This is a genomic window from Streptomyces sp. NPDC031554, assembly GCF_055580685.1.
Genome location: NZ_JBVIKX010000006.1, coordinates 57,672 through 115,342, shown reverse-complemented (window position 1 = coordinate 115,342; position 57,671 = coordinate 57,672). Strand labels below are relative to the sequence as shown.

Annotated in this window: 53 protein-coding genes and 1 riboswitch (2 of these 54 cut by a window edge); of the genes, 47 read left to right on the top strand and 6 right to left on the bottom strand. The window is 72.7% G+C overall.

The genetic code is table 11. The features are described 5' to 3' along the window. The 15 genes from ACZ5FU_RS17820 to nusB all read left to right on the top strand — a co-directional run. Positions 1-120: the 3' end of a replication-associated recombination protein A gene (locus tag ACZ5FU_RS17820; RefSeq protein WP_451780839.1), read on the top strand. It extends 1,236 nt beyond the left edge of the window; 120 of the gene's 1,356 nt are visible here — the last part of the coding sequence; its start codon lies beyond the left edge, outside the window; its stop codon occupies positions 118-120. Between the two features lie 300 nt (positions 121-420). Further along, entirely contained in the window at positions 421-1,035 is a 615-nt protein-coding gene (gene rpsD / locus ACZ5FU_RS17815) for a 30S ribosomal protein S4 (protein WP_363091367.1), read from the top strand. A gap of 204 nt (positions 1,036-1,239) precedes the next feature. Continuing rightward, entirely contained in the window at positions 1,240-1,707 is a 468-nt protein-coding gene (locus ACZ5FU_RS17810) for a DUF948 domain-containing protein (protein WP_469045527.1), read from the top strand. A 10-nt stretch (positions 1,708-1,717) separates the two neighbouring features. Further along, entirely contained in the window at positions 1,718-2,065 is a 348-nt protein-coding gene (locus ACZ5FU_RS17805; protein ID WP_451531003.1) for a hypothetical protein, read from the top strand. Beyond that, positions 2,065-4,737, top strand: coding sequence for an alanine--tRNA ligase (alaS, locus tag ACZ5FU_RS17800; RefSeq protein WP_469045526.1), 2,673 nt, complete (start codon positions 2,065-2,067; stop codon positions 4,735-4,737). Before ACZ5FU_RS17805 ends, alaS begins: the two co-directional genes overlap by 1 nt. A gap of 8 nt (positions 4,738-4,745) precedes the next feature. After that, positions 4,746-5,210, top strand: coding sequence for a Holliday junction resolvase RuvX (gene ruvX, locus ACZ5FU_RS17795; RefSeq protein ID WP_451531019.1), 465 nt, complete (start codon positions 4,746-4,748; stop codon positions 5,208-5,210). Positions 5,211-5,332: 122 nt separating this feature from the next. After that, on the top strand, positions 5,333-7,087 hold the full coding sequence (gene mltG, locus ACZ5FU_RS17790) for an endolytic transglycosylase MltG (RefSeq protein WP_451531001.1): 1,755 nt from the start codon (positions 5,333-5,335) through the stop codon (positions 7,085-7,087). Between the two features lie 4 nt (positions 7,088-7,091). Further along, positions 7,092-7,946, top strand: coding sequence for a shikimate dehydrogenase (locus ACZ5FU_RS17785; RefSeq protein WP_451780844.1), 855 nt, complete (start codon positions 7,092-7,094; stop codon positions 7,944-7,946). Between the two features lie 205 nt (positions 7,947-8,151). Then, positions 8,152-9,336: a chorismate synthase gene (gene aroC, locus ACZ5FU_RS17780; protein WP_451530999.1), complete on the top strand. Its 1,185-nt coding sequence runs from the start codon at positions 8,152-8,154 to the stop codon at positions 9,334-9,336. Beyond that, complete coding sequence (locus tag ACZ5FU_RS17775; RefSeq protein WP_451530998.1) at positions 9,333-9,848, top strand: shikimate kinase; 516 nt, start codon at positions 9,333-9,335, stop codon at positions 9,846-9,848. Before aroC ends, ACZ5FU_RS17775 begins: the two co-directional genes overlap by 4 nt. After that, entirely contained in the window at positions 9,845-10,936 is a 1,092-nt protein-coding gene (gene aroB / locus ACZ5FU_RS17770) for a 3-dehydroquinate synthase (protein WP_451530997.1), read from the top strand. The genes ACZ5FU_RS17775 and aroB overlap by 4 nt, the downstream gene beginning before the upstream one ends. 183 nt (positions 10,937-11,119) lie before the next feature. Then, positions 11,120-12,022 carry a Pro-rich N-terminal domain-containing protein gene (locus ACZ5FU_RS17765; RefSeq protein ID WP_469045593.1) on the top strand — a complete coding sequence of 301 codons (903 nt, stop codon included), beginning with the start codon at positions 11,120-11,122 and terminating at the stop codon, positions 12,020-12,022. A 113-nt stretch (positions 12,023-12,135) separates the two neighbouring features. Next, on the top strand, positions 12,136-13,242 hold the full coding sequence (locus ACZ5FU_RS17760; RefSeq protein ID WP_468837585.1) for an aminopeptidase P family protein: 1,107 nt from the start codon (positions 12,136-12,138) through the stop codon (positions 13,240-13,242). 58 nt (positions 13,243-13,300) lie between these two features. Next, positions 13,301-13,867, top strand: coding sequence for an elongation factor P (gene efp / locus ACZ5FU_RS17755; protein WP_020117452.1), 567 nt, complete (start codon positions 13,301-13,303; stop codon positions 13,865-13,867). A 2-nt stretch (positions 13,868-13,869) separates the two neighbouring features. Beyond that, positions 13,870-14,301, top strand: coding sequence for a transcription antitermination factor NusB (gene nusB, locus ACZ5FU_RS17750; RefSeq protein WP_392247415.1), 432 nt, complete (start codon positions 13,870-13,872; stop codon positions 14,299-14,301). Between the two features lie 214 nt (positions 14,302-14,515). Here nusB and bldD read toward each other — a convergent pair whose 3' ends face one another. Then, complete coding sequence (gene bldD / locus ACZ5FU_RS17745; RefSeq protein ID WP_020128858.1) at positions 14,516-15,016, bottom strand: transcriptional regulator BldD; 501 nt, start codon at positions 15,014-15,016, stop codon at positions 14,516-14,518. Between the two features lie 253 nt (positions 15,017-15,269). Here bldD and pyrR point away from each other — a divergent pair, with 253 nt between their 5' ends. The 14 genes from pyrR (at position 15,270) to ACZ5FU_RS17675 (ending at position 31,971) form a co-directional block, all read left to right on the top strand. Beyond that, positions 15,270-15,905, top strand: coding sequence for a bifunctional pyr operon transcriptional regulator/uracil phosphoribosyltransferase PyrR (gene pyrR, locus ACZ5FU_RS17740; RefSeq protein WP_451528914.1), 636 nt, complete (start codon positions 15,270-15,272; stop codon positions 15,903-15,905). A gap of 82 nt (positions 15,906-15,987) precedes the next feature. Beyond that, positions 15,988-16,968 carry an aspartate carbamoyltransferase catalytic subunit gene (locus tag ACZ5FU_RS17735; RefSeq protein WP_451528915.1) on the top strand — a complete coding sequence of 327 codons (981 nt, stop codon included), beginning with the start codon at positions 15,988-15,990 and terminating at the stop codon, positions 16,966-16,968. Positions 16,969-16,973: 5 nt separating this feature from the next. Then, positions 16,974-18,260, top strand: a complete 1,287-nt coding sequence (locus ACZ5FU_RS17730) for a dihydroorotase (protein ID WP_468645570.1) — start codon at positions 16,974-16,976, stop codon at positions 18,258-18,260. Continuing rightward, positions 18,257-18,835, top strand: a complete 579-nt coding sequence (locus ACZ5FU_RS17725; RefSeq protein WP_451528917.1) for a PH-like domain-containing protein — start codon at positions 18,257-18,259, stop codon at positions 18,833-18,835. The genes ACZ5FU_RS17730 and ACZ5FU_RS17725 overlap by 4 nt, the downstream gene beginning before the upstream one ends. Further along, positions 18,832-19,989 carry a glutamine-hydrolyzing carbamoyl-phosphate synthase small subunit gene (gene carA / locus ACZ5FU_RS17720; protein WP_468837591.1) on the top strand — a complete coding sequence of 386 codons (1,158 nt, stop codon included), beginning with the start codon at positions 18,832-18,834 and terminating at the stop codon, positions 19,987-19,989. Before ACZ5FU_RS17725 ends, carA begins: the two co-directional genes overlap by 4 nt. Further along, positions 19,982-23,290, top strand: coding sequence for a carbamoyl-phosphate synthase large subunit (gene carB / locus ACZ5FU_RS17715; protein WP_451780850.1), 3,309 nt, complete (start codon positions 19,982-19,984; stop codon positions 23,288-23,290). Before carA ends, carB begins: the two co-directional genes overlap by 8 nt. 63 nt (positions 23,291-23,353) lie before the next feature. Next, on the top strand, positions 23,354-24,460 hold the full coding sequence (locus ACZ5FU_RS17710) for a quinone-dependent dihydroorotate dehydrogenase (protein WP_451528920.1): 1,107 nt from the start codon (positions 23,354-23,356) through the stop codon (positions 24,458-24,460). Further along, entirely contained in the window at positions 24,457-25,299 is an 843-nt protein-coding gene (gene pyrF / locus ACZ5FU_RS17705; RefSeq protein WP_451528921.1) for an orotidine-5'-phosphate decarboxylase, read from the top strand. Before ACZ5FU_RS17710 ends, pyrF begins: the two co-directional genes overlap by 4 nt. Positions 25,300-25,578: 279 nt before the next feature. Next, positions 25,579-25,902, top strand: coding sequence for an integration host factor (locus ACZ5FU_RS17700; RefSeq protein ID WP_073493500.1), 324 nt, complete (start codon positions 25,579-25,581; stop codon positions 25,900-25,902). A 60-nt stretch (positions 25,903-25,962) separates the two neighbouring features. Further along, positions 25,963-26,556, top strand: a complete 594-nt coding sequence (gene gmk, locus ACZ5FU_RS17695; protein WP_451528922.1) for a guanylate kinase — start codon at positions 25,963-25,965, stop codon at positions 26,554-26,556. A 52-nt stretch (positions 26,557-26,608) separates the two neighbouring features. Then, on the top strand, positions 26,609-26,881 hold the full coding sequence (gene rpoZ, locus ACZ5FU_RS17690; protein ID WP_003977348.1) for a DNA-directed RNA polymerase subunit omega: 273 nt from the start codon (positions 26,609-26,611) through the stop codon (positions 26,879-26,881). Between the two features lie 122 nt (positions 26,882-27,003). Then, positions 27,004-28,206, top strand: coding sequence for a bifunctional phosphopantothenoylcysteine decarboxylase/phosphopantothenate--cysteine ligase CoaBC (coaBC, locus tag ACZ5FU_RS17685; RefSeq protein WP_451528923.1), 1,203 nt, complete (start codon positions 27,004-27,006; stop codon positions 28,204-28,206). Positions 28,207-28,442: 236 nt separating this feature from the next. Then, entirely contained in the window at positions 28,443-29,651 is a 1,209-nt protein-coding gene (gene metK, locus ACZ5FU_RS17680) for a methionine adenosyltransferase (RefSeq protein ID WP_366057805.1), read from the top strand. A 148-nt stretch (positions 29,652-29,799) separates the two neighbouring features. Next, positions 29,800-31,971 (top strand): primosomal protein N', encoded by a 2,172-nt coding sequence (locus ACZ5FU_RS17675; RefSeq protein WP_468645576.1) that lies wholly within the window; start codon positions 29,800-29,802, stop codon positions 31,969-31,971. Between the two features lie 473 nt (positions 31,972-32,444). Here the strand turns inward: ACZ5FU_RS17675 and ACZ5FU_RS17670 are convergent, their stop codons facing one another. After that, positions 32,445-32,990 (bottom strand): hypothetical protein, encoded by a 546-nt coding sequence (locus ACZ5FU_RS17670; protein WP_451781246.1) that lies wholly within the window; start codon positions 32,988-32,990, stop codon positions 32,445-32,447. A 280-nt stretch (positions 32,991-33,270) separates the two neighbouring features. Here ACZ5FU_RS17670 and fmt point away from each other — a divergent pair, with 280 nt between their 5' ends. Beyond that, positions 33,271-34,203 (top strand): methionyl-tRNA formyltransferase, encoded by a 933-nt coding sequence (gene fmt / locus ACZ5FU_RS17665; protein WP_451528926.1) that lies wholly within the window; start codon positions 33,271-33,273, stop codon positions 34,201-34,203. A 194-nt stretch (positions 34,204-34,397) separates the two neighbouring features. Then, positions 34,398-35,816 carry an RsmB/NOP family class I SAM-dependent RNA methyltransferase gene (locus ACZ5FU_RS17660; protein ID WP_451528927.1) on the top strand — a complete coding sequence of 473 codons (1,419 nt, stop codon included), beginning with the start codon at positions 34,398-34,400 and terminating at the stop codon, positions 35,814-35,816. Here ACZ5FU_RS17660 and ACZ5FU_RS17655 read toward each other — a convergent pair. Further along, complete coding sequence (locus tag ACZ5FU_RS17655; RefSeq protein ID WP_469045525.1) at positions 35,797-38,076, bottom strand: MMPL family transporter; 2,280 nt, start codon at positions 38,074-38,076, stop codon at positions 35,797-35,799. The two genes, ACZ5FU_RS17660 and ACZ5FU_RS17655, sit on opposite strands and share 20 nt — an antisense overlap. A 14-nt stretch (positions 38,077-38,090) precedes the next feature. Between ACZ5FU_RS17655 and rpe the strand changes: the two genes are divergently transcribed. The 8 genes from rpe (at position 38,091) to ACZ5FU_RS17615 (ending at position 46,883) form a co-directional block, all read left to right on the top strand. Beyond that, the gene (rpe, locus tag ACZ5FU_RS17650; protein ID WP_451528929.1) at positions 38,091-38,777 is read left to right on the top strand and encodes a ribulose-phosphate 3-epimerase; all 687 of its coding nucleotides are present in this window, start codon (positions 38,091-38,093) and stop codon (positions 38,775-38,777) included. A 100-nt stretch (positions 38,778-38,877) separates the two neighbouring features. Further along, complete coding sequence (locus tag ACZ5FU_RS17645) at positions 38,878-39,921, top strand: sugar-binding transcriptional regulator (RefSeq protein ID WP_451528930.1); 1,044 nt, start codon at positions 38,878-38,880, stop codon at positions 39,919-39,921. A gap of 165 nt (positions 39,922-40,086) precedes the next feature. Beyond that, on the top strand, positions 40,087-40,545 hold the full coding sequence (locus ACZ5FU_RS17640; RefSeq protein ID WP_468645580.1) for a barstar family protein: 459 nt from the start codon (positions 40,087-40,089) through the stop codon (positions 40,543-40,545). A 20-nt stretch (positions 40,546-40,565) separates the two neighbouring features. Next, the gene (locus tag ACZ5FU_RS17635; protein ID WP_468645582.1) at positions 40,566-42,008 is read left to right on the top strand and encodes a GuaB1 family IMP dehydrogenase-related protein; all 1,443 of its coding nucleotides are present in this window, start codon (positions 40,566-40,568) and stop codon (positions 42,006-42,008) included. Between the two features lie 210 nt (positions 42,009-42,218). Continuing rightward, positions 42,219-42,671 carry an Lrp/AsnC family transcriptional regulator gene (locus ACZ5FU_RS17630; RefSeq protein WP_451781250.1) on the top strand — a complete coding sequence of 151 codons (453 nt, stop codon included), beginning with the start codon at positions 42,219-42,221 and terminating at the stop codon, positions 42,669-42,671. Between the two features lie 215 nt (positions 42,672-42,886). Beyond that, on the top strand, positions 42,887-44,137 hold the full coding sequence (locus ACZ5FU_RS17625; RefSeq protein ID WP_468837599.1) for an MFS transporter: 1,251 nt from the start codon (positions 42,887-42,889) through the stop codon (positions 44,135-44,137). A gap of 210 nt (positions 44,138-44,347) precedes the next feature. Further along, the gene (locus tag ACZ5FU_RS17620) at positions 44,348-45,136 is read left to right on the top strand and encodes a carbon-nitrogen hydrolase family protein (RefSeq protein WP_451781254.1); all 789 of its coding nucleotides are present in this window, start codon (positions 44,348-44,350) and stop codon (positions 45,134-45,136) included. 49 nt (positions 45,137-45,185) lie between these two features. Beyond that, on the top strand, positions 45,186-46,883 hold the full coding sequence (locus ACZ5FU_RS17615) for a flavin monoamine oxidase family protein (RefSeq protein WP_469045524.1): 1,698 nt from the start codon (positions 45,186-45,188) through the stop codon (positions 46,881-46,883). On the opposite strand, the gene ACZ5FU_RS17610 is transcribed toward ACZ5FU_RS17615, so the two are convergent. Both ACZ5FU_RS17610 and ACZ5FU_RS17605 read right to left on the bottom strand, forming a co-directional pair. Continuing rightward, entirely contained in the window at positions 46,880-47,632 is a 753-nt protein-coding gene (locus ACZ5FU_RS17610; RefSeq protein WP_468645588.1) for a DUF5995 family protein, read from the bottom strand. The genes ACZ5FU_RS17615 and ACZ5FU_RS17610 overlap by 4 nt on opposite strands. 217 nt (positions 47,633-47,849) lie before the next feature. After that, a complete protein-coding gene (locus ACZ5FU_RS17605) occupies positions 47,850-49,229 on the bottom strand; it encodes a uracil-xanthine permease family protein (protein ID WP_451528938.1) in 1,380 nt (459 codons plus the stop codon). Positions 49,230-49,414: 185 nt separating this feature from the next. On the opposite strand from ACZ5FU_RS17605, the gene ACZ5FU_RS17600 reads away from it, so the two are divergent. Continuing rightward, a complete protein-coding gene (locus ACZ5FU_RS17600) occupies positions 49,415-49,873 on the top strand; it encodes an acyl-CoA thioesterase (protein ID WP_451528939.1) in 459 nt (152 codons plus the stop codon). Here the strand turns inward: ACZ5FU_RS17600 and ACZ5FU_RS17595 are convergent. Then, entirely contained in the window at positions 49,833-51,044 is a 1,212-nt protein-coding gene (locus tag ACZ5FU_RS17595; RefSeq protein ID WP_451528940.1) for an MFS transporter, read from the bottom strand. The genes ACZ5FU_RS17600 and ACZ5FU_RS17595 overlap by 41 nt on opposite strands. A 151-nt stretch (positions 51,045-51,195) precedes the next feature. Here ACZ5FU_RS17595 and ACZ5FU_RS17590 point away from each other — a divergent pair, with 151 nt between their 5' ends. The 7 genes from ACZ5FU_RS17590 to hisG form a co-directional block, all read left to right on the top strand. Continuing rightward, positions 51,196-52,422 (top strand): ROK family transcriptional regulator, encoded by a 1,227-nt coding sequence (locus ACZ5FU_RS17590; protein ID WP_469045523.1) that lies wholly within the window; start codon positions 51,196-51,198, stop codon positions 52,420-52,422. An 857-nt stretch (positions 52,423-53,279) separates the two neighbouring features. Then, positions 53,280-53,410, top strand: a riboswitch (FMN riboswitch). 148 nt (positions 53,411-53,558) lie between these two features. Further along, on the top strand, positions 53,559-54,164 hold the full coding sequence (locus tag ACZ5FU_RS17585) for a riboflavin synthase (protein ID WP_451528942.1): 606 nt from the start codon (positions 53,559-53,561) through the stop codon (positions 54,162-54,164). Further along, positions 54,161-54,802, top strand: a complete 642-nt coding sequence (locus tag ACZ5FU_RS17580; RefSeq protein ID WP_451528943.1) for a nicotinamide mononucleotide transporter family protein — start codon at positions 54,161-54,163, stop codon at positions 54,800-54,802. The genes ACZ5FU_RS17585 and ACZ5FU_RS17580 overlap by 4 nt, the downstream gene beginning before the upstream one ends. After that, positions 54,799-56,112: a bifunctional 3,4-dihydroxy-2-butanone-4-phosphate synthase/GTP cyclohydrolase II gene (locus ACZ5FU_RS17575; protein WP_451528944.1), complete on the top strand. Its 1,314-nt coding sequence runs from the start codon at positions 54,799-54,801 to the stop codon at positions 56,110-56,112. Before ACZ5FU_RS17580 ends, ACZ5FU_RS17575 begins: the two co-directional genes overlap by 4 nt. 29 nt (positions 56,113-56,141) lie before the next feature. Further along, positions 56,142-56,627, top strand: a complete 486-nt coding sequence (gene ribH / locus ACZ5FU_RS17570) for a 6,7-dimethyl-8-ribityllumazine synthase (RefSeq protein WP_451528945.1) — start codon at positions 56,142-56,144, stop codon at positions 56,625-56,627. Positions 56,628-56,660: 33 nt separating this feature from the next. After that, complete coding sequence (locus ACZ5FU_RS17565; RefSeq protein WP_356280403.1) at positions 56,661-56,933, top strand: phosphoribosyl-ATP diphosphatase; 273 nt, start codon at positions 56,661-56,663, stop codon at positions 56,931-56,933. 49 nt (positions 56,934-56,982) lie between these two features. Next, positions 56,983-57,671, top strand: partial view of an ATP phosphoribosyltransferase gene (gene hisG / locus ACZ5FU_RS17560; protein ID WP_468645595.1) — the 5' portion only. It continues 160 nt past the right edge of the window; 689 of the gene's 849 nt are visible here — the first part of the coding sequence; the start codon lies at positions 56,983-56,985; its stop codon lies off the right edge, out of view.

Genomic DNA, 57,671 nt, shown 5'->3' with positions numbered 1-57,671 from the left:
TACGCCCCGGACACCGTCAAGGACCGCCGGTACTACGAGCCCACCCGGCACGGCGCGGAGGCGCGGTACTCGGACGCCGTGGAGTGGACCAGGAAGCACCTCGGTCGCAAGCGGGACTGAGCACCCTGTAAACTTTCCCCGAGCGCTGCGTCCCGCGCTGTCAGAACGGGACAGTCAGCCGGAGCCCGGTCCCTCGCGGACCGGCTCCAGGAGCGTCGCGCACCGTCGAACGGTGTCGCGGGCAGCCCACCACCGGCCGGGGTTCCGGCAGGGTCGGTGGGCCACTCGCGTGCTGCACGTATGTGCCCAGACCAGGGGAGCGGCTGCCCGGCAGGTCCCCCGTGGACCCGGCGGGTCTCCCCGGCTGCGAATGCGACCTCCCTTAACCCTGACGAGCCGAACACCAGGAAATGAGAGACAGTGGCGAACCAGTCCCGCCCCAAGGTCAAGAAGTCGCGTGCCCTCGGCATCGCGCTGACCCCGAAGGCCGTCAAGTACTTCGAGGCCCGCCCCTACCCGCCGGGTGAGCACGGCCGCGGCCGCAAGCAGAACTCGGACTACAAGGTCCGTCTGCTCGAGAAGCAGCGTCTGCGCGCGCAGTACGACGTGTCCGAGCGTCAGCTCGTCCGCGCCTACGAGCGTGCCTCCAAGGTCCAGGGCAAGACCGGTGAGGCCCTGATCATCGAGCTCGAGCGCCGTCTCGACGCGCTGGTCCTGCGTTCGGGCATCGCCCGCACGATCTACCAGGCCCGCCAGATGGTCGTCCACGGCCACATCGAGGTCAACGGCCAGAAGGTCGACAAGCCCTCGTTCCGCGTCCGTCCCGACGACGTCGTGATGGTCCGCGAGCGCAGCCGCGAGAAGACCCTCTTCGCGGTCGCCCGCGAGGGTGGCTTCGCCCCCGACGGCGAGACCCCGCGCTACCTCCAGGTGAACCTCCGCGCCCTGGCCTTCCGCCTGGACCGCGAGCCGAACCGCAAGGAGATCCCGGTCATCTGCGACGAGCAGCTGGTCGTCGAGTACTACGCCCGCTGATCCTCCGGCGGCCGCAGGACTTCCGTGTCCGGACCCGCCGTCCCCCCGCCCCTCCGGGCGGGCGGGGCGGCGGGTCCGCGCGTGTCCGGGTCCGCGCGTGTCCGGGTCCGCGCGTGTCCACGGCGGCGACGCGGCCCGCGCCGCCGGTTAATCCGGTGCGGACCGGTCCCGGCGGCGCGATAGGCTCGGTGCACGACTTTTCCGATGCAGAGGCACGTTTCAGGGAGCGGGTGCACAGTGTCCGGTGGAGAGGTGGCCGGCATTCTGGTGGCCGTGTTCTGGGCGATCCTGGTCTCCTTCCTCGCGGTCGCGCTCGCGAGACTGGCCCAGACGCTCAGGGCCACCACCAAGCTGGTCGCGGACGTGACCGACCAGGCCGTACCGCTGCTGGCGGACGCCTCCACGGCGGTGCGCTCGGCGCAGACCCAGATCGACCGGGTCGACGCGATCGCCTCGGACGTCCAGGAGGTCACCTCCAACGCCTCCGCGCTCTCCACCACGGTCGCCTCCACCTTCGGCGGCCCCCTGGTGAAGGTCGCCGCCTTCGGTTACGGCGTACGCCGGGCCCTCGGCGGACGCAAGGAAGACGGGCCCGCCAAGGCGCCCCGACGCACCGTGATCGTGGGCCGGACCGTCCCGGCCCAGCGGTGGGGCAAGCGGAAGAAGGACTGAGACTCAAGCGATGTTCCGCCGTACGTTCTGGTTCAGCACGGGTGTCGCCGCCGGTGTGTGGGCCACCACCAAGGTCAACCGCAAGCTCAGGCAGCTGACCCCCGAGAGCCTCGCCGCGACCGCGGCCAACAAGGCGCTCGAGACGGGAGCGCGCCTGAAGGACCGCGCGGTGGGCTTCGCGCTCGACGTCCGCGACAACATGGCCCAGCGGGAGGCCGAACTGGGGGACGCGCTCGGACTCCGCCCGGACCCCGAACTCCCCGCGCCCCGGCGGTACACCGCCATCGAGAACCACCCCAGCAAGCCGAGGCACGTCGACGACACGACGTACCCGTACAACCGGAATGAGGACCACTGATGGAGTCGGCTGAGATCCGCCGCCGCTGGCTGAGCTTCTTCGAGGAGCGCGGGCACACCGTCGTCCCTTCGGCGTCGCTCATCGCGGACGACCCGACTCTGCTCCTGGTCCCCGCCGGCATGGTGCCCTTCAAGCCCTACTTCCTGGGCGAGGTCAAGCCGCCCTTCCAGCGCGCCACCAGCGTGCAGAAGTGCGTGCGCACGCCCGACATCGAAGAGGTCGGCAAGACCACCCGCCACGGCACGTTCTTCCAGATGTGCGGCAACTTCTCCTTCGGCGACTACTTCAAGGAAGGCGCCATCAAGCACGCCTGGGAGCTGCTCACCGGCTCCCAGGACAAGGGTGGTTACGGCCTGGAGCCGGAGAAGCTCTGGATCACCGTCTACCAGGACGACGACGAGGCCGAGCGCATCTGGCACGAGGTCGTCGGGGTGCCGAAGGAGCGCATCCAGCGCCTCGGCATGAAGGACAACTACTGGTCCATGGGCGTCCCCGGCCCCTGCGGTCCCTGCTCCGAGATCAACTACGACCGCGGCCCCGAGTTCGGCGTCGAGGGCGGCCCCGCCGTCAACGACGAGCGGTACGTGGAGATCTGGAACCTCGTCTTCATGCAGTACGAGCGGGGCGAGGGCATCGGCAAGGACAACTTCGAGATCCTCGGTGAGCTGCCGAGCAAGAACATCGACACGGGCCTCGGCCTGGAACGCCTCGCCATGATCCTGCAGGGCGTGCAGAACATGTACGAGATCGACACCTCCATGGCCGTCATCGAGAAGGCCACCGAGCTGACCGGTGTGGCCTACGGCGACGCCCACGCCTCGGACGTCTCCCTGCGCGTGGTCACCGACCACATGCGCACCTCGGTGATGCTGATCGGCGACGGGGTGACCCCCGGCAACGAGGGCCGCGGTTACGTCCTGCGCCGCATCATGCGCCGCGCCATCCGCAACATGCGTCTGCTCGGGGCCACCGGCCCGGTGGTCAAGGGCCTCATCGACACCGTCATCGCGATGATGGGCCGGCAGTACCCCGAGCTCATCACGGACCGCGAGCGCATCGAGAAGGTCGCCGTCGCCGAGGAGAACGCCTTCCTCAAGACGCTCAAGGCCGGCACCAACATCCTGGACACCGCCGTCACCGAGACCAAGGCCGCCGGCGGCCAGGTCCTCGCCGGCGACAAGGCCTTCCTGCTCCACGACACCTGGGGCTTCCCGATCGACCTCACCCTGGAGATGGCCGCCGAACAGGGCCTCTCGGTGGACGAGGACGGCTTCCGCCGCCTGATGAAGGAACAGCGCGAGCGCGCCAAGGCCGACGCCCAGGCCAAGAAGACCGGCCACGCCGGCACCGGCGCCTACCGCGAGATCGCCGACAAGGCCGGTGAGACCGCCTTCATCGGCTACACCGACACCGAGGGCGAGACCACGATCGTCGGCATCCTCGTCGACGGCGTCTCCTCCCCGGCGGCCACCGAGGGCGACGAGGTCGAGATCGTCCTGGACCGCACCCCGTTCTACGCCGAGGGCGGCGGCCAGATCGGCGACACCGGCCGTATCAAGGTCGACACCGGTGCCGTCGTCGAGATCCGCGACACCCAGAAGCCGGTGCCGGGCGTGTACGTCCACAAGGGCGTCGTCCAGTTCGGCGAGGTGACCGTCGGGGCCAAGGCCCACGCCTCGATCGACGGCCGCCGCCGTACGGCCATCGCCCGGGCCCACTCGGCCACGCACCTCACCCACCAGGCCCTGCGCGACGCCCTCGGCCCGACGGCCGCCCAGGCCGGTTCCGAGAACCAGCCCGGCCGCTTCCGCTTCGACTTCGGTTCCCCCGCCGCCGTGCCCACGGCCGTGATGACCGACGTCGAGCAGAAGATCAACGAGGTGCTCGCCCGCGACCTGGACGTGCACGCCGAGATCCTCAGCCTGGACGAGGCCAAGAAGCAGGGTGCCATCGCCGAGTTCGGCGAGAAGTACGGCGAGCGGGTCCGCGTCGTGACCATCGGCGACTTCTCCAAGGAGCTGTGCGGCGGCACCCACGTGCACAACACCGCCCAGCTCGGCCTGGTGAAGCTGCTCGGCGAGTCGTCGATCGGTTCGGGCGTGCGCCGCATCGAGGCCCTCGTCGGCGTCGACGCCTACAACTTCCTGGCCCGTGAGCACACGGTCGTCGCCCAGCTCCAGGAGCTGATCAAGGGCCGCCCGGAGGAGCTTCCGGAGAAGGTCTCCGTCATGCTCGGCAAGCTGAAGGACGCCGAGAAGGAGATCGAGAAGTTCCGCGCGGAGAAGGTCCTGCAGGCCGCCGCCGGCCTCGCCGGGTCCGCCAAGGACGTCCGCGGCATCGCCGTCGTCACCGGGCAGGTCCCGGACGGCACCACGCCGGACGACCTGCGCAAGCTGGTCCTCGACGTGCGCGGCCGCATCCAGGGCGGCCGGGCCGCCGTGGTCGCCCTGTTCACGGTCAACAACGGCAAGCCGCTCACCGTCATCGCCACCAACGAGGCCGCCCGCGAGCGCGGCCTCAAGGCCGGCGACCTGGTCCGCACGGCGGCCAAGACCCTCGGCGGCGGCGGCGGCGGCAAGCCGGACGTCGCCCAGGGCGGTGGCCAGAACCCGGCCGCCGTCGGCGAGGCCGTCGACGCCGTCGAGCGGCTCGTGGCGGAATCGGCCAAGTGAGCCGTCCCATGCGCAAGGGCCGCCGTCTCGCCGTCGACGTCGGGGACGCCCGGATCGGGGTCGCCTCGTGCGACCCCGACGGGATCCTCGCCACCCCGGTGGAGACGGTCCCCGGCCGGGACGTCCCGGCGGCCCACCGTCGGCTGCGGCAGCTCGTCGAGGAGTACGAGCCGATCGAGGTCGTCGTCGGTCTCCCCCGCTCCCTCAAGGGGGGCGAGGGCCCGGCCGCGGTCAAGGTGCGCGCCTTCGCCCAGGAGCTGGCCAAGGGCATCGCACCGGTCCCGGTCCGGCTGGTCGACGAGCGGATGACGACGGTGACGGCCAGCCAGGGCCTGCGCGCCTCGGGCGTGAAATCCAAGAAGGGACGTTCCTTCATCGACCAGGCGGCCGCTGTGATCATCCTTCAGCAGGCCCTGGAATCCGAACGGGTGTCAGGCTCGGCACCCGGCGAGGGCGTCGAAGTGGTCATCTGATCGCGGTACGGTAACGTTCCGCGCGATGCGGTGGTGTTCGAACAGTGACCGCACAGAAAGAGGCGGGACGGTAGCCGGACCCACAAGCCGCGCGACCGCCGCCTCGCGGCTCTAGGGGATCGATGACTGAGTATGGCCGGGGCCCCGGCTCCGAACCGTGGCATCCGCAGGACCCGTTGTACGGGGACGGCGGATGGGAAGGGCAGCAGGGCCACGCCGGCCACCAGCCTGCCCACGGCGGCCAGCCGCAGCACCAGTACCCGCAGCAGCCGCAGCAGCAGGAGTACCAGGAGTACCCGGACTGGAACGACGGCCGGCCGCAGCAGTACGACCGGCAACAGTACGAGCAGCAGCAGTACCAGCAGCAGTACCAGCAGTCCTACGAACAGCAGCAGTACGCCGCTCAGGGCCGGCAGTACCCCCACCAGGACCAGCCGGCCTACCAGGAGGGCGGCTGGGACGGCACCGGCAGCCACGCGCACGTCCCGTACGCGGCCGACCCCGGTGACCCGTACGGCCAGCAGGCCGCGGCCTACGGCGCCGAACAGCCCGACCTCTACGGGACGCCGGACGCCTATCCGCCCCCGGAACCGCCCGCGCGCAGGCGCGCCGAGCCGGAACCGGAACCCGAGGCGGAGCAGCCGCGGCCCGACTGGGACCCCGGTCCCGACCAGGGCGAGCACGCCTTCTTCGCGGGTGGCGAAGGAGACGACGAGGACGACGACGAGCCGGAGGCGCGCGGCGACCGGCGCGGCCGTGGCGGCAAGGGCTCCAAGGAAGGCAAGGGCGCCAAGAACAAGAAGAGCCGCAACGGCTGTGCCTGCCTGGTCGTCCTGCTGGTGTTCGGCGGTGGCCTCGGCGGCGTCACCTATTTCGGTTACCAGTTCTATCAGAGCCGTCACAGCACGGCACCCGATTTCGCGGGCGGCGGCACCGGCGAGACCGTCAGCATCGAGATCCCCAAAGGCGCCCGCGGCGTCGACATCGGCCGCAGACTGAAGGACGCCGGGGTGGTGAAGAGCGTCGACGCCTTCGTGTCCGCCTTCACCACCAACGACGGGGACAAGATCCAGGCGGGCGCGTACATCCTCAAGAAGGAGATGTCCGCCAAGAGCGCCGTGGAGATGATGCTCGACCCCAAGAGCCAGGCCAACGTGATGGTCACGCCCGGCCAGCGGAACATCGTCGTCTACAAGGCCATCGACACCAAACTCGGCCTCGCCGCCGGCACCACCCGGGGCGTCGCGGAGAAGGAGTCCGCAACCCTCGGCCTGCCCGACTGGGCGAACGCCGACGGCGACGTCAAGGACCCGTTGGAGGGCTTCCTCTACCCCGGCACCTATCCCGCGGCCAAGGGCATGAAGCCCGCCGCGGTCCTCAAGCAGATGATCGGCCGGGCCGAGGACGCCTACGACAAGTACGACCTCGCGGCCAAGGCCGAGGCGCTGAAACTGGAGAACCCGCTCCAGGTCATCACGGTCGCCAGCCTGGTCCAGGCGGAGGGCAAGACGCACGACGACTTCCGCAAGATGGCGGAGGTGGTCTACAACCGCCTCAAGCCGACGAACACCGAGACCAACCAGCTGCTCCAGTTCGACTCGACCTTCAACTACCTGAAGAACGAGAGCAACATCCACATCAGCGAGTCCGAGATCAACAGCAACCAGGACCCGTACAACACGTACACGCAGAGGGGCCTCCCGCCCGGGCCGATCGGGAACCCCGGGGCCGAGGCGCTGACGGCCGCGCTGACCCCGACGAGCGACGGCTGGATCTACTTCGTGGCGACCGACGGCCAGAACAAGACCGAGTTCGCCAAGACCTACGCGGAGTTCGAAGAGCTCAAGGACAAGTTCAACGAGAGCGCCGGTAACTGAGGACATGACCGCCACCACCCGACCCGAGCCCGTCCACCGGCACCGCGCCGCCGTGCTCGGCAGCCCCGTCGCCCACTCCCTCTCCCCGGTGCTGCACCGCGCCGCGTACCGGGCGATGGACCTCACGCGGTGGACGTACGACCTCTTCGACGTGGACGAGGCGGCCCTGCCCTCCTTCGTCGAGGGGCTCGGGGCCGAGTGGGCGGGACTGTCGCTGACCATGCCGCTCAAGCGCGCGGTCCTCCCCCTGCTGGACGAGGTCGGCGAGACGGCGGCCGCCGTCGAGGCGGTCAACACCCTGGTGTTCACCGAGGACGGCCGCCGCGTCGGCGACAACACCGACATCCCCGGCATGGTCGCCGCCCTGCGCGAGCACGGCGTCGAGCAGGTCGACTCGGCCGCGATCCTCGGCGCCGGCGCCACCGCCTCCTCCGCGCTGGCCGCGCTGGCCAGGGTCTGCGCGGGCGAGGTCGTGGTCTACGTGCGCAGCGCGGACCGCGCCGCCGAGATGCGGCGGTGGGGCGAGCGCCTCGACGTCGACGTCCGCACGGCCGACTGGGCCGACGCGGCCGAGGCGCTGCGCGCGCCCCTGGTGATCGCCACCACGCCGGCGGGCACCACCGACGCGCTGGCCACCGCCGTACCGGAGCGGCCCGCCACTCTCTTCGACGTGCTCTACCACCCCTGGCCGACCGAACTGGCCGCCCGCTGGTCGATGTTCGGCGGAGCCGTCGTCAGCGGCCTCGATCTGCTGGTGCACCAGGCGGCGCTCCAGGTGGAGCGGATGACCGGCCGCTCCCCGGCCCCCCTGGACGCGATGCGCAAGGCCGGGGAGCACGCGCTCGCCTCCCGCCCGTAGCGGGATCGCCGCGCCCGGCCCGCCCCACGCGGGAGCCCGCCCTGTGGCACCCGACGTCCGCCAGGTGGACCGGCGGCCGGTTCCGGGCGGCGGACGTGGGAGGATCGGGGGTGGCGGACCAGGGTCGCGCACCCGGTCACGCCGTTGCCGTACGCGAGGACGTGCGTACGCAGGGCAGTACCAGGCGCGAGACTGAGGAGCACCGTTGAGCAGGTTGCGCTGGCTGACCGCGGGGGAGTCCCACGGTCCCGCACTCGTGGCGACGCTGGAGGGCCTTCCCGCCGGCGTGCCGATCACCACGGACATGGTGGCGGACCATCTGGCGAGGCGCCGGCTCGGCTACGGGCGCGGTGCGCGGATGAAGTTCGAGCGGGACGAGGTGACCTTCCTCGGCGGTGTCCGCCACGGCCTCACCCTCGGTTCCCCGGTCGCGGTCATGGTGGGCAACACCGAGTGGCCGAAGTGGGACCAGGTCATGGCGGCCGACCCGGTCGACCCCGAGGTGCTCGCCGGGCTCGCCCGCAACGCGCCGCTGACCCGCCCCCGCCCCGGCCACGCCGACCTGGCCGGCATGCAGAAGTACGGCTTCGACGAGGCCCGGCCGATCCTGGAGCGCGCCTCCGCCCGCGAGACGGCCGCCCGCGTGGCGCTCGGCGCCGTCGCCCGGTCGTACCTGAAGGAGACGGCCGGCGTCGAGATCGTGTCCCACGTCGTGGAGATCGCCGCCGCCAAGGCGCCGTACGGCGTGTACCCGACCCCCGCCGACGTCGAGAGGCTGGACGCCGACCCGGTGCGCTGCCTGGACGCGGACGCGTCGAAGGCGATGGTCGCCGAGATCGACCAGGCCCACAAGGACGGCGACACCCTCGGCGGAGTCGTCGAGGTGCTGGCCTACGACGTGCCGGTGGGCCTGGGCTCGCACGTGCACTGGGACCGCAAGCTGGACGCCCGGCTGGCCGGTGCCCTCATGGGCATCCAGGCGATCAAGGGCGTCGAGGTCGGCGACGGCTTCGGCCTCGCGCGCGTGCCCGGATCGCAGGCGCACGACGAGATCGTCGGCACCCCCGAGGGGCTGCGCCGGACCTCCGGCCGCGCCGGCGGCACCGAGGGCGGACTGTCCACCGGTGAACTGCTGCGCGTCCGCGCGGCCATGAAGCCGATCGCCACCGTGCCGCGCGCGCTGCGGACCGTGGACGTGGCCACCGGCGAGGCCACGCAGGCCCACCACCAGCGTTCCGACGTCTGCGCCGTACCGGCGGCCGGCATCGTCGCCGAGGCCATGGTCGCGCTCGTCCTCGCGGACGCCGTCGCGGAGAAGTTCGGCGGCGACAGCGTCGCCGAGACCCGCCGCAACGTGCGGTCGTACCTCGACAACCTCCCCGTCCGATGAGCGGTCCGCTGGTCGTCCTGGTCGGGCCGATGGGCGTCGGCAAGTCCACCGTCGGTCAGCAGCTGGCCGAGCGGCTCCAGGTCGCCTACCGGGACACCGACGACGACATCGTCGCCGCGCAGGGCCGCGCCATCGCCGACATCTTCGTCGAGGAGGGCGAGGCGGCCTTCCGCACCGTGGAGAAGACGGCCGTGCTGCGCGCCCTCGACGAGCACGACGGCGTCCTGGCGCTCGGCGGCGGCTCGGTCCTGGACGAGGAGACGCGTGGCCTGCTGGCCGGGCACCGGGTGGTCTACCTGTCGATGGACGTCGAGGAGGCCGTCAAGCGGACCGGCCTCAACGCCGCCCGCCCGCTGCTCGCCGTCAACCCGCGCAAGCAGTGGCGCGAGCTGATGGAGGCCCGTCGGCACCTCTACGAGGAGGTCGCCACCGCGGTCGTGGCGACGGACGGCCGGACGCCGGAAGAGGTCACCCAGGCAACCCTGGACGCGTTGGAGTTGAAGCAGGCATGAGTGAGGCAGTGAAGCGGATCCGGATCGGCGGCAGCGCCGGCTCCGAGCCGTACGAGGTGCTGGTGGGCCGCCGGCTCCTCGGCGAGCTGGGCGGCCTGATCGGCGACCGCGCGAAGCGGGTCGCGGTGATCCACCCCGAGGCGCTCGCCGAGACCGGGGAGGCGCTCCGCGCCGACCTGGCCGAACAGGGGTACGAGGCGGTCGCCATCCAGGTGCCCAACGCGGAGGAGGCCAAGACCGCCGAGGTCGCGGCCTACTGCTGGAAGGCGCTCGGCCAGTCCGGGTTCACCCGCACCGACGTCGTGGTGGGCGTCGGCGGCGGCGCGACCACCGACCTCGCCGGGTTCGTGGCCGCCACCTGGCTGCGCGGAGTGCGCTGGATCGCCATTCCGACCACCGTGCTCGCCATGGTGGACGCGGCCGTCGGCGGCAAGACCGGCATCAACACCGCCGAGGGCAAGAACCTCGTCGGCGCCTTCCACCCGCCGGCCGGCGTGCTCTGCGACCTGGCCGCGCTGGATTCCCTCCCGGTCCACGACTACGTCTCCGGGCTCGCCGAGGTCATCAAGGCCGGCTTCATCGCCGACCCGGTCATCCTCGACCTCGTCGAGGCCGACCCCCAGGCCGCCCGCACCCCGGCCGGCCCGCACACCGCCGAGCTGATCGAGCGCTCCATCCAGGTCAAGGCGGACGTCGTCTCCTCCGACCTCAAGGAGTCGGGCCCGCGGGAGATCCTCAACTACGGCCACACGCTCGCCCACGCCATCGAGAAGAACGAGCGCTACAAGTGGCGGCACGGCGCCGCCGTCTCGGTCGGCCTGCACTTCGCCGCCGAGCTGGGCCGCCTGGCCGGCCGGCTGGACGACGCCACGGCCGACCGCCACCGCACCGTGCTGGAGTCGGTGGGACTGCCGCTGCACTACCGCTACGACCAGTGGCCCCGGCTGCTGGAGAACATGAAGGTCGACAAGAAGTCCCGCGGCGACCTGCTGCGCTTCATCGTCCTCGACGGCCTGGCCAAGCCCACCGTCATCGAGGGCCCCGACCCGGCCGTCCTGCTCGCCGCGTACGGCGAGGTGGCCGAGTAGGTCCGCAGGGTCCCCGTCCGTCCGATCCGCTCGGCGCACCGGGCACTGCGCACCACCCCCGGCCGTTCACCGAAGGACGGCCGGGGACGGTACCGTTCGGTGGGCGGCGAGAGGGCCCGCACCCTCGCCGCCGGCGTCGATCGCCTGTACGAGACGGACCTGTACGAGACGGAGTGGCACCGGATGCAGCACGCCGTGGGTTCTCCGCTGCCGCAGCCCCCTCAGCCGGGGCACGGACCGGCCGTCGGCCGGCCGCCGGCCGCGCACCACCCGAGTCCGCACCAGCCCGCCGGTCCCCCCGGACGGCCCGTACCCCCGCCGCCCCCGGGCTTCACCCCCCCGCCGCCGGGACCGCCCCGGCCCGCACCCCCGGCCCCGCCCGCCGCGCACCCCCCGGCCCCGCAGCACGCCCCGCCCCCGCAGCACGCCCCGCCGGGCGCCGACGTCACCGGGCACGTGCCGCTGCCCCCCGGCGGCCCCGTGGGCATGCCGAGCGCGCCGCAGGCCCCGGCCGCCCCCGACCCGGCGGCCACGACGCTCGCGGTGCTGCTCATCGGACCCGCCGGCGCGGGGAAGACCAGCGTCGCCAAGTTCTGGGCCGACCACCGCCGGGTGCCCACCGCCCACATCAGCCTCGACGACGTCCGCGAGTGGGTCCGCTCCGGCTTCGCCGACCCCCAGTCGGGCTGGAACGACCACTCCGAGGCGCAGTACCGCCTGGCCCGCCGCACCTGCGGCTTCGCCGCGCGCAACTTCCTGGCCAACGGCATCTCGTGCATCCTCGACGACGCGATCTTCCCCGACCGCCCGGCCGTCGGTCTCGGCGGCTGGAAGCGGCACGTGGGACCCGGTCTACTCCCGGTCGTCCTGCTCCCCGGCCTGGAAGTCGTCCTGGAACGCAACGCGGAGCGCTCCGGCAACCGCCGTCTCGCGGACGAGGAGGTCGCCCGCATCCACGGGCGCATGGCCGGCTGGTACGGCTCCGGACTCCCGATCATCGACAACTCCCAGCTGGACGTCCCGGCGACGGCACGGATCCTGGACGACGTGCTGGCGCGGGCGATAGCCAGCCCGCCGAGCTGGTGACCACGCCGGCGGCCGTCGCGACGCGGTAGCCGGGGCGCGGGCCCACTCCTCCCTCCACCCCGCTCGGCGCAGCCCAACCGGCACAATTCGGACAATCCTCCTACGCTCGACACATGTCAGAGGTGTACGCGGCTCGCCGCAAACGGCTCAGGGAACGGTGCAGCGCCGGCGGCAGCGCGAGCGCACTGATCTCCCGTCCCGCCAATGTGAGATACCTCGCGGGCGCGGCCCCCCGGGGTGCCGTCCTGCTGCTGGGCACGGACGAGGAACTCCTCCTGTGCACGGACCCGCCCGACGACCGGCCCCACGAGGGCAGGCCCGACCGGTCCCTGGCGGTCCAGGTGCTGTCCCGCTCCGGAGGCGACCCCGCGGTGGCCGCCGCGGGTGTCCTCGCGGACCGCGGCGGCGATTCCCTGGCGGTCGAGGAACACCACCTCACGGTGGCCCGGCACCGCGCCCTGCGGTCGGTCGCGCCCCGGCTGCGCCTCGCCGACCTCGGCGGTGCCGTGGAGCAGCTGAGGGTGGTCAAGGACGAGGAGGAGATCTCCTGTCTGCGCATCGGCGCCGAGATCGCCGACCAGGCCCTCGGGGAACTGCTGGAGTCCATCCTCGTCGGCCGCACCGAACGCCATCTCGCCCTGGAGCTGGAGCGCCGCCTCGTCGACCACGGAGCCGACGGTCCGGCCTTCCCCACGTCCGTGGGCACCGGCCCGAACGCGGGGCGGCGGGGCCACCGGCCCACCGACCGGCGGGTGGAGGAGGGCGATTTCCTGTCGGTCTGCCTCGGGGCGACGTACCGCGGCTACCGCTGCGAGATCGGCCGTACGTTCGTCATCGGCACCTCTCCCGCGGAGTGGCAGATCGAGCTGTACGACCTCGTCTTCGCCGCTCAGCGGGCCGGACGCGAAAGCCTGGTGCCCGGTGCCGCGTACCGCGACGTGGACCGCGCGGCACGGCAGGTGCTGGACTCCGCGGGGTACGCCGAGGGCCTCACGGCACTCACCGGGCACGGTGTGGGACTCGAAATCGAGGAGGACCCGCAGCTGGCCCCCGCGGCCATGGGTAAACTGGACGCTTGCGTGCCGGTCACCGTCGAACCGGGGGTCCACCTCCCGGGCCGGGGCGGTGTCCGGATCGATGACACGCTCGTCGTGCGCCCCGAGGCGGACGGCGGACCCGAGCTACTCACCATCACGACCAAGGAGCTGCTCGCACTATAGCTACAGGCAGGTGCGTGCCCCCGGGGTCGTCCACGTCAGTCCAGGAGATTCCGCAACCGTGGCTTCCACGAACGACCTCAAGAACGGCCTGGTGCTCAAGCTCGAAGGCGGCCAGCTCTGGTCCGTCGTCGAGTTCCAGCACGTCAAGCCCGGCAAGGGCCCGGCCTTCGTGCGCACCAAGCTCAAGAACGTGCTGTCCGGCAAGGTGGTCGACAAGACCTTCAACGCCGGCGTCAAGGTCGAGACGGCCACTGTCGACAAGCGCGACATGCAGTTCTCCTACATGGACGGCGAGTACTTCGTCTTCATGGACATGGAGACCTACGACCAGCTCATGGTCGACCGCAAGGCCGTCGGCGACGCCGCCAACTTCCTGATCGAGGGCTTCACCGCCACCGTCGCGCAGCACGAGGGCGAGGTGCTCTTCGTCGAGCTGCCGGCCGCCGTCGAGCTCGTCGTCCAGGAGACCGAGCCCGGCCTCCAGGGCGACCGCTCCACCGGTGGCACCAAGCCCGCCACCCTGGAGACCGGTCACCAGATCCAGGTCCCGCTCTTCATCACCACCGGTGAGAAGATCAAGGTCGACACCCGTACGAGCGACTACCTCGGCCGGGTGAACAGCTAACCGTGGCTGCCCGCAACACGGCCCGCAAGCGCGCCTTCCAGATCCTCTTCGAGAGCGACCAGCGCGGCGCCGACGTCCTGACGGTCCTCGCGGACTGGATCCGGCTCTCCCGGGCCGACACCCGGCAGCCTCCGGTGAGCGAGTACACGATGCAGCTGGTCGAGGGCTTCGCGGAGCACGCGCGGCGCATCGACGAGCTGATCTCCCAGTACTCGGTCGGCTGGACGCTCGACCGGATGCCGGTCGTCGACCGCAACATCCTGCGGCTCGGCGCGTACGAGCTGATCTGGGTCGACGAGACCCCGGACGCCGTCGTCCTCGACGAGATGGTGCAGATCGCGAAGGAGTTCTCCACGGACGAGTCGCCCTCGTTCGTGAACGGCCTGCTCGGCCGGCTGAAGGAGCTCAAGCCGTCGCTGCGCCGGGAGGCGTGAGAGCGGTACCGGTGACGCCGGAGGGCCCGTGGACGGCACGTCCACGGGCCCTCCGGCACGTCCGGGTGTGTCGCGGCCCGGTGGCGCCGCCGCCTCGCGGGGATCCACGGGCCCCCGGGCGGCCCTCCACGGGCCGGGACGAAGCCGCCGGGGCGGCCGGAACCCTTCGGTCCGGCCGCCCCGGCGGCACGTTTCTGCTGAGTCGCCGCGGCGCTCAGCCCTCCTCGTGGGAGACGGCGCGACGCGCGTCCGCGTCCAGGACGCCCCAGCTGATCAGCTGCTCGGTCAGGACCGAGGGCGACTGGTCGTAGATGACGGCGAGGGTGCGCAGGTCGTCCTGACGGATCGAGAGCACCTTGCCGTTGTAGTCGCCGCGCTGCGACTGGATGGTGGCTGCGTACCGCTGGAGGGGGCCGGCCTTCTCGACCGGCACGTGGGCCAGCCGCTCCAGGTCCAGGACCAGCTTCGGCGGCGGCTCGGCGGCACCGCCCGGCGTGGTGCCCGGCAGCAGCTCCTGCACGGGAACACCGTAGAAATCGGCCAGCTCCGCAAGGCGCTGCACGGTCACGGCGCGGTCGCCGCGCTCGTACGAACCGACCACGACCGCCTTCCACCGTCCCTGGGACTTCTCCTCGACACCGTGGAGGGAAAGGCCCTGCTGGGTGCGGATCGCCCGGAGCTTGGCCCCGAGCTGTTTGGCGTATTCGCTGGACATATAGCTCCCCGGCACTGGGTCGACGCGACTGGGTGAGGTTCCGGGCCGCGCGGCTGGTCACTCACTGTGAGGTTACGCAGCGTGATTCTTCTGCGTCAAGCCGAATGGTCCACACCGACTCTTCCGTGGTACCCGCACCCCGTTGGGCCGATGGGGTGAACGGAGGTGTCCCTCCGGCCTGCTAACGTGGATGGCGCAAATCCGACGTCCTTTAAGGTCCGTCCCGTGAGGCGGAGAAGGAGGTCCGTTTCCCATGGACACGTACGACAATCAGGACGAGCGGGACCCGCAGGGCCCGCACGCGGCCGAGGACGCGTCGCAGGACGCGCGGTCCGACGCACGGCCCGTCCTCGAAGGCCCCGACATCGCGCGGGTGCTGACGCGCATCGCCCACGAGATCGTCGAGCGCGCCAAGGGCGCCGACGACGTGGTCCTCCTCGGCATCCCGACCCGGGGCGTCTTCCTGGGCCGCCGGCTCGCCGACAAGCTCGAGCAGATCACCGACCGCAAGATCCCGGTCGGCTCCCTCGACATCACCATGTACCGCGACGACCTGCGCATGCACCCGCCGCGGGCGCTCGCCCGCACCGAGATCCCCGGCGACGGGATCGACGGCAAGCTGGTCGTCCTCGTCGACGACGTGCTCTTCTCCGGCCGCACCATCCGCGCCGCCCTCGACGCCCTGAACGACATCGGGCGCCCGCGCGCGGTGCAGCTCGCGGTCCTCGTCGACCGCGGTCACCGCGAACTGCCCATCCGCGCCGACTACGTCGGCAAGAACCTCCCCACGTCGCTGCGGGAGACGGTCAGGGTCCAGCTGGCCGAGGAGGACGGTCGCGACACCGTGCTGCTCGGCGTCAAGCAGACCGCCCCGGGCGCATCGCACTAGCACTCCGGCGTACGCCCCCGAGTGCGTGCCCCCACGCGCCCGCATGCCCGAAAACTCCCCCCTGTCCTACGGAGCCTGACAGATGCAGCGTCATCTCATCTCGGCCGCCGACCTCACCCGCGACGACGCCGTCCATGTCCTCGACACCGCCGAGGAGATGGCCCGGGTGGCGGACCGGCCCATCAAGAAGCTGCCGACCCTGCGCGGCCGCACGATCGTCAACCTCTTCTTCGAGGACTCCACCCGGACCCGGATCTCCTTCGAGGCCGCCGAGAAGCGCCTGTCCGCGGACGTCATCAACTTCTCCGCCAAGGGGTCCAGCGTCTCCAAGGGCGAGTCTCTCAAGGACACCGCCCAGACCCTGGAGGCCATGGGCGTCGACGCGGTCGTCATCCGGCACGGCGCCTCCGGAGCGCCCTACCGCCTCGCCACCTCCGGGTGGATCGACGCGGCCGTCGTCAACGCCGGTGACGGCACCCACCAGCACCCCACCCAGGCGCTGCTGGACGCCTTCACCATGCGCCGCAGGCTCGTCGGCCGCGACGCCGGACTCGGCCAGGACCTGTCCGGCAAGCGCATCACCATCGTGGGCGACGTGCTGCACAGCCGGGTCGCCCGCTCCAACGTCGACCTGCTGCACACCCTCGGCGCCGAGGTCACCCTCGTCGCCCCGCCCACCCTGGTGCCGGTCGGCGTCGAGACCTGGCCCTGCGAGGTGTCGTACGACCTCGACAGCACGCTTCCCAAGTCCGACGCGGTGATGATGCTGCGCGTCCAGCGCGAGCGGATGAACGCCGCCTTCTTCCCGACCGAGCGCGAGTACTCGCGGCGCTACGGCCTCGACGGCGACCGGATGGCGCGGATGCCCGAGCACGCCATCGTGATGCACCCCGGCCCGATGGTCCGCGGCATGGAGATCACCGCCGAGGTCGCCGACTCCGACCGCTGCACCGTCGTCGAGCAGGTCGCCAACGGCGTGTCCATCCGGATGGCCGTGCTCTACCTGCTCCTGGGCGGGAACGAACCCGCCGTCAGCCACACCCGTACCACCGAGGAGAAGTGAGAACCATGAGCAAGATCCTTATCCGTGGTGCGCGGGTGCTCGGCGGCGAGCCGCAGGACGTCCTGATCGACGGCGAGGTCGTCGAGGCCGTCGGCGGCGGGCTGTCCGCCGAGGGCGCCGAGGTCGTCGAGGCCGACGGCAAGGTGCTGCTGCCGGGCCTCGTCGACCTGCACACCCATCTGCGCGAGCCGGGCCGGGAGGACTCCGAGACCGTCCTGACCGGCACCCGCGCCGCCGCGAGCGGCGGTTTCACGGCCGTCTTCGCCATGGCCAACACCTTCCCCGTCGCGGACACCGCCGGTGTCGTCGAGCAGGTCTGGCGACTGGGCCGGGAGCACGGCTACTGCGACGTGCGGCCCATCGGCGCCGTCACCGTCGGCCTGGAGGGCAGGAAGCTCGCCGAGCTGGGGGCGATGCACGAGTCCGCCGCCGGCGTCACCGTCTTCTCCGACGACGGCAAGTGCGTCGACGACGCCGTGATCATGCGCCGCGCGCTGGAGTACGTGAAGGCCTTCGGCGGCGTCGTCGCCCAGCACGCGCAGGAGCCGCGGCTGACCGAGGGCGCCCAGATGAACGAGGGCGTCGTCTCCGCCGAGCTGGGGCTCGGGGGCTGGCCGGCCGTCGCCGAGGAGTCGATCATCGCGCGGGACGTGCTGCTCGCCGAGCACGTCGGCTCCCGCGTCCACATCTGCCACCTGTCCACCGCCGGCTCCGTCGAGATCGTCCGCTGGGCCAAGTCCCGCGGCATCGACGTCACCGCCGAGGTCACCCCGCACCACCTCCTCCTCACCGACGAGCTGGTGCGCTCCTACAACCCGGTCTACAAGGTGAACCCGCCGCTGCGCACCGAGCGTGACGTGTACGCCCTGCGCGAGGCGCTCGCCGACGGCACCATCGACATCGTCGCCACCGACCACGCCCCGCACCCGCACGAGGACAAGGACTGCGAGTGGGCCGCGGCCGCCATGGGCATGGTCGGCCTGGAGACCGCGCTGTCGGTGGTCCAGGAGACCATGGTGGAGACGGGCCTGCTGGACTGGGCCCAGGTCGCCGACCGCATGTCCTTCGCCCCGGCCCGCATCGGACGGGCCCAGGGACACGGCCGCCCCGTCTCGGCTGGTGAGCCCGCCAACCTCACGCTCGTCGACACGGCATACCGTGGGCAGGTGGACCCCGCGGGCTTCGCCTCGCGCAGCCGGAACACCCCGTACGAGGGGCGTGAGCTGCCGGGCCGTGTGACGCACACCTGGCTCCGGGGCAAGGCCACGCTCGTCGACGGGAAGCTCACGTGACATCTGCAGCACTACTGCTCGCGGCCGAGAAGGAATCGGCCCAAGTGACCGACTGGGCCGCCCGGATCGGCTGGGTGGTCGGCCTCGGCCTCTTCGTCGCGCTCGTCTACTGGCTGATGCGCGAGGGCTGGAAGTGGCGCGGCACGCTCCAGGGCGACCTGCCGGAGCTGCCCACCGCGCCGGACTCCCCGGGCCCGGCGAAACCGGCCGTGCTGTCGATGAGCGGCCTCTACCACGGCTCCACCACCGCCGGTCAGTGGCTGGACCGCATCGTGGCGCACGGCCTGGGCACCCGCAGCCGGGTCGAGCTCACCCTGACGGACGAGGGACTGGACGTCGTGCGCCCCGGCGCGAACGACTTCTTCGTCCCGGCCGGCGCGCTGCGCGAGGCGGTGCTCGGCAAGGGCATCGCCGGCAAGGTCCTCACCGAGGGCGGACTGCTCCTGGTGACCTGGGAGCACGGCGGCCGGCTGATCGACTCCGGTTTCCGCTCGGACCACGCGGCCGAGCACACCGCGTGGGTCGAGGCCATCAACTCCATGATCAACAAGAGGGAAACGGAAGGCGCACGATGACGACCTCCATCCAGGGGATCGCCTCGCAGAGGCACAAGGCGGCTCCCGCCGTACTCGTCCTGGAGGACGGCCGCACCTTCCGCGGCCGCGCCTACGGGGCCGTGGGGGAGACCTTCGGCGAAGCGGTGTTCTCCACCGGCATGACCGGCTACCAGGAGACCCTGACCGACCCCTCCTACGCCCGCCAGATCGTCGTGGCGACCGCGCCGCAGATCGGCAACACCGGCTGGAACGACGAGGACGACGAGTCGGGCCGCATCTGGGTCTCCGGCTACGTCGTCCGCGACCCCGCGCGCGTGCCGTCCAACTGGCGCTCCCGGCGCTCCCTGGACGACGAGCTGGTCGCGCAGGGGGTCGTCGGCATCTCCGGCATCGACACCCGCGCCCTCACCCGCCACCTGCGCGAGCGCGGCTCCATGCGCGCCGGCATCTTCTCCGGCGAGGCGCTCGCGACCGGGCCCGAGCTGCTCGCCCGCGTGCAGGCCCAGCCGCACATGAAGGGCGCGAGCCTCTACGAGGAGGTCGCCACCGAGGAGGCCTACGTCGTCCCGGCGGTCGGCGAGAAGCGCTTCACCGTCGCCGCGATCGACCTCGGCATCAAGGGCATGACCCCGCACCGCATGGCCGAGCGCGGCATCGAGGTGCACGTGCTGCCCGCGACGGCCACGGCGGACGAGGTGTACGCCGTGGCCCCCGACGGCGTGTTCTTCTCCAACGGCCCCGGCGACCCGGCCACCGCCGACGGTCCCGTCGCCCTCATGACCGAGGTGCTGGAGCGCAGGACCCCGCTGTTCGGCATCTGCTTCGGCAACCAGATCCTCGGCCGCGCCCTCGGCTTCGGCACCTACAAGCTGAAGTACGGCCACCGCGGCATCAACCAGCCGGTCCAGGACCGTACGACCGGCAAGGTCGAGGTCACCGCGCACAACCACGGCTTCGCCGTGGACGCGCCGCTCGACAAGGTGAGCGAGACGAAGTTCGGCCGCGCCGAGGTCTCCCACGTCTGCCTCAACGACGACGTCGTGGAGGGGCTCCAGCTGCTCGACCAGCCGGCCTTCTCCGTCCAGTACCACCCCGAAGCGGCAGCCGGCCCGCACGACGCCGCCTACCTGTTCGACCGCTTCGTTTCCCTGATGGAGGGCCAGCGTGCCTAAGCGCACCGATATCCAGTCCGTCCTGGTCATCGGCTCCGGCCCGATCGTGATCGGACAGGCAGCCGAGTTCGACTACTCCGGCACCCAGGCGTGCCGCGTCCTGCGCGCCGAGGGCCTGCGCGTGATCCTCGTCAACTCCAACCCGGCGACGATCATGACCGACCCGGAGATCGCCGACGCCACCTACGTCGAGCCGATCACCCCGGAGTTCGTCGAGAAGATCATCGCCAAGGAGCGGCCGGACGCCCTGCTGCCCACCCTGGGCGGCCAGACGGCCCTCAACACGGCCATCTCGCTCGCCGAGAACGGCGTTCTGGAGAAGTACGGCGTCGAGTTGATCGGCGCCAACGTCGAGGCCATCAACAAGGGCGAGGACCGCGACCTCTTCAAGGGTGTCGTGGAGGCCGTGCGCGCGAAGATCGGCCACGGCGAGTCCGCCCGCTCCGTCATCTGCCACACGATGGACGAGGTCCTCGCCGGCGTCGACGAGCTGGGCGGCTACCCGGTCGTCGTGCGGCCCTCCTTCACCATGGGCGGCGCCGGCTCCGGCTTCGCCCACGACGAGGAGGAGCTGCGCCGCATCGCCGGCCAGGGCCTCACGCTCTCGCCGACCACCGAGGTGCTCCTGGAGGAGTCCATCCTCGGCTGGAAGGAGTACGAGCTGGAGCTGATGCGCGACAAGCACGACAACGTCGTGGTCGTCTGCTCCATCGAGAACTTCGACCCGATGGGCGTGCACACCGGCGACTCGATCACCGTCGCGCCCGCGATGACGCTGACCGACCGCGAGTACCAGATCCTGCGCGACGTCGGCATCGCCGTGATCCGCGAGGTCGGCGTGGACACCGGCGGCTGCAACATCCAGTTCGCGGTGAACCCCGAGGACGGCCGGGTCATCGTCATCGAGATGAACCCGCGCGTGTCCCGTTCGTCGGCGCTGGCCTCCAAGGCGACCGGCTTCCCGATCGCCAAGATCGCGGCCAAGCTCGCCGTCGGCTACACCCTCGACGAGATCCCGAACGACATCACGCAGCAGACCCCGGCCTCCTTCGAGCCCACGCTCGACTACGTGGTCGTCAAGGCCCCCCGCTTCGCCTTCGAGAAGTTCCCGAGCGCGGACTCGACGCTGACGACCACCATGAAGTCCGTCGGCGAGGCCATGGCCATCGGCCGCAACTTCACCGAGGCCTTCCAGAAGGCGCTGCGCTCGCTGGAGAAGAAGGGCAGCCAGTTCACGTTCGTCGGCGAGCCCGGCGACAAGCGGCAGCTCCTGACGGAGGCCGTCCGGCCCACCGACGGCCGGATCAACACCGTCATGCAGGCCATCCGCGCGGGCGCCACCCCGCAGGAGGTCTTCGAGTTCACGAAGATCGACCCCTGGTTCGTCGACCAGCTGTTCCTGATCAAGGAGGTCGCGGACGAGCTGGCCGCCGCCGACCGCCTCGACGGCGACCTGCTCGCCGAGGCCAAGCGGCACGGCTTCTCCGACCAGCAGATCGCCGAGATCCGCGGCCTGCGCGAGGACGTCGTCCGCGAGGTCCGGCACTCGCTGGGCGTCCGCCCCGTCTACAAGACGGTCGACACCTGCGCCGCCGAGTTCGCGGCGAGGACGCCGTACTTCTACTCCTCCTACGACGAGGAGAGCGAAGTCGCGACCCGCGAGAAGCCGGCCGTCATCATCCTGGGCTCCGGCCCGAACCGCATCGGCCAGGGCATCGAGTTCGACTACTCCTGCGTGCACGCCTCCTTCGCGCTGTCCGACGCCGGGTACGAGACCGTGATGGTCAACTGCAACCCGGAGACCGTCTCCACCGACTACGACACCTCCGACCGCCTGTACTTCGAGCCGCTGACGCTCGAGGACGTGCTGGAGATCGTCCACGCGGAGGCACAGGCCGGCCCGATCGCCGGTGTCGTCGTCCAGCTCGGCGGCCAGACCCCGCTGGGCCTGGCGCAGGCCCTCAAGGACAACGGCGTGCCGATCGTCGGCACGCCCCCCGAGGCGATCCACGCGGCCGAGGACCGGGGCGCCTTCGGACGCGTCCTCGCCGAGGCCGGCCTGCCGGCCCCGAAGCACGGCACCGCCACCACCTTCGCCGGCGCCAAGGCCATCGCCGACGAGATCGGCTACCCGGTCCTCGTCCGCCCGTCGTACGTCCTCGGCGGCCGCGGCATGGAGATCGTCTACGACGAGACCCGGCTGTCCGCCTACATCGCCGAGTCGACCGAGATCAGCCCCACCCGGCCGGTCCTGGTCGACCGCTTCCTCGACGACGCCATCGAGATCGACGTCGACGCGCTCTACGACGGCGAGGAGCTCTACCTCGGCGGCGTCATGGAGCACATCGAGGAGGCCGGCATCCACTCCGGCGACTCGGCGTGCGCCCTGCCCCCGATCACCCTCGGCGGCTTCGACATCAAGCGCCTGCGGGCCTCCACGGAGGCCATCGCGCGCGGGGTGGGCGTCCGCGGTCTGATCAACATCCAGTTCGCGATGACCGGGGACATCCTCTACGTCCTGGAGGCCAACCCGCGCGCGTCCCGCACCGTCCCCTTCACCTCGAAGGCGACCGCGGTGCCGCTGGCCAAGGCCGCCGCCCGGATCTCCCTGGGCGCGACCGTCGCCGAACTGCGCGCCGAGGGGCTGCTCCCGGCGACCGGTGACGGCGGCGAGCTGCCGCTGGACGCGCCGATCTCCGTCAAGGAGGCCGTGATGCCGTGGACCCGCTTCCGCGACACCTCCGGCCGCGGCGTCGACACCATCCTGGGCCCGGAGATGCGCTCCACCGGCGAGGTCATGGGCATCGACTCCGTCTTCGGCACGGCGTACGCCAAGTCGCAGGCGGGCGCCTACGGCCCGCTGCCCACCAAGGGCCGCGCGTTCATCTCGGTCGCCAACCGCGACAAGCGGTCGATGATCTTCCCGGCGCGCGAGCTGGTCGCCCACGGCTTCGAGCTGCTCGCCACCTCCGGCACCGCCGAGGTCCTCAGGCGCAACGGCATCAACGCCACGGTCGTGCGCAAGCAGTCCGAGGGCACCGGCCCGAACGGCGAGAAGACCATCGTCCAGCTCATCCACGACGGCCAGGTCGACCTCATCGTCAACACCCCCTACGGCACCGGCGGCCGTCTCGACGGCTACGACATCCGTACGGCGGCGGTGGCGCGCTCGGTGCCCTGCCTGACGACGGTCCAGGCGCTCGCCGCCGCCGTCCAGGGCATCGACGCCCTCAACCACGGGGACGTGGGCGTGCGTTCCCTCCAGGAACACGCCGAGCATCTGACCGCGGCCCGCGACTAGCAAGCCCCAGGGGGACACCGGAAACGGTGTCCCCCTCTGTATGAGGTCTTCGAGGACATCGTCATGTATCAGCTCTTCTTCCGTCTGGTCTTCTCCCGGATGGACCCGGAGAAGGCCCACCACCTGGCCTTCCGCTGGATCCGGCTCGTCGCCCGGATCCCGGTGCTCCGCACGTTCGTCGCGGCCGCACTCGCCCCCCGCCACCGGGAACTGCGCACCGAGGCCCTCGGCCTGCGCATGCACGGCCCCTTCGGGCTCGCCGCCGGCTTCGACAAGAACGCGGTCGCCGTCGACGGCATGGCGATGGTCGGCTTCGACCACGTCGAGATCGGCACGGTCACCGGGGAGGCACAGCCCGGCAACCCCAAGAAGCGGCTGTTCCGCCTGGTCGCCGACCGGGCGCTGATCAACCGCATGGGCTTCAACAACGACGGCTCGCTGACCGTCGCCGCGCGCCTGGCCTCCCGCGAGCCCGTCTTCAGGACCGTCGTGGGCGTCAACATCGGCAAGACCAAGGCCGTGCCGGAGGCCGAGGCGGTCGCCGACTACGTGAAGTCGGCCGAGCGGCTCGCGCCGTACGCCGACTACCTGGTCGTCAACGTCTCCTCCCCGAACACGCCGGGGCTGCGCGACCTCCAGGCCACCGAGGCGCTGCGGCCGCTGCTGAGCGCCGTGCGGGAGGCCGCCGACCGCACGGCCGCCCACCGACGGGTGCCGCTGCTGGTCAAGATCGCCCCCGACCTCGCCGACGAGGACGTGGACGCCGTCGCCGACCTCGCCCTGGAGCTGGGCCTGGACGGGATCATCGCCACGAACACCACCATCGCGCGCGAAGGCCTCGGCCTGACCTCGTCACCCGCCCTGGTGCAGGAGACCGGAGGTCTGTCGGGGGCGCCGCTCAAGGCGCGCTCCCTGGAGGTGCTGCGGCGCCTCTACGCGCGCGTGGGCGACCGCATCACCCTCGTGGGCGTCGGCGGCGTCGAGACCGCCGAGGACGCCTGGGAGCGCATCCTGGCGGGTGCCACCCTCGTCCAGGGCTACAGCGCCTTCGTCTACGAGGGGCCCTTCTGGGCCCGCGCGATCCACAAGGGCCTCGCCGCCCGCCTGCGCACCAGCCCGTACGCCACCCTCGCCGACGCGGTCGGCGCCGACGTGAGGAGGACGGCATGACCCCGGAGCCCTTCGGAGCCCGCCTGCGCCGTGCCATGGACGAGCGCGGCCCGCTGTGCGTCGGCATCGACCCGCACGCCTCGCTGCTCGCCGAGTGGGGCCTGGACGACACCGTCGCCGGTCTGGAGCGGTTCAGCCGGACGGTCGTCGAGGCCGTGGCCGACCGCGTCGCCGTCCTGAAGCCGCAGAGCGCCTTCTTCGAACGGTTCGGCTCGCGCGGGATCGCCGTCCTGGAGAGGTCGGTCGAGGAGGCGCGGGCGGCCGGCGCCCTGGTCGTGATGGACGCCAAGCGCGGCGACATCGGCTCGACCATGGCCGCCTACGCCGAGTCCTTCCTGCGCGAGGGCGCCCCGCTCTTCTCGGACGCGCTGACCGTGTCGCCGTACCTCGGCTACGGGTCGCTCTCACCGGCCGTGGCCCTGGCGCGCGAGAGCGGCGCCGGCCTCTTCGTACTGGCGCTCACCTCCAACCCGGAGGGCGGCGAGGTCCAGCACGCGGTGCGCGCGGACGGCCGTACCGTCGGCGCGACGATGCTGGCGCACCTGGCGGCCGAGAACGCGGGGGAGGAGCCGCTGGGCTCCTTCGGCGCGGTCGTCGGCGCGACGCTCGGTGACCTGTCGACGTACGACCTCGACTTCGACGGCCCGATCCTCGCGCCCGGCATCGGTGCCCAGGGGGCGACCCCGGCGGACCTGCCGCACGTCTTCGGGGCCGCGGTGCGCAACGTCGTGCCGAACGTCAGCCGCGGCGTGCTGCGCCACGGTCCCGACGTGGTCGCGCTGCGTGACGCCGCGGACCGGTTCGCGCGACAGGTCAGGGCCGCGGTCGAGGCCGCCTGACCGCCCGCGGCCGTCCGGCCGGGTCCTCCGCCGGACGGCCGCGGACCGGCTTGAGCCTGAATACATTCTCAAATCCTGGGCAATTTGTCTTAAATATCCAACCCGGTAGAGGCTGACCAGGACTTTTCCGCTGTTCTCGCTGACTCTGGCGGAGTTGGCCGCTAGTCTCCGAGCGGAGGGTCGACGGGCAACGGTGTTGCTCGCGGCTCTCCAGGTGTGGGGCCACCAGGTTCCTCACCGGTCCGTATCCGACAGTTCGACATCCGAGGTGACGTAGGCGTGGCTCTTCCGCCCCTTACCCCCGAACAGCGCGCAGCCGCGCTCGAAAAGGCCGCCGCGGCTCGCCGGGAGCGGGCCGAGGTCAAGAATCGACTCAAGCACTCCGGCGCCTCCCTTCACGAGGTCATCAAGCAGGGCCAGGAGAACGACGTCGTCGGCAAGATGAAGGTCTCCGCGCTCCTGGAGTCCCTGCCGGGCGTGGGCAAGGTCCGCGCCAAGCAGATCATGGAACGGCTCGGCATCTCCGAGAGCCGCCGGGTGCGCGGGCTCGGCTCCAACCAGATCGCCTCGCTGGAGCGTGAGTTCGGCGACACGGCCAAGTGAGTCCGACGCGCTCCGGGCACAGCGTCCCGGGCACGGCGAGACAGCTGGAATAATCGCTGCATGGCTGTAACACCCCGGGGGACGACCCCCGAACCCCCGGACGCACGTCCGCGGCTGACCGTGCTCTCCGGCCCCTCAGGGGTCGGCAAGAGCACGGTCGTCGCCCATATGCGCAAAGAGCACCCCGAGGTCTGGCTCTCCGTCTCGGCGACGACCCGCAGGCCCCGCCCCGGCGAGAAGCACGGTGTCCACTACTTCTTCGTCACCGACGACGAGATGGACAAGCTGATCGCCAACGGCGAGCTGCTGGAGTGGGCCGAGTTCGCCGGCAACCGCTACGGCACACCGCGCGCGGCCGTGCTGGAGCGCCTGGAGGCCGGCGAACCCGTCCTCCTCGAGATCGACCTCCAGGGCGCGCGGCAGGTCCGCGAGTCCCTGTCCGAGGCCCGGCTGGTGTTCCTGGCCCCTCCCTCCTGGGAGGAGCTGGTGCGCAGGCTCACCGGCCGCGGCACCGAGTCGCCCGAGGTCGTCGCGCGCCGTCTGGACGCGGCCAAGGTCGAACTCGCGGCCGAGCCGGAGTTCGACGAGACCCTGGTCAACACCTCCGTCGAGGACGTGGCGCGCGAGCTGCTAGCCTTGATGGATGTTGTGTGATCACGACTGTGTGATCATGCCCCGTCTTTTCCCACCTATCGGAAGGTAGAGCGTGTCCTCTTCCATCTCCGCTCCCGAGGGCATCATCAACCCGCCGATCGACGAGCTCCTCGAGGCCACCGACTCGAAGTACAGCCTCGTGATCTACGCGGCCAAGCGGGCCCGTCAGATCAACGCGTACTACTCGCAGCTCGGCGAGGGCCTCCTCGAGTACGTCGGTCCGCTCGTCGACACCCACGTCCACGAGAAGCCGCTCTCGATCGCGCTCCGCGAGATCAACGCGGGTCTGCTGACCTCCGAGGCCATCGAGGGCCCGGCTCAGTAGTATTTTCAGCTCGCAGTAGGTTTTTCCACAGGCCCGGCGGCGCGACCGCCGGGCCTGTGGTGTGTGATGGACCCATGCGCCGGGAGCCGCGGCGCACGGTTTCCGAGGTCCGGGGAGAGACGGTGGACAAACCCAAGGTCGTGCTCGGGGTCAGTGGCGGCATCGCCGCCTACAAGGCCTGTGAGCTGCTGCGCAGGCTGACCGAGTCGGGTCACGACGTGCGCGTCGTCCCCACCGCCTCCGCCCTGCACTTCGTCGGCGCGGCCACCTGGTCTGCCCTCTCCGGCCACCCGGTCTCCACCGAGGTCTGGGACGACGTCCACGAGGTCCCGCACGTCCGCATCGGCCAGCACGCCGACCTCGTGGTCGTCGCCCCCGCCACCGCCGACATGCTCGCCAAGGCCGCCCACGGACTGGCCGACGACCTGCTCACCAACACCCTGCTCACCGCCCGGTGCCCGGTCGTCCTCGCCCCGGCGATGCACACCGAGATGTGGGAGCACCCGGCCACCCAGGAGAACGTGGCGACGCTGCGCCGCCGCGGTGCCGTCGTCGTGGAACCGGCCGTCGGCCGGCTCACCGGCGCCGACACCGGCAAGGGCAGGCTGCCCGACCCCGCCGAGATCTTCGAGGTCTGCCGACGCGTCCTGGCCCGCGGGCCGCGGGAGCCCGACCTGGCCGGGCGGCACGTCGTCGTCAGCGCGGGCGGCACCCGCGAACCCCTCGACCCCGTCCGCTTCCTCGGCAACCGCTCCTCCGGCAAGCAGGGCTACGCCCTCGCCCGTACCGCCGCCGCGCGCGGCGCCCGCGTCACGCTCGTCGCGGCCAACACCGCGCTGCCCGACCCCGCCGGCGTCGACGTCGTCTCGGTCGGCACCGCCGTACAGCTGCGCGAGGCGGTGCTGAAGGCGGCGGCCGACGCCGACGCGGTGGTCATGGCGGCCGCGGTCGCCGACTTCCGGCCCGCCGTCTACGCGTCGGGCAAGATCAAGAAGAAGGACGGGCAGGAACCGGAACCCATCGTCCTGCTGCGGAATCCGGACATCCTCGCGGAGATCTCCGCGGAGCGCGTCCGCCCCGGCCAGGTGGTCGTCGGCTTCGCCGCCGAGACCGACGAGGTGCTGGCCAACGGCCGGGCGAAACTGCGCCGCAAGGGCTGCGATCTGCTGGTCGTCAACGAGGTGGGGGAGCGCAGGACCTTCGGCTCGGAGGAGAACGAGGCGGTCGTCCTGGACGCCGACGGCAGCGAGACCCCCGTCCCGCACGGCCCCAAGGAGGCGCTGGCCGAAATCGTGTGGGACCTGGTGACGCGGCGGCTGGCGTGATTGTTTGATGCGCACGGTCCCCCGACCCTCGCCCGTTCGGCGTGGCGCCTCTGGCCAACAGCGGCAGGCATTCGGCAGAATGCCTGTGTGCCGCAGGTCACAGCGCTCCCGAGAGGCGAGACGGGTGGGCCGGTGGTGAAGCGCGACCGATAAACTGTTGTCGGACGACGCCGGGCGCAGCTCCCGTCGCGTCCGCCCATGATCAGCCAGCAGCCGCTGCAACCCCAGGGAGCGTTGTGTCCCGTCGCCTGTTCACCTCGGAGTCCGTGACCGAGGGTCACCCCGACAAGATCGCTGACCAGATCAGCGACACCATTCTCGACGCGCTTCTGCGCGAGGACCCGACGTCCCGGGTCGCCGTAGAGACCCTGATCACGACCGGCCTGGTGCACGTGGCCGGTGAGGTCACCACCAAGGCGTACGCGCCGATCCCGCAGCTGGTCCGGGACAAGATCCTGGAGATCGGTTACGACTCCTCGAAGAAGGGCTTCGACGGCGCCTCCTGCGGCGTCTCGGTGTCCATCGGCGCGCAGTCCCCGGACATCGCCCAGGGTGTCGACACGGCGTACGAGACGCGGGTCGAGGGTGACGACGACGAGCTGGACCGGCAGGGCGCGGGCGACCAGGGCCTGATGTTCGGCTACGCCTCCGACGAGACGCCGACGCTGATGCCGCTCCCGATCTTCCTGGCCCACCGCCTGTCGAAGCGCCTCTCGGACGTCCGCAAGAACGGCACCATCCCCTACCTGCGCCCCGACGGCAAGACCCAGGTCACCATCGAGTACGACGGCGACAAGGCGGTCCGTCTGGACACCGTCGTCGTCTCCTCGCAGCACGCGTCCGACATCGACCTGGACTCGCTGCTCGCGCCCGACATCCGCGAGTTCGTCGTGGAGCCGGAGCTGAAGGCGCTGCTGGACGAGGGCATCAAGATCGACACCGAGAACTACCGGCTGCTGGTCAACCCCACCGGCCGTTTCGAGATCGGCGGCCCGATGGGCGACGCGGGTCTGACCGGCCGCAAGATCATCATCGACACCTACGGCGGCTTCGCCCGCCACGGCGGCGGTGCCTTCTCCGGCAAGGACCCGTCCAAGGTCGACCGCTCCGCCGCCTACGCGATGCGCTGGGTCGCGAAGAACGTCGTCGCCGCCGGCCTGGCCGCGCGCTGCGAGGTCCAGGTCGCCTACGCGATCGGCAAGGCCGAGCCGGTCGGTCTGTTCGTCGAGACCTTCGGCACCCACAAGATCGACCCCGAGAAGATCGAGAAGGCCATCGACGAGGTCTTCGACCTCCGCCCGGCCGCGATCATCCGCGACCTCGACCTGCTCCGCCCGATCTACGCCCAGACCGCCGCGTACGGCCACTTCGGCCGCGAGCTGCCCGACTTCACGTGGGAGCGCACGGACCGGGTGGCCGCGCTGAAGGAGGCGGCGGGCCTCTGAGGCCACCGCCACCGCGACGCACCGGGCCCGGCTTCCCCAGGGAGGCCGGGCCTCGGCGTTGCACGGCGCGGCCCCGCGGCCGGCGGGGCGGGGGAGCACGGGCGCTCGGGGACGGCCGTTGTCGGCGGCGTTTGGTATGAATGCAGGCGTGAGCGGCGAGAACGGGCAGCGGGAGGACGGCGGGGACGGGGCACCGCCGGAGCAGCTCGCGCTTCTCCGCGAGAGCGTGCGGCAGTCCAAGGCACCGCGGGCGAAGCCGCGCACCTGGCGGGGGGCCGCGCTCGCCGAGAGGATGCCGGTCGCCCGGGTGCTCGTCGACAAGGGCGTCCTGCACCTCGACCGGTACTTCGACTACGCGGTGCCCGCCGAGCTGGACGCGGACGCCCAGCCGGGCGTGCGGGTGCGGGTGCGGTTCGGGGCCGGCCGCGGACGGGTGCGCGAGGGGCGCCGTGAGGGCGGCGGGCTGATCGACGGGTTCCTCGTCGAGCGGCTCGCCGAGTCGGACTACGCCGGGCCGCTGGCCGCCCTCGCCCAGGTCGTCTCGCCCGAGCCCGTGCTGAGCCCGGAACTGCTGGGGCTGGCGCGCTCCGTCGCCGACCGGTACGCGGGGAGCCTGGCGGACGTGCTCCAGCTGGCCGTGCCGCCGCGCAGCGCCCGGGCCGAGCGGCGGCCCTCGCCCGCGCCCCTCCCCCCGCCGCAGGCGCCGCCACCGGGCTCCTGGGGGCGGTACGAGCACGGGGCCGCGTTCCTCGACGCGCTGGCCCGGGGAGGGTCCCCGAGGGCGGTGTGGAACGCGCTGCCCGGTCCCGAGTGGAGCGAGGAACTGGCGCGGGCCGTCGCCGCGACGCTGGCCTCGGGACGCGGCGCCCTCGTCGTCGTACCGGACGGGCGGGCCGCCGCGCGGGTGGACGGCGCTCTGACGGCGTTGCTGGGGGAGGGGCGGCACGCTCTGCTCACCGCCGACGCCGGGCCGGAGAAGCGCTACCGGGAGTGGCTCGCGGTGCGGCGCGCGAGTGTGCGGGCGGTCGTCGGGACGCGGGCCGCCATGTTCGCGCCGGTGCGCGACCTGGGACTGGTCGCCGTGTGGGACGACGGTGACGACAGCCACAGCGAGCAGCACTCCCCGCAGCCGCACGCGCGCGACGTGCTGCTGCTGCGGGCGGCGCAGGACGGGTGCGGTTTCCTGATGGGGGGGTGGAGCTGCACCGTCGAGGGGGCGCAGCTCGTCGACAGCGGGTGGGCGCGGCCGCTGGTCGCCGGCCGGGAGCAGGTGCGCCGGACCGCGCCGCTGGTGCGGACCGTGGGGGACCAGGATCTCGCCCGGGACGAGGCGGCCCGGGCGGCCCGGCTGCCCAGCCTCGCCTGGCAGGCCGTCCGCGAGGGCCTGCGGCACGGTCCCGTGCTCGTGCAGGTGCCGCGGCGCGGTTACGTGCCGCGCATGGCGTGCGCCGCCTGCCGGGCGCCCGCCCGCTGCCGGCACTGTTCCGGGCCTTTGGAGGCGCGGGACGCCGGGGCGCTGTGGTGTGGCTGGTGCGGGCGCGAGGAGGGGGCCTGGCACTGTCCGGAGTGCGGTGGTTTCCGGCTGCGCGCGCAGGTCGTCGGGGCACGGCGGACGGCCGAGGAACTGGGCCGGGCGTTCCCCGCCGTACCGGTGCGCACGTCCGGACGGGAGCAGGTGCTGGACACCGTGCCCGGCACCCCCGCGCTCGTGGTGAGCACACCGGGTGCCGAGCCCGTCGCCGAGGGAGGGTACGCGGCGGCCCTGCTGCTGGACGGCTGGGCCATGGTCGGACGGCCCGACCTGCGGGCCGGGGAGGACGCGCTGCGGCGCTGGATCGCGGCCGCCGCCCTGGTGCGGCCCCAGGGCGACGGGGGGACCGTGGTCGTCGTCGCCGAGCCGACCCTGCGGCCGGTGCAGGCACTGGTGCGGTGGGACCCCGTCGGACACGCCGTGCGGGAACTGTCGGAACGGGCCGAGCTGGGCTTTCCCCCGGTGTCGCGGATGGCGGCCGTCGCCGGCCCGGGGGAGGCGGTGGCCGCTTTCCTCGGCTCCGTGGAGCTGCCCCGGGAGGCCGAGGTGCTGGGACCCGTCCCCCTGCCGGTCACCCCCGCGGGGCGGACCCGGCGGCCGGGGGCACCGCCGCCCGGCGAGCAGTGGGAGCGGGCGCTGGTCCGGGTGCCGCCGGGGAAGGGGGCCGCCCTGGCCGCCGCGCTCAAGGCGGCGCAGGCCGCGCGGACGGCGCGGGGCGGTGCGGCCTCGCGGGGTGAGGGGGCCGCGGGGCCGGTGTGGGTGCGGGTGGATCCGCCGGACATCGGGTGACGGCCGGGCAGGGCCGTGCCGGGCCGGACAGGAGGGCCGGGGCAGAGGGCGCTGAGGCGGTCGGCGCCCGGCGGCCGGGAAGGAGAGGTCGGCCGGGCCAGGAGGGACGTCGCACCGGTCGGTGGCCGGGCCGGGCGTCACGGGCGAGGCGTCACGGGCCAGGGGCCGCCGGGCACACGGCCACAGGGTCCGGACCGCAGGCGTCCCACGGCCCACACGGCCCACCGGGTACACGGCTCACGAGGCACACGGCTCACGGCCGGCGGTCCCCTCCGGGTGCGCGCCGCGCCGAGCGGGCGTGCCGCCGCCCTGCCCTCCTCCGCTCCGCGCCCTCGGTCCCCGAGCCCTGATCCCCGAACCCTGATCCCCGGGACGCCCGCGCGGTGCGGGCCCCGGCATGTGTCCGCCCCCCCGGACGTGCCGAGGAAGGCAGGCGGAGGAGGCAGGCGGAGGAGGCGGGCGGGCGGGAGAGGTCAGCCGTTCCGTGAGCCGGGGAAGGCCGTCGGTCTGACGTCCTCGCGCAGGGAGGGGCTGCCCGCCGTCGGCTGGGTCGGCATCGAGCGGGCCGCGGGGACCGTGGGGACCACGGAGATGCCGGCGCCCACGTCGACCGTGCGGGGGGCCGGTGTCTCGGCCGCCGTCCGGTCGGCCTCCGCGGCCGTCCGGTCGGCGGCACGGCGGGCGCCGTAGCGCCGGTGCACCGCCTGCTTGGTGACGCCGAGCGCGGAGCCCACCGCGTCCCACGAGAAGCCGAGCGAGCGGTCGAAGTCCACCGCCGCGGTGACCAGGGTCTCGACGCTGTCCCGCAGTTCCTGGGCGAGGCGGACCGTCGGTGCGGGAGCGCGTCCGTAGACGACGAAGCCCGTGGACGGGCCGGAGCGGCGCGGACGGTAGACGTTGCCCAGCTGGGCCGTCAGGGTGCGCAGCGCGTCCACCTGCCGGCGGACCCGCTCGATGTCCCGCACCAGCAGTTGCAGGCTGGCACGGGCCTGGGCGTCGTGGGTTGCGTGGTCGGCCATGAACAAGCCTCTCGAACCGGCGTTGAAGAGAAAGGAGCGGCCCGCGGTGGGCGCGGTCCGATGTGGTCAACTCTTTCTTGACCAACGCGGATGCGCTCCGCTGGTCACGGTGTGGGGGCGTATGGGCATATGCGTACGCCCCCGGCGAGGAGCGTCGAGCAGCCCCTGGACGGCCGTGGACGACCGTGGGCGGCCCGTGCCGTCGGCGGCTTTCCCCGGGGGCGCAATAAACTTGTGCGTCGCCCGTCGTCCGTTCCCTCCGAGAGGCCCGTACCCACTCATGAAGCTCGTCTTCGCCGGTACCCCCGAGGTCGCCGTTCCCGCTCTGGACGCCCTGCTCGCCTCCGGGCGGCACGAGGTGGCCGCCGTCGTCACGCGGCCCGACGCGCAGGCGGGGCGGGGACGCAGGCTGGTCGCCTCCCCCGTGGCGCAGCGGGCCGAGGAGGCCGGGATCGAGGTGCTGAAGCCGGCCCGGCCGCGCGAGCCGGAGTTCCTGGCGCGGCTCGGGGAGATCGCCCCGGACTGCTGTCCCGTCGTCGCCTACGGCGCCCTGCTGCCCCGGGCGGCCCTCGACATCCCGGCCCACGGCTGGGTCAACCTGCACTTCTCGCTGTTGCCGGCCTGGCGGGGGGCCGCGCCCGTGCAGCACGCCGTCATGGCGGGGGACGAGATCACCGGCGCCTCCACCTTCCTCATCGAGGAGGGACTGGACTCCGGACCCGTCTACGGCACGGTGACCGAGGAGATCCGGCCCGCCGACACCAGCGGTGACCTGCTCACCCGTCTGGCGTTCGCCGGCGCCGGGCTGCTCGCCGCCACCATGGACGGGATCGAGGACGGCTCGCTGAAGGCCGTGCCGCAGCCGCAGGACGGCATCACCCTCGCGCCGAAGATCGGCGTCGAGGACGCACAGGTCGACTGGGCCGCTCCGGCGCTGCGCGTCGACCGGGTCGTGCGCGGCTGCACCCCCGCGCCGGGCGCCTGGACGACGTTCCGCGGTGAGCGGCTGAAGCTCATCCAGGTGCGGACCGCCCCGGGACGCGACGACCTCGCGCCGGGCGCCCTGGCCGTCGGCAAGAACAGCGTGCACGTCGGCACCGGATCGCACGCCGTCGAGCTGCTGTGGGTGCAGGCGCAGGGCAAGAAGCCGATGCGGGCGGCCGACTGGGCCCGCGGGGTGCGCATCACGGACGGCGAGCGGGCGGGCGAGTAGTCCCGGCCCCGCGGCCGGCGCGGCGGCCGCCGGGAGCGGGCACGGGAGCGGAACAGGCACGGGAACGGGGGCCGGGCGGGCGGCCCGGAGAGGGCCCGGCGGCACGTCCGGGGGCGCGACGCTCCCGCACCGGGGCCCGTCCGGCCGTCGTAGGCTGGGCGTACCGTCGTCCTGCAATCCGGAGCACCTTTTTCGTGAGCGAGCAGCCCCGCCCTCCCCGCACCACCGGCAAGCCCCACCGTCGGCCCAAGAAGGACCCCGTCCGCTTCCTCGCGTTCGAGGTGCTGCGGGCCGTGGACGAGCGGGACGCCTACGCCAACCTCGTGCTGCCGCCGCTGCTGCGCAAGGCGCGGGCGAACGGGGACTTCGACGGACGGGACGCCGCCCTCGCCACCGAGCTGGTCTACGGGACGCTGCGCCGGCAGGGGACGTACGACGCGATCGTCGCCGCCTGCGTCGACCGGCCGCTGCGGGAGGTCGACCCGCCCGTGCTCGACGTATTGAGCCTCGGTGCCCACCAGCTGCTCGGGACCCGGATCCCGACGCACGCCGCCGTGTCCGCCTCCGTCGAGCTGGCGCGGGTGGTGCTCGGCGACGGGCGGGCCAAGTTCGTCAACGCCGTCCTGCGCAAGGTCGCCCGGCACGACCTCGACACCTGGGTCGAGAAGATCGCGCCGCCCTACGACGACGACCCCGAGGACCACCTCGCCGTCGTCCACTCGCACCCGCGCTGGGTCGTCTCCGCGCTGTGGGACTCCCTCGGCGGCGGCCGGGCCGGCATCGAGGAACTGCTGGCGGCCGACAACGAGCGGCCCGAGGTGACCCTGGTCGCCCGGCCCGGACGGGCCACGACGGACGAGCTGCTGCGCGAGGAGGCCGCCGTCCCCGGACGCTGGTCGCCGTACGCCGTGCGGCTCGCCGAGGGCGGCGAACCCGGCGCGATCGAGGCCGTGCGGTCCGGGCGCGCGGGCGTCCAGGACGAGGGGAGCCAGCTGGTCGCGCTCGCGCTCGCCGGCGCGCCGCTGGAAGGGCCCGACACGCGCTGGCTCGACGGCTGCGCCGGACCCGGCGGCAAGGCCGCGCTGCTGGCGGCGCTCGCCGCCGAACGCGGCGCCGTGCTGCTCGCCTCGGAGAAGCAGCCGCACCGGGCCGGCCTCGTGGCCAAGGCGCTCGCCGGGAACCCCGGCCCGTACCAGGTCATCGCCGCCGACGGGACGAGGCCGCCGTGGCGGCCCGGGTCCTTCGACCGGGTGCTGATGGACGTCCCCTGCACCGGGCTCGGTGCCCTGCGCCGCCGGCCCGAGGCGCGCTGGCGGCGCCGGCCCGAGGACCTGGACGGCTTCGCCCCCCTGCAGCGCGGCCTGCTGCGGACCGCGCTGGAGTCCGTACGGGTCGGGGGCGTCGTCGGGTACGCCACCTGCTCCCCGCACCTGGCGGAGACCCGGGCCGTCGTCGCCGACCTGCTCAAGCAGTTCCCGGAGACCGAACTGGTCGACGCGAGGCCCCTGCTCCCGGGCGTGCCCGCCCTCGGTGACGGGCCGGACGTCCAGCTGTGGCCGCACGTGCACGGGACCGACGCGATGTACCTGGCGCTCATTCGGAGGACCGGCTGACCCGCGCTCCCGGCCGGGACGTCCGCGCCGCCGCGTCGTTCCGGCGGGCCAGCGGGTGCGGCCACCACACCTTCTCACCCACGTCCAGGAAGAGCGCGGTGACCAGGACGGAGCGGACGACGAAGGTGTCCAGCAGGACACCCAGCGCGACCGCGAAGCCGATCTCGGCGAAGCCCAGGACGGGAAGCGTGCCGAGCGCGGCGAAGGTGCCGGCCAGGACCAGACCGGCCGAGGTGATCACCGCTCCGGTCGTGGCCAGGCCGGTCACCACGCCCGGCCGGGTGCCCCGCCGGACCGCCTCCTCGCGGATGCGCGTCGTCAGGAAGATGTTGTAGTCGATGCCCAGCGCCACCAGGAACACGAACACGAACAGCGGGAAGGCCACGTCCTCGCCCGCGTAGTCGAAGACGTGACGGAAGACGAGGGCGCTCACTCCGAGCGCGGTGGCCAGGGACAGCACCACCGTCCCGATCAGCAGCAGCGGTGCCACCAGGGCGCGCAGCAGCACACCGAGCACGAGCAGCACCACGACCAGGACCAGCGGGATGACCAGGTAGTTGTCGTGGGTCTGGGCCTCGTCCATGTCCAGCAGGGCCGCGGTGCCGCCGCCCACCCGGGCGTCGGCGCCGGGCACGGCGTGCACCGCGTCGCGCACGCGCTCCACGGTCGCCTTGGCCGCGGAACTGTCGGCGGGGGCGCGCATCGTCGCCTCCAGCAGCACCTTCCCGTCGTGCTCGGGCGCGGTCCCGGGCGGTGTGCCGACGCTCGCCGGGACGACGCCCGGAGCCGCGGCGACCGCGCGGCCCACCTGTCCGGCCCGGTCCGCGTTCGACACGATCACCAGCGGATCGCCGGCGCCCGCCGGGAAGTAGCGGGCCGACACCTTCTGCCCCACGATCGAGTCCGGTTCGCCGGTGAGGGCGTCCGCGTTGGCGATGCCCGCCGCGCGCAGCTGCAGCAGCCCCAGGGACAGGGCCGCCAGCACCGCGGCCGTGACACCCCACACCATGCGGGGCCGGCGGGCGATACGGCGGCCGGTACGGGCCCACACGCCCCCCGTCGTGGGGTCGGCGGACCCCTCGTGCGGGACGGCCGGCCAGAAGATCCAGCGGCCGAGGACGAGCAGCAGGGCCGGGAAGAGGGTGAGCATCGCCAGCAGGGCGACCGCGACACCGATGGCGGCGACCGGGCCCAGGCCCCGGGTCGAGTTCATCTCGGCCACCAGCAGCACCAGCATGCTGAGCACGACGGTGGCGCCGGAGGCGACGACCGCCGGACCGGCGCGGCCCAGGGCCAGCTCCATCGCCTCGTGCCGGTCGTGATGACGGCGCAGTTCCTCCCGGTAGCGGGCGACCAGCAGCAGGGCGTAGTCGGTGCCCGCGCCGAAGACGAGCACCGTCAGGATGCCCGCGCTCTGGCCGTTGACGGTCAGGCCGGCGTGCGTGGCGAGGACGTGGATCAGCGCCTGGGCCGTGAACAGCGCGGCCACCACCCCGAGCAGCGGCACGAACAGCAGGACCGGGCTGCGGAAGGTGAACAGGAGCATCACGACCACGACGGCCATCGCGGAGAACAGCAGTGTGCTGTCGATGCCTTCGAAGGCCTTGGAGAAGTCGGCCGACGTGCCGCCGGGCCCCGTGATGTGAACGGTGAGTCCGTCCTCGCCCCGGCCCACATCGTCGCGGATGGAGTCGACCGCGGGGGCGATGCGCTGCCAGCCCTGCGCGTCCATGACGATGGGCACGTAGATCTGGGCGGCCCGCGGTGCCGCCGGCCGGTCGAAGACCGGGCCCTTGACCTCCGCGCCGAGGATGCCGTGCGCGCGCAGCGCGCTCACCTCGCGCACGTCCTCGGCGATCCGCCGCCGGTCCTGGTCGGTCAGCCCGTCGGCGCGCGCGTAGACGACGACCGCCGGGATCTGCTCCGGCCGGAACTCCTCGGAGAGGCTGAGGACCCGGGTGGACTCCGCGGAGCCCGGCAGCCAGGACTGGGCGTCGTTGTCCTGCGCCTCGTTCAGCTTCGCGCCGAAGGGCGCCGCGATCACCAGGACGACCAGCCAGAGGACCAGGATCAGCCACTTGGACCGCCGTCCGCAGACGAGCCGGACGGCGCCCCTCTTCCAGACGCCGAGCTGCCTCACACCTGCCCCCGTTCCCGAACGTGGTACCGGTGGGGCGCCCAGGACGGCACGCGGGGCTCCCGCGCAGCGTCCGGCGGACGTCCCGGTTGTGGACCGGGGCGAACGAACGTGCCCGGACATGGCAGTCTTGGGTCATGGCCGCGCAGATCAACCCCAGCATCCTGTCCGCCGACTTCGCCCGCCTCGCGGACGAGGCGAAGGCGGTCGAAGGAGCCGACTGGCTTCACGTCGACGTCATGGACAACCATTTCGTCCCGAACCTCACGCTCGGTGTGCCGGTCGTGGAATCCCTGGCCCGTGCGACGGACACCCCGCTGGACTGCCATCTGATGATCGAGGCCCCCGATCGCTGGGCGCCCCGGTACGTCGAGGCGGGGGCCGGTTCCGTCACCTTCCACGTCGAGGCGGCCGCCGCGCCGGTCCGGCTCGCCCGTGAGATCCGCGCCAAGGGTGCGCGCGCCTCCATGGCGCTGAAGCCGGCCACGCCCGTCGAGCCGTACGAGGACCTGCTCCCCGAACTCGACATGCTGCTGATCATGACGGTCGAACCGGGCTTCGGGGGACAGGCGTTCCTCGACATCATGCTGCCGAAGATCCGCCGCACCCGCGAGTTGATCAGCAAGCACGGTCTCGAGCTCTGGCTCCAGGTGGACGGCGGGGTCTCGGCCTCCACCATCGAGCGGTGCGCCGAGGCGGGCGCCGACGTCTTCGTCGCCGGCTCGGCGGTCTACGGGGCGCAGGACCCGGCCGAGGCGGTACGTGCACTGCGCACGCAGGCGGAGAGGGCGACCGCCGGGGCGTCCTGGGCGTGCGCCCACTGACGGACGGGTGGGCCACCACAGGACCAAGGGAAGGTGAACGGCCGCGATCAGGGCCGATCGAGCGCGCCGCATCTGCAAGGATGAACGGCGAATCCAGAGTGTGAACAGCAGTGAGGAGATCGCCGTGTCGGGTATGTCGGCGGGCCGGTCAGCCATGCGGATGGGACCCGCTGAGCTGGTGCAGGCGGCGGCCATGGCCCGCCGCTTCTACCTCGAGGGCAAATCCAAGATCCAGATCGCCGAGGAGTTCGGCGTCAGCCGCTTCAAGGTGGCCCGGGTCCTGGAGACCGCTCTCGAACGGGATCTCGTACGGATCGAGATCCGCGTCCCCGCCGAACTGGACGCCGAGCGCTCGGACGCGCTCCGCGCCCGGTACGGCCTCAGGCACGCCGTGGTGGTCGAGTCCCCGGCCGACGCCGAGGAGTCGCCCGACCCCGAGAACCTCGGGGAGGTGGCCGCCGACCTGCTCGGCGAACTGGTCGACGAGGGGGACGTCCTGGGCCTGGCCTGGGGCCGGTCCACCATCCACATGGCGGCGGCCCTGGACCGGCTGCCGCCCTGCACGGTGGTGCAGCTGACGGGCGTGTACGACGCCGGGACCGCCGAGCGCGGCTCGGTCGAGGCCGTCCGCCGCGCCGCCCAGGTGTCCGGCGGCGACGCGCACCCCATCTACGCGCCGATGCTGCTGCCGGACGCGGCCACCGCGATCGCGTTGCGCCACCAGACCGGGATCGCCCGGGCCTTCGAGTACTTCGACAAGGTCACGGTCGCCTGCGTCTCCATCGGTTCCTGGGAGCCGGGGATCTCGACGGTGCACGACATGCTCAGCGACGAGGAGCGGGCGCACTACGCCTCGCTCGGGGTCGCCGCCGAGATGTCCGCGCACCTCTTCGACTCCGAGGGGCGCCGGGTGGGCCGGGACCTCGGCGAGCGGTGCATCACCGTCAAGGCGGACCAGCTCCGTCGTATCCCCGAGGTCGTCGCGATCGCGGGCGGGCAGCGCAAGGCGGCCGCCATCGACGCGGTGCTGCGCTCGGGGCTCGTCACCAGCCTGGTGACCGACACCTCGGCCGCGGACTACCTGATGACGGCGGGTCCGACGCCCAGGCCCGCCCTGAACCGGGCGGACCCCGACGGGGCCTGACCGCCCCCGACGGCAGGTCGGGAAGCGCACGGGGGGACGGCCGCGGCAGTGTCGACGCACACTGCCGCGGCCGTCCCCCGTCCGCTTTCCCGCCCGCCCGCGCACCGCTGCACCGACGATCCCCCGACTCGTCAGGACGGTACCGAGACGACGACGACACAGCACGTGGTCACGCCGGACCTCGACGGGGTCACGGACCAGGCGGGCCTGATGGACCGTGCCGCCCGGGCCCTGGACCTCCCGGAGTGGTTCGGCCGCAACGGGGACGCGCTCGCCGGCTCCCTCGCCGGCCTCGGGGTGTGGCCCTCCGGGTGCGCCGGCCGGGGGCTGCTGCTCGTCGTACGGGGCCGGCGGCCGTACGCGCGGCAGAACGCGCGGGAGCGGGCTCTCGCCGAAGAGGTCTTCGCGCAGGCCGTGGACCGCACGCCGGAGCCGTCCGTGGCGCTCGCCCCCAGGGCGCCCCGGCCGCTTGGACGGCGTGTTCCGCGGGTATCCCTCGGACGATCCTCCGAACCCCCTCCCGACCGGCCTGGACGATTCTCCCGGGCCGGACATCACGGCTCTCATGGGACAATGAAGTACGTGCTCTTCCCCCTGGCCGGCCGGTCCGGGGGTCACCTCTGATCGACTGGGATGTGCGGCACGTGCGTTTCCTCAACGACATCCAGCCCGCGTACGACCTCACGTACGACGACGTCTTCATGGTCCCGAGCCGCAGCGCGGTCGGATCGCGTCTGGGCGTGGACCTCAACTCCCCGGACGGCACGGGCACCACGATCCCGCTGGTCGTGGCCAACATGACCGCCGTCGCCGGGCGCCGGATGGCCGAGACCGTGGCGCGGCGCGGCGGCCTCGTGGTGATCCCGCAGGACATCCCGATCGACGTCGTCACCGACGTCATCTCCTGGGTCAAGAGCCGCCACCTCGTGCTGGACACCCCGATCGTGCTCGCCCCGCACCAGACCGTCGCCGACGCGCTGGCCCTGCTGCCCAAGCGTGCGCACAACGCGGGCGTCGTCGTCGACGGGGACGACCGCCCCGTCGGTGTCGTCACGGACGCCGACCTCACCGGCGTCGACCGCTTCACCCAGCTCACCGAGGTCATGTCCAAGGACCTGCTGCTCCTGGACGCGGACATCGACCCCCGCGAGGCCTTCAACACCCTCGACGCGGCCAACCGGCGCTACGCCCCCGCGGTCGACGCCGAGGGCCGGCTGGCCGGCATCCTCACCCGCAGGGGCGCCCTGCGCGCCACCCTGTACACGCCCGCCACCGACGCGCGGGGCAGGCTGCGGATCGCCGCCGCCGTCGGCATCAACGGAGACTTCGCCGAGAAGGCCAAGCTGCTCCTGGACGCGGGCGTCGACACCCTCGTCATCGACACGGCCCACGGCCACCAGGAGTCGATGATCAGCGCGATCCGGCTGGTGCGCGACCTCGATCCGCAGGTCCCGGTCGTCGCCGGCAACATCGTCTCCGCCGAGGGCGTCAAGGACCTCGTCGAGGCGGGAGCCGACATCATCAAGGTCGGTGTCGGCCCCGGCGCCATGTGCACCACCCGCATGATGACCGGCGTGGGCCGGCCGCAGTTCTCCGCGGTCCTGGAGTGCGCGGCCGAGGCGGCGAAGTACGGCAAGCACGTGTGGGCCGACGGCGGCGTCCGCCACCCGCGCGACGTGGCGATGGCCCTCGCGGCCGGCGCGTCCAACGTGATGATCGGCTCCTGGTTCGCGGGCACCTACGAGTCCCCGGGCGACCTCCAGCAGGACGCCGGCGGGCGGCTCTACAAGGAGTCGTTCGGCATGGCGTCCGCGCGCGCCGTGCGCAACCGCACCTCCGAGGAGTCGGCGTACGACCGGGCCCGCAAGGCGCTGTTCGAGGAGGGCATCTCCACCTCCCGCATGTTCCTCGACCCGGACCGCCCGGGCGTCGAGGACCTGATCGACTCGGTCGTCGCGGGCGTCCGCTCCTCCTGCACCTACGCCGGTGCCGCCTCCCTGGAGGAGTTCGCCGCGAAGGCCGTGGTCGGCCTCCAGAGCGCGGCCGGCTACGCGGAGGGCCAGCCCCTGCACGCCAGCTGGAGCTGAGCGCCCGGCGGGGCGGTGCCGCCGCCGTGAGGACGGGGCGGGTCCGGCCGTCGCCGGGCCCGCGTCTTCCGCGCCGCCGACCGGCCCGCGCCCCCGGCGTCCTCTGAATGGTCTTCGGTGTCCGGACGGCGGTCGGGCTCGTGTTCTACTTCCTCTACGGCCACCGCCGCTCCCGCCTCGCGTCATCCGAAGTGAAGTGAACGACCCGCAGTGCTGAACGATCTCGACGAACGCATCGTGCACGCCCTCGCCGAGGACGCCCGCCGCTCCTACGCGGACATCGGGCAGCTCGTCGGCCTCTCCGCGCCCGCCGTCAAACGGCGTGTGGACCGGCTGCGCACCACCGGGGCCATCACCGGGTTCACGGTGCGCGTCGACCCGGCGGCCCTGGGCTGGGAGACCGAGGGGTACGTCGAGATCCACTGCCGGCGCAACACCTCGCCGGAGACCATCCAGCGGGGCCTGGAGCGCTACCAGGAAGTCGTGGCCGCCTCCACCGTCACCGGGGAGGCGGACGCGATCGCCCAGGTCTTCGCCGCCGACATGCGCCACTTCGAGCGGGTGCTGGAGCGGATCGCGGGGGAGCCCTTCGTGGAGCGCACGAAGTCGGTGCTGGTGCTCTCCCCGCTGCTGCGCCGCTTCTCCTCCGGCTCGCCGACCTGAGGGCCGCCGCCTCGAGGGCCGTCGCCCTGAGCGCCGTCGCCCCGAGGGCCGCCGGTTCCGAGGCCGGCAGCTTCGCGAAGCGCTGGTGAGCGGGCCGGGCCCGGGGCTACCCTCGGTCCCATGACCTGGCGACATTGATCCAGCAGCCGTGCCTCCCGAGGACCGCCTCGGACGCCGTACCCCCGGTGTCCGAAACGTCCCTGCGGGAAGGCCTCATGACTCACTCACCCGTGCGCGCGCCCGCCGGAGCCCCCGGCGTGCGGCGGCTCACCACCACGCTGTACGGCTACGCGTTCCTGGACGAGTTCGTCCTGCTCTACCCGGTGTACGCGCTGCTGTTCGCCGACACCGGCCTGTCCCTCGCGCAGACGTCCTCACTGTTCGTCCTGTGGTCGGCGACCGGCGTCCTGCTGGAGGTCCCCTCCGGCGTCTGGGCGGACGCCGTCTCCCGCCGGCTGCCGCTGTGGCTGGGCCCGCTGCTGGGCGCGGCCGGCTTCGCGCTGTGGGTGCTGTTCCCGTCGTACGGGGCCTTCGCCGCCGGCTTCGTGCTGTGGGGCGCGCGCGGGGCGCTCGGCTCGGGCGCCCTGGAGGCCCTGGTCTACGAGGAGCTGGAGCGGCTCGGCGCGACGGACCGGTACGCCCGCCTCATGGGCCGGGCCCATGCGGCCGGACAGGCCGCGGTGATGACGGCCATGGCCCTGGCCGGCCCGGTGTTCGCGGGGTACGGCTATCCGGCGGTCGGCGCGGCCAGCGTGCTGGCCTGCCTGCTGTGCGCCGCGACGGCGACCCGCTTCCCCGAACACCGTGCCCCCGGCCCCGCAGGCACAGGCGCGCACGGGGACGGTGACGGTGGCGAGGGCTGGGCGGCGACGCTGCGGGCGGGCCTCGCCGAGGCCCGCCGCGACCGCTCGGTGCGCGGCGCCCTCCTGCTCGTCCCGGCCGTCGCCGCCGTCTGGGGCGCGCTCGACGAGTACACCCCGCTGCTGGCGCGGGACACCGGCGCCTCCGACGCGGCGGTCCCTCACCTGCTGATGACGATCTGGGCCGGCGTCACCGCCGGAAGCCTGCTGGCCGGGCCCGCCGAACGCCTGGGCCGCAAGGGGTTCGCCGCGCTGCTCGCGGCCTCCGCGCTCGCCCTCGCCGCCGGAGCGGGCGCAGGCACACCGGCCGGCCTGACGCTGGTGGCCCTGGCCTTCGGCGGCTTCCAGCTGGCGACGGTACTGGCCGACGCCCGCCTCCAGCGGTGCATCGAGGGCGCCGGACGGGCCACCCTCACCTCCGTCGCGGGCCTGGGCACCGAACTCACCACCATCGCGGTGTACGTCACCTACGCCCCGCTCGCCTCGGCCACCGCGCACGGCACCGCCTTCGCGCTGTTCGCGGCGCCCTGCCTGGCGACCGCGCTGCTGGTGGCCGTACGCCGCGGACCCCACGGCGCGGAGCCCGCGGCGGGGACCTCGTGGTGATCCCGCGACCAAGGACCCGGGGCGGTCCCGCGACGGTGGGCCCGCAGCGGTGATCCCGGGCGCGGTGCCGCGCAACGAATCGCCGCCCCGCGCCTCCCGCACGCAACGAACAGCTCACCACCGCGCAACGGCTCCTCCTTGTCCGCCCTGGTCAGCGGACCGTAGCGTCTAGGTGTCCCCCACACCTTCCGCCTCCGGTGAGGAACACGCATGCGCATCGCCCTGCTCCAGAGCTCCGGCCGCCCCGGCTCCGTCGTCGAGAACCTCGAGGTCCTCGACGAGGCCGCCGGCCGCGCCGCCGCCGCGGGTGCCGGACTGCTGGTCGCGCCGGAGATGTTCCTGACCGGGTACGCGATCGGTGACGACGTCGCCCGTCTCGCCGAGCCCGCCGACGGCGACTCCGCGGACGCGGTCGCCGACCTCGCCGGCCGGCACGGTCTCGCGGTCGCCTACGGATACCCGGAGCGTGACGGCGGGACGGTGTACAACGCCGCGCAGCTGATCTCCGCCGACGGGTCCCGCCTCGCGAACTACCGCAAGACCCACCTCTTCGGCTGCTTCGAGCGCGACCGGTTCACGCCCGGCGACCGGCCCGTCGTCCAGGCCGAACTGGGCGGCCTGACCGTCGGCCTCATGATCTGCTACGACGTCGAGTTCCCGGAGAACGTCCGCGCCCACGCCCTGGCCGGCACCGGCCTGCTGGTGGTGCCGACGGCACAGATGCACCCCTTCCAGTTCGTCGCCGAGTCGATGATCCCGGTGCGCGCCTTCGAGAACCAGATGTACGTCGCCTACGTCAACCGGGTCGGCCAGGAAGGGGAGTTCGAGTTCGTCGGACTCTCCACCCTGGCCGGTCCCGACGGCGTCGCCCGCGCCCGCGCCGGACGCGACGAGGAACTCGTGTTCGCCGACGCCGACCCCGCCTTCGTGGCCGCCTCCCGAGAGGCGAACCCCTACCTGAAGGACCGCCGCCCCGGCCTCTACGGGTCCCTGGTCTGACACCCCCGTCCTCTTCCTCTTCCTCGTCGCCGCAAGGAGTCCGCACCCCATGACGTCCACCGTGCCCAACGCCGTCGAGCACGCAGACGAGGAGCAGCCGCCGATCACGATGTTCGGCCCGGACTTCCCCTACGCCTACGACGACTTCCTCGCCCACCCGGCGGGCCTCGGCCAGGTACCGGCCACCGAGCACGGCACCGAGGTCGCCGTGATCGGCGGCGGACTGTCCGGGATCGTCGCCGCCTACGAGCTGATGAAGATGGGCCTCAAGCCCGTCGTGTACGAGGCCGACCGGATCGGCGGACGGCTGCGCACGGTGGGCTTCGACGGCTGCGACCCCTCGCTGACCGCCGAGATGGGCGCGATGCGCTTCCCGCCGTCCTCCACGGCCCTGCAGCACTACATCGACCTGGTGGGCCTCGAGACCCGCCCGTTCCCCAACCCGCTCGCCGAGGCCACGCCCTCGACCGTCGTCGACCTCAAGGGCGAGTCCCACTACGCCGAGACGATCGACGACCTGCCGCAGGTCTACCGCGACGTCGCCGCCGCCTGGAACAGGTGCCTGGAGGAGGGCGCCGACTTCTCCGACATGAACCAGGCCATGCGCGAGCGCGACGTGCCGCGCATCCGCGAGATCTGGGCGAAGCTCGTCGAGAAGCTCGACAACCAGACCTTCTACGGCTTCCTCTGCGACTCCGAGTCCTTCACGTCCTTCCGGCACCGCGAGATCTTCGGCCAGGTCGGCTTCGGTACCGGCGGCTGGGACACCGACTTCCCCAACTCCATCCTGGAGATACTCCGCGTCGTCTACACCGAGGCCGACGACCACCACCGCGGCATCGTCGGCGGCTCCCAGCAACTGCCGCTGCGGCTGTGGGAGCGCGAGCCGGAGAAGACCATCCACTGGCCGTACGGCACCTCGCTGGCCTCGCTCCACGAGGGCGGCGAGCCCCGCCCGGCCGTGACCCGCCTGAACCGCACCGCCGGCAACCGGATCACCGTGACCGACGCCGACGGGGACATCCGCACCTACCGGGCGGCGGTCTTCACCGCCCAGTCCTGGATGCTGCTGTCGAAGATCGCCTGCGACGACTCGCTCTTCCCGATCGACCACTGGACGGCGATCGAACGCACCCACTACATGGAGAGCTCCAAGCTCTTCGTGCCCGTGGACCGTCCCTTCTGGCTGGACAAGGACGCGCGCACGGGCCGGGACGTCATGTCGATGACGCTCACCGACCGCATGACCCGCGGCACCTACCTCCTCGACGACGGCCCGGACAGGCCCGCCGTCATCTGCCTGTCCTACACCTGGTGCGACGACAGCCTGAAGTGGCTGCCGCTGTCCGCGAACGAGCGGATGGAGGTCATGCTCAAGTCGCTCGGCGAGATCTACCCGAACGTCGACATCAGGAAGCACGTCATCGGCAACCCGGTCACCGTCTCCTGGGAGAACGAGCCCTACTTCATGGGCGCGTTCAAGGCCAACCTGCCCGGCCACTACCGCTACCAGCGGCGCCTGTTCACCCACTTCATGCAGGACCGGCTGCCCGAGGACAAGCGGGGCATCTTCCTCGCCGGCGACGACATCTCCTGGACCGCGGGCTGGGCCGAGGGAGCCGTCCAGACCGCCCTCAACGCGGTGTGGGGCGTCATGCACCACCTCGGCGGGACGACGGACACGACCAACCCCGGCCCGGGCGACGTGTACGACGAGATCGCCCCGGTCGAACTGCCGGAGGACTAGACACCCTCGGCTCCTCGGCCTGGGGGCCCGGGCGGGCCCGCGCCGGCCGGCCGGTCCGGCAGGGGGGTCAGGAGCATGCGGCCCGCGAAGCCGACCGCCGCGTCGAGGCGGTCGGTGAACTCCCCGGCGACGTCCGGCAGACGGCGCAGGGCCCACAGGGCGCGGGCCGCGGACCAGGCGGCGTCGAGGGCCCGCTCCAGGCTCCAGGAGCCGAGCAGGTGGGTGAGCGGATCGGCGATCCGGAACAGGTCGGGGCCGGGCACCAGGTCCTCGCGCACCCGCTCCTCCAGCGCCGTGAGGAGATCGCCCGCCCGGTCGAACTCGTCCTCCAGCGCGGCCGGTTCGCAGCCCAGGGCCTGGCAGGCGTCCACGACGGCGAGCGCGAGGTCGTGCCCGACGTGGGCGTTGACGCCCGCGAGCGCGAACTGCAGTGGGCGTACGCCCGGATGGCGGCGGAGCTGGAACAGCGGGCGCCAGCAGGCCGGCGGGCGGTGGCCGGCCGCGGCCGCGTCGACGGCGGCGAGGTAGCGCTCGGCGAACCGGAGGTCCGGCGTGACCGCGGTCCGGAGGGCGCCGGACCGGCCGGTGCCGACGTGCCGGTCCGCCTCCTCGGTCACGGCGAGACGGAAGCGGTTGAAGACGGCGATCCCGTCCTGCGGCGGGAGGGCCGCGTCGAGGGCGCGCATGCGGGAGAGCACCCCGTCGACGGGGTTGCCGGGGGGAGGGACGAACTGTTGCGGGTGCGGCATGCAGGCAGGGTCGCAGCCCCGGACGGGCCGGTGGGCCCGCCGGCCCGCTGCTTCCCCGGAACGGGCGAACGGGTCCCGGCGCGGGAGGCTGCCGGACGGCGCGGGAAGCCGGACGGCGCGTGCCGTGCGGGCCGGATGGCACGCGCGGGCCGTGAGCCGGACGGCGGGGCGCCGCACCGGCCGCGACGGTGGCCGGGCGGGCGGCGCCCCGGTACTTCTACGAGCCGGCCTCGTCGTAGGAACTGGTGCCCTCGTCGAGGAGCGGCGGCTGGGTCTTGAGGTGGGCGGGGGCGAAGGCGCGCAGCGCGTGGTAGCCGGTGATGACGACCAGGGTGCCCAGGGCGATGCCGCTGAGCGAGAAGGTGTCGGTGAACTCCATGGTGACGTTGCCGACGCCGATGATGATGCCCGCGGCGGCCGGGACCAGGTTCAGCGGGTTGCGCAGGTCCACCCCGGCGTTGAGCCAGATCTGGGCACCGAGCAGGCCGATCATGCCGTACAGGATGACGGTGATGCCGCCGAGGACGCCGCCCGGGATCGCGGCCACCACCGCGCCGAACTTGGGGCACAGTCCGAACAGCAGCGCGAAGCCCGCCGCGGCCCAGTAGGCGGCCGTGGAGTAGACCCGGGTCGCGGCCATCACGCCGATGTTCTCGGAGTACGTGGTGTTGGGCGGGCCGCCGACCGCCGTGGACAGCACGGAGCCGAGGCCGTCGGCCGAGATCGCCGTGCCCAGCTTGTCGTCCAGCGAGTCGCCGGTCATCTCGCCGACCGCCTTGACGTGCCCGGCGTTCTCCGCGACCAGCGCGATGACGACGGGCAGGGCCACCAGGATCGCCGACCACTCGAAGCTCGGCCCGTGGAAGGACGGCAGGCCGATCCAGTCGGCCCGGCCCACGGCGGAGAGGTCCAGGCGCCAGTGGTCGACGACCTCGCCGCTCGCGTCCGCCGAGTGGATCCGGCCGAAGATCCGGTCGAACGCCCAGGAGATGCCGTAGCCGAAGACCAGACCGAGGAAGATCGCGATGCGGGACCAGAAGCCGCGCAGGCAGACCACGGCCAGACCGGTGAACAGCATGACCAGCAGGGCCGTCCACTGGTCCTGCGGCCAGTAGGTGGAGGCGGTGACGGGGGCGAGGTTGAAGCCGATCAGCATCACGACCGCGCCCGTCACGACCGGTGGCATCGCCGCGTGGATGATCCGGGCGCCGAACCGCTGGACGGCCACCCCCACGAGGAAGAGCGCCACACCCACGACGAGGACCGCGCCGGTGACGGTGGCGCTCGTGCCGCCCTGGGCGCGGATGACCGCCGCGACGCCCACGAACGACAGCGAGCAGCCGAGGTAGCTGGGCACCCGGCCGCGGGTCGCGAGCAGGAAGATCACGGTCGCGACGCCCGACATCATGATGGCCAGGTTGGGGTCCAGGCCCATCAGGACGGGGGCCACGAAGGACGCCCCGAACATGGCCACCACGTGCTGTGCGCCGAGACCGGCCGTGCGGGGCCAGGAGAGCCGCTCGTCGGGGCGGACCACCGCTCCGGGCTCCGGCGTGCGCCCGTCGCCGTGCAGTTTCCAGCGGACGCCAAGATCCATGGGGGTTTTCGCTTTCGTTCGTGCGGCGCGCGAGCCGTCCCGGCGCGGTGCGGAAGTCGTTCGGCGCGGTGCGGATGTCCGGCCCATTCTCACGCGGATCCGGAGGGTGAGCGACCGCTTAGGATAGGGGTGATTGCCTCGTACATCTTCCTCGTCCGCCCCCTTCGCCCCCAGGAGCCCCGCCCGTGACCGCCGAAGCCCCGGCCGCCCCCGCCCTGTCCCACGGCCGGCTGATGCCCGTCACCGTCCACTTCGACGACCTCGACGCGCTCGGACTGCTGCACAACGCCCGCTACCCGCTGATGGTCGAGCGGGCCTGGACCGAGCTGTGGCAGGAGCACGGGGTGCGCTTCGAGGGGGACTGGGCGGCTGCCGGCGACGCCTGCAACGCCGTGAAGGAACTGCGCATCGGCTACGAGGCGCCCGTCACCAGGCCGGGCGCCTACGCCGTCCACCTGTGGCTGGAGCGGCTCGGCAACACCGGCCTGACCTACGGCTTCCGGTTCTGCTCGGCCGACGGGGCGCTCACCTACGCGCACGGCACCCGCGTCCTGGTCCGCCTCGATCCCGCGACCATGCGCCCGGCGCCGTGGAGCGAGGCGTTCAGGAGCGCGGGCCGGGCACTGCTGCGTCCGGCGGACTGACCTTCACCGGCGTACGCTCGCCGCCGCGCAGCACACCCGCGAACACCACGAGCCCGAACGCCAGCACCGTCACCACGCCGAACGACACCATCAGGCTGGTCGCCTGCGCCACCCCGCCGATCAGGCTCGGGGCGATCAGCCCCGAGGTGTAGGTGATGGTCGCGACGCCCGCGATGGCCTGGCTGGGGTTCGGTCCGCTGTGCCCGGCGGCCGCGAAGCACAGCGGGACGACGACGGCGATGCCGAGGCCCATCATCCCGAACCCGCCGATGGCCGTCGCCGGGTGGTCCGCCACCACGATCAGCAGGCCGCCCGCGGCGGCCAGCACCCCGCCCGCGCGGACCGTGCGGACCGCGCCGAACCGGTTCACCACGGCGTCCCCCAGGATCCGGGCCACCGCCATGGTGAGCATGAAGCCGGTCGTGCAGGCCGCGGCGAGGCCGGCCGAGGTGCCGAGGTGGTCGTCCAGGTAGACCGCCGACCAGTCCAGGCTCGCGCCCTCCGCGAAGACCGCGCAGAACCCGACCGCGCCGATCAGCAGCGCCGAGCGGGGCGGCAGGGTGAAGCGCGGCGGGGGCTCCTCGTCCTCGGTGGGCCGCAGGTCGAGCACCCACCGGCAGGCCAGGAGACCGAGCGCGGTGAGGACGGCCGCCGCCAGGACGTGGTGCAGGCGCGCGTCCGTGCCCAGGTGCGCGGCGAGGGTGCCGGCCGCGGAGCCGAGCAGCGCGCCCGCGCTCCACATGCCGTGCAGCCCCGACATGATCGACTTCTCGAGCCGTCGCTCGACCTCCACGCCGAGGGCGTTCATCGCCACGTCGGCCATGCCCGCGGTGGCGCCGTAGACGAACATCGCCAGGCACAGGGTGAGCATGTCCGGCGCCAGGGAAGGCAGGACCAGCGCCAGCGTCCACAGCGCCAGCAGCGCGCGCAGGGCGGCCCGGCTGCCGAGGCGGTGGGTGATCCGGCTCGCCAGCGGCATGGCACAGGCCGCTCCGAACGCGGTGAAGGCCAGGGCGAAGCCGAGCGTGCCGGCGCTCACGGAGGCGTGGTCCTGGATCCACGGCACCCGCGTGGCGAAGGAGCCGGTGACCGCGCCGTGCACGGTGAACACGGCGGCCACCGCGTACCGGGCCGACCGTACCTTCGACGGTGCATACGCCGTTTCGCTCATTCCCGGGCCCCTCCTCGCCGGTGTGCCGCCCGGCGGGGTGCCGTGCGCGGGCCGCGTCAGCGCGGCGCCCGCGTAAACTATCAGGAACCCTGCCTGATAAATAGAGGCCGGTCCGGGGTGACGCTCCGGCGTCCATGGGAGGATTCCGCGCATGCCCGCATCCCCGAGCACCGCCCGGGCCATCAACGACCGGCTCGCCCTGCGGCTCCTGCAGGACGAAGGCCCCCTGACGGCGGGGCAGTTGAAACAGCTCACCGGCCTGTCCCGGCCCACCGTCGCCGACCTCGTCGAACGTCTCACCGTCTCCGGCCTGATCGAGGTCGTGGGCGAGGCGGGGGAGCAGCGGCGCGGCCCGAACGCCCGGCTCTACGGCATCCTCGCGGACCGGGCCCATCTGGCGGCGCTGGACGTCCGCACCGAGGGCGTCGCCGTGCTGGTCTCCGACCTGGTCGGACGGGTGCTCGCCGAGGCGTCCGTGCCCATCGGCGGCGACATCGGCACCGGGCCCGCCGTGGAACAGGCGGTCACCCTGGTGGAACGGGCCGTGAAGGAGGCCGGGGCCGGCCGGCTGCACACCGTCGGCATCGGCGCGCCCGGCCTGATCGACCCGGCCAGCGGCGAACTGCGCGACTCCTCCGGCCTGCCCGCCTGGCACCGCCGTCTGGTGGCCGCCCTCCAGGAACGGCTGCCCGCGGCCCGCGTCACCGTCGAGAACGAGACCAACCTCGCCGCCCTGGCCGAACAGCGCGAGGGCGGCGCCCGGGACCGCGACACCTTCGTGCTGCTGTGGCTGGGCCACGGCACGGGCGCGGCCGTGGTCCTGGACGGCGCCCTGCGCCGGGGGGCCTCCGGCGGCACCGGCGAGATCGGTTTCCTGCCGGTCCCCGGTACCACCGGCCTGCCGTCGGCCACGGACTGCGAGGGCGGCTTCCACTCCCTGGCCGGTTCGGCGGCGGTCGCGGCGCTGGCGCGGGAGCACGGGCTGGGGCCGGTCCCGCACCCGGTGCCCGGCGAACCGGAGGCGGCCGGCCTGGTACGGGCGGCGGTGGCGGGGGCCGACGCCGGCCCGGGCGCCCGCGGCGGCGGCTCCGACCGGGCCCGCGCCCGCTTCCTGGACGCCCTCGCCGACCGGCTGGCCATCGGCGCCGCCTCCGTCGTGGCCGTCCTCGACCCCGGGTGCGTGGTCCTGGGCGGGGAGGTCGGCCGGGCCGGCGGCGAGAACCTCGCGGCCCGGGTGGCGGAACGGCTGCGGCGGATGGCGCCGCTCCCCACCCAGGTGCGCCCGAGCCCCCTGGGCGGCGCGGCGGTGCTGCGCGGCGCGCTGCTGACGGCGCGGGAGTCCGCCCAGGAGGACCTGTTCGGGGCCCACGACGGCTGACCTCCCGGGGGCCGGACCGTGCGGCGGCCGGATCGTGCGGCGGCCGGGTCATGGACCCCGGAAGCCGGGTCATGGACCCCAGCGGCCGGGTCGTGGACCCCGGCGGCCGGGGCCGGACTCCGGAAAGCCGGGTCGTGGAGAGGCCCGGCGGCGGGCAAGGGCCGTCGTCACCGCCACCGGGCCGGTCGTACGGGGCGGGCGGAGTCGAGATCCTGCCGCACACCCCCGTTCACCGGTGGTGCCGGGCTCCTCGCTCCTCGCCCACCACCGGGCGCGCCGGGTGCGCCCCCGGTGGGGCGCCTTGCTGCCGCCGGAGGATGACGGGGAGGCACTGCCCGACGGGCCAGGGCCAGGGCCAGGGCTCGGGCTCGGTCCTGGGCTCGGGCTCGGTCCTGGGCGCACGCTCGGACCGGACGGAGTCCGTCTTCTCCGGGCAGGCCGTGCCCCCGGCCGAGCAGCAGCGGAGGCCCGCACCCGGCGTCCCGTGGAGGCCGTCGAGGCGGCGTGGGCCCTGCCCGACGGCGTTCGAGACGGCGGCCCGCGGTCCGGCGAGCGGCAGGCCCGCCACTGCCACCACCGCCGACGTCACCGTCGCCGTGGCGGGCGGTGCGGGTCTCGCCCGGTGTCGTGAGGGGGACGGCACGGTCGGTTCCTCTCCGCGGAAGTTGCGCAGACCCTAGAGAGGACTAGACCAGTACGTCAATAGGTATGGACCAATCGAGGGGCCGGCTCCCTGGTCACGGGCCGGGGCGCCGGGCGGTCCGGCCCGGACGCCCGCGCACCCCCTGTGAGCCACCCCACAGACGTCACCCGCATGGACGCGTACCGGGCGTGGCACACTGGCCCTGTACCTAAAGCAGCGCACTCCGGGGTCGGTGAAATTCCGAACCGGCGGTTACAGTCCGCGACCCGGCCGCTTCCAGCGGCCGGTTGACCAGGTGAAATTCCTGGACCGACGGTTAAAGTCCGGATGGGAGGCAGTGCGCGGCGGGCGGGCATTCGTGCGCGCCGCCGTACCCGAACTCGTCCGTGGACGAGTGCGTCCGGCGTCGCTCCCGGTGTGCTCACCCGCTGTCTTCTGTCGTCATCGACAGACCCCGGAGTCCGTGCCCCAATGAGGCAGGAGGACCCGGGAAGTGTTCACCGGAATCGTCGAAGAACTGGGTGAGGTCACCGCCGTCGAGGACCTCGGCGACGCCTCCCGCTTCCGACTGCGCGGCCCCGTCGTCACCGACGGCGCCAAGCACGGTGACTCCATCGCCGTCAACGGGGTCTGTCTCACCGTCGTCGAGCACGAGGGCGACGAGTTCACCGCCGACGTCATGGCCGAGACCCTGAAGCGGTCCAGCCTCGGCGCCCTCACCGCCGGCTCCCGCGTCAACCTCGAGCGGCCCACCGCCGTCGGCGCGCGCCTCGGCGGCCACATCGTGCAGGGCCACGTCGACGGCACCGGACGGGTGCTGGAGCGCACGCCCTCCGAGCACTGGGAGATCGTCAGGATCGCCCTGCCCGCCGACCTCGCCCGGTACGTCGTCGAGAAGGGGTCCATCACCGTCGACGGCATCAGCCTCACGGTCGTGGAGGCCGGAACCGACCACTTCACCGTCAGCCTCATCCCCACCACCCTCGCCCTGACCACCCTCGGCCTGAAACAGCCCGGCGACCCGGTCAACCTCGAGGTGGACATCGTCGCCAAGTACGTGGAACGACTGATGGCCGCCACCGGGGGAGCGGCGAAGTGAACTCCCTGAACTCCGAGGCCTTCGTCCTCCTCGACCAGCACATCCTCTGGTCGGACATGATCGGCAACATCTTCGGCCTGGCCGCGCTCGCACTCGGCTGGCGCCGGTCCCTCTGGAGCTGGCCGGTGCAGTTCCTCTCCGGCCTCATCCTCTTCGGCGCCTTCTTCGGCCACCTCACCGGCAGCGCCGGCAAGCAGGCCGTCGTCATGACCGTCGCCCTCTACGGCTGGTGGCAGTGGAACCGCGACCGCGGCGGATCCGCCGACGGCCACATCACCCCGCGCTTCGCCACCTGGCGCGAGCGCGCCGCCATGACCGGCGCCGCCACCGCCGGCACGGTCGCCGTGGCGCTCCTGTTCAAGGCCCACCCCGCCCTGTCCTGGGACCCCTGGCCCGACGCCTACATCTTCGTCGGCACCGTCGTCGCCATGTACGCCCAGGCCAAGGGCATGGTCGAGTTCTGGTTCGCCTGGCTCCTCGTCGACCTCGTCGGCGTCCCCCTGAACTTCGCCAACGGCTACGCCTTCTCCGGTTTCGTCTACGTCGTCTACGGCGCGCTCGTCCTGTGGGGCATGCGCGACTGGTGGCTGCGCTCCCGCAAGGGTCCGCGGCCCGCCCTGGAAGGAGCGCCCGCATGAGCGCCCACCCGTCCGCCACCCCCACGATCCCCTCCGTCCGCCACACCACCGACGACGTCGAGGAGTTCGTGCTCGACCCGATCGAGCGGGCCGTCGCCGACATCGCCGCCGGCCGCCCGGTCGTGGTCGTCGACGACGAGGACCGCGAGAACGAGGGCGACCTCGTCATCGCGGCCGAGAAGGCCACCCCCGAGATCGTCGCCTTCATGATGAGCGAGTGCCGCGGGCTGATCTGCGCCCCCATGGAGGGCGACGAACTCGACCGGCTCGAACTCCCGCAGATGGTCGCGGACAACACCGAGTCGATGAAGACCGCGTTCACCGTCTCCGTGGACGCCTCCGCCGCACACGGTGTGACCACCGGCATCTCCGCCGCCGACCGCGCCACCACCCTGCGGCTCCTGGCCGACGGCACCGCCGGATCCGGCGACCTCGTCCGCCCCGGCCACGTCTTCCCGCTGCGCGCCCGGCCCGGCGGCGTCCTCGTGCGCAACGGACACACCGAGGCCGCCGTCGACCTCGCCCGGCTCGCGGGCCTGCGCCCGGCCGGCGCCATCGTCGAGATCGCCGGCGAGGACGGCCGCATGCTCCGCCTGCCCGAGCTGATCCCCTTCGCCCGCAAGCACGGCCTGACGATCATCTCCATCGAGGACCTGATCGCCTACCGCCGCACCGCCGAGCCCACCGTCCGCCGCGAGGCCGAGACCCGCCTGCCCACCGTCCACGGGACCTTCACCGCGTACGGCTACCGCTCCACCGTCGACGGCGTCGAGCACGTCGCCCTCGTGCACGGCGAGATCGGCGACGGCCGCGACGTCCTCGTCCGCGTCCACTCCGAGTGCCTCACCGGGGACGTCTTCGGCTCCGCGCGCTGCGACTGCGGCCCCCAGCTCGACACCTCCCTGCAGCGCATCCAGTCCGAGGGCCGGGGCGTCGTGGTCTACCTGCGCGGACACGAGGGCCGCGGCATCGGCCTGCTGTCCAAACTGCGGGCGTACGAACTCCAGGAGCGCGGCCGCGACACCCTCGACGCCAACCTGGAGCTGGGCCTGCCCGCCGACGCCCGGGACTACGCGGCCGGCGCCCGGATCCTCGACGACCTCGGCGTCCGCAGCGTACGTCTGATGACGAACAACCCCGAGAAGACCGACGCGCTCACCCGGCACGGCATCGAGGTCGCCGCCCGCGAACCGATGCCCGTCCAGGCGGGCGAGCACAACCTCCGCTACCTGCGCACCAAGCGGGACCGGATGGGACACGACCTGCCCTGGCTGGACACGGCCCCCGTGTCCCCCTGCGGCAACCAGTAAGCACGGCAAGCACGGCACGAAGGAGAGACGTGAGCGGCAAGGGCGCACCGGAACTGTCCGTACGCGACGTGGGCGACCTCAGGGTCGCCGTCATCGCGGCGCAGTGGCACGAGAAGGTGATGGACGGTCTGGTCGACGGCGCCCTGCGCGCCCTGCACGACCTGGGCATCGACGAGCCGACCCTGCTCCGGGTGCCCGGCAGCTGGGAACTGCCGGTGGTCGCCAAGGTCCTCGCGGGCCGCGGTTACGACGCGATCGTCGCCCTCGGCGTCGTCATCCGGGGCGGGACCCCGCACTTCGAGTACGTGTGCCAGGGCGTCACCCAGGGCCTGACCCAGGTCTCGGTCGACACCGGCGTGCCCGTCGGCTTCGGCCTCCTGACCTGCGACACCGAGGAGCAGGCCCTGGACCGGGCCGGCATCGAGGGTTCCACCGAGGACAAGGGGCACGAGGCGGTGACGGCGGCGGTGGCGACGGCGGCCACCCTGCGCTCAGTATCCGAACCCTGGCGGTAGGCGGGCACGTACAACGGCTAGGGTGGGGTCACCATGTCCAAGAAGACGTTCGAGGAGCTGTTCACCGAGCTCCAGCAGAAGGCCGCCGACGGCGACCCCGCCACTTCCCGCACCGCAGAACTGGTCGGGAAGGGGGTCCATGCCATCGGCAAGAAGGTCGTCGAAGAGGCCGCCGAGGTCTGGATGGCCGCCGAGTACGAGGGCAAGGACGCCGCGGCCGAGGAGATCTCGCAGCTGCTGTACCACGTCCAGGTGATGATGGTCGCCCGCGGCATCTCGCTGGACGACGTCTACGCCCACCTGTAAGCCCCGCCCGCCCCCTCCCGAACAACACCACGCGAAGGAAGCCGACCTCATGCTGCGCATCGCCATCCCCAACAAGGGTTCCCTGTCCGGACCTGCGGGGGAGATGCTGCATGAGGCCGGCTACCAGCAGCGCCGCGAGTCCAAGGAACTGCGGATCGTCGACCCGGGGAACGAGGTCGAGTTCTTCTACCTCCGCCCCCGCGACATCGCGATCTACGTCTCCTCCGGCCGCCTCGACATCGGCATCACCGGCCGCGACCTGCTCGTCGACTCCGGCGCGGACGCCGAGGAGATCCTCCCGCTCGGCTTCGCCCGCTCCACCTTCCGCTTCGCCACCAAGCCCGGCACCGCCCGCGGCGTCGAGGACCTCAAGGGCATGACGGTCGCCACCTCCTACGAGGGGATCGTCGCGGGGCACCTCGCCGACCACGGCATCGACGCCTCCGTCGTCCACCTGGACGGCGCCGTCGAGACCGCCATCGAACTGGGCGTCGCCGAGGTCATCGCCGACGTCGTCGAGACCGGCACCTCCCTGCGCAACGCGGGCCTGGAGGTCATCGGCGAGCCCATCATGAAGTCCGAGGCCGTCGTCATCCGCCGGACCGGCGCCGACGTCGAGGAGCCCAAGGTGCAGCAGTTCCTGCGCCGCCTCCAGGGCGTCCTGGTCGCCCGGACGTACGTGATGATGGACTACGACTGCCGCGTCGAGCAGCTGGAGAAGGCCGTCGCGCTGACGCC

Bases quoted from the DNA above. Each gene is read 5' to 3' on its own strand.
- ruvX (WP_451531019.1), top strand. From the start codon at position 4,746: ATGCGCAAGGGCCGCCGTCTCGCCGTCGACGTCGGGGACGCCCGGATC.
- ACZ5FU_RS17735 (WP_451528915.1), top strand. From the start codon at position 15,988: ATGCAGCGTCATCTCATCTCGGCCGCCGACCTCACCCGCGACGACGCC.
- ACZ5FU_RS17615 (WP_469045524.1), top strand. From the start codon at position 45,186: ATGACGTCCACCGTGCCCAACGCCGTCGAGCACGCAGACGAGGAGCAG.
- ACZ5FU_RS17565 (WP_356280403.1), top strand. From the start codon at position 56,661: ATGTCCAAGAAGACGTTCGAGGAGCTGTTCACCGAGCTCCAGCAGAAG.
- ACZ5FU_RS17610 (WP_468645588.1), bottom strand. From the start codon at position 47,632: ATGCCGCACCCGCAACAGTTCGTCCCTCCCCCCGGCAACCCCGTCGAC.
- gmk (WP_451528922.1), top strand. From the start codon at position 25,963: ATGGCTGTAACACCCCGGGGGACGACCCCCGAACCCCCGGACGCACGT.
- ACZ5FU_RS17785 (WP_451780844.1), top strand. From the start codon at position 7,092: ATGACCGCCACCACCCGACCCGAGCCCGTCCACCGGCACCGCGCCGCC.
- ACZ5FU_RS17595 (WP_451528940.1), bottom strand. From the start codon at position 51,044: ATGAGCGAAACGGCGTATGCACCGTCGAAGGTACGGTCGGCCCGGTAC.
- ACZ5FU_RS17760 (WP_468837585.1), top strand. From the start codon at position 12,136: ATGTCAGAGGTGTACGCGGCTCGCCGCAAACGGCTCAGGGAACGGTGC.
- ACZ5FU_RS17625 (WP_468837599.1), top strand. From the start codon at position 42,887: ATGACTCACTCACCCGTGCGCGCGCCCGCCGGAGCCCCCGGCGTGCGG.
- fmt (WP_451528926.1), top strand. From the start codon at position 33,271: ATGAAGCTCGTCTTCGCCGGTACCCCCGAGGTCGCCGTTCCCGCTCTG.
- ACZ5FU_RS17590 (WP_469045523.1), top strand. From the start codon at position 51,196: ATGCCCGCATCCCCGAGCACCGCCCGGGCCATCAACGACCGGCTCGCC.
- ACZ5FU_RS17730 (WP_468645570.1), top strand. From the start codon at position 16,974: ATGAGCAAGATCCTTATCCGTGGTGCGCGGGTGCTCGGCGGCGAGCCG.
- ACZ5FU_RS17575 (WP_451528944.1), top strand. From the start codon at position 54,799: ATGAGCGCCCACCCGTCCGCCACCCCCACGATCCCCTCCGTCCGCCAC.
- carA (WP_468837591.1), top strand. From the start codon at position 18,832: ATGACGACCTCCATCCAGGGGATCGCCTCGCAGAGGCACAAGGCGGCT.
- ACZ5FU_RS17605 (WP_451528938.1), bottom strand. From the start codon at position 49,229: ATGGATCTTGGCGTCCGCTGGAAACTGCACGGCGACGGGCGCACGCCG.
- ACZ5FU_RS17655 (WP_469045525.1), bottom strand. From the start codon at position 38,076: ATGTCCGGGCACGTTCGTTCGCCCCGGTCCACAACCGGGACGTCCGCC.
- alaS (WP_469045526.1), top strand. From the start codon at position 2,065: ATGGAGTCGGCTGAGATCCGCCGCCGCTGGCTGAGCTTCTTCGAGGAG.
- rpe (WP_451528929.1), top strand. From the start codon at position 38,091: ATGGCCGCGCAGATCAACCCCAGCATCCTGTCCGCCGACTTCGCCCGC.
- ACZ5FU_RS17805 (WP_451531003.1), top strand. From the start codon at position 1,718: ATGTTCCGCCGTACGTTCTGGTTCAGCACGGGTGTCGCCGCCGGTGTG.
- ACZ5FU_RS17775 (WP_451530998.1), top strand. From the start codon at position 9,333: ATGAGCGGTCCGCTGGTCGTCCTGGTCGGGCCGATGGGCGTCGGCAAG.
- mltG (WP_451531001.1), top strand. From the start codon at position 5,333: ATGACTGAGTATGGCCGGGGCCCCGGCTCCGAACCGTGGCATCCGCAG.
- ACZ5FU_RS17710 (WP_451528920.1), top strand. From the start codon at position 23,354: ATGTATCAGCTCTTCTTCCGTCTGGTCTTCTCCCGGATGGACCCGGAG.
- bldD (WP_020128858.1), bottom strand. From the start codon at position 15,016: ATGTCCAGCGAATACGCCAAACAGCTCGGGGCCAAGCTCCGGGCGATC.
- pyrF (WP_451528921.1), top strand. From the start codon at position 24,457: ATGACCCCGGAGCCCTTCGGAGCCCGCCTGCGCCGTGCCATGGACGAG.
- pyrR (WP_451528914.1), top strand. From the start codon at position 15,270: ATGGACACGTACGACAATCAGGACGAGCGGGACCCGCAGGGCCCGCAC.
- ACZ5FU_RS17670 (WP_451781246.1), bottom strand. From the start codon at position 32,990: ATGGCCGACCACGCAACCCACGACGCCCAGGCCCGTGCCAGCCTGCAA.
- ACZ5FU_RS17810 (WP_469045527.1), top strand. From the start codon at position 1,240: ATGCAGAGGCACGTTTCAGGGAGCGGGTGCACAGTGTCCGGTGGAGAG.
- ACZ5FU_RS17620 (WP_451781254.1), top strand. From the start codon at position 44,348: ATGCGCATCGCCCTGCTCCAGAGCTCCGGCCGCCCCGGCTCCGTCGTC.
- ACZ5FU_RS17765 (WP_469045593.1), top strand. From the start codon at position 11,120: ATGCAGCACGCCGTGGGTTCTCCGCTGCCGCAGCCCCCTCAGCCGGGG.
- aroB (WP_451530997.1), top strand. From the start codon at position 9,845: ATGAGTGAGGCAGTGAAGCGGATCCGGATCGGCGGCAGCGCCGGCTCC.